Below are 56,259 nucleotides of genomic sequence, written 5' to 3'. Positions count from 1 at the left end.
AGCAGTCGTGAAATCAAGCGACTCGGTGGGTCAGGTAAACCGGGTACACAGGGTTTACGACTGCTGCGCAGCCGCACGCAGCCTCGCGGTGCTCGACAGCTGCTACGGGTTTGGCGGTGCTTGTGGTAGCGACTATGGACCTGCGGCGCAGCACGTTACAGATTCAGCTAAATGCTAAAAAGCCGTATCAGACGGCGGCTGATCACCGCAGGCTTTCGCTTTATCTGATCCGCATAAACTCGGTTTTTCTGAGTCTGTTTTGTTTCCGGCGGGGTTTCTACAGTGGGCGACATGCCAGTCCGGGTGGCCTGGCAAGACTTTGCAACCGTGGAAGCATTGACCATGAGCACAGCAAAAATCGGACAGGCCTATAACTACAAGGTCGTCCGCCAATTCGTCGTGGCAACCGTGGTATGGGGTGTCGTGGGGATGGCGATGGGGGTGTGGATCGCCTCGCAACTGGTGTGGCCGCAGATGAACCTCGACCTGCCATGGACCACCTTCGGCCGCTTGCGGCCCCTGCACACCAGCCTGGTGATTTTCGGCTTTGCCGGCAGCGCGCAATTCGCCGCCAGTTACTACGCGGTGCAGCGTACCTGCCAGGTGCGGTTGTTTTCGGACAAGCTTGCCGCGTTCACTTTTTGGGGTTGGCAATCGGTGATCGTGGTGATGCTGATCACCCTGCCGCTGGGCTACACCACCACCAAGGAATACGCCGAGATCGAATTCTCCGGCGCGGTGTGGATGACGGTGGTATGGGTCGCTTACGCCATCGTGTTTTTCACCACCGTGGTGCAGCGCAAGACCAAGCACATTTACGTCGGCAATTGGTTCTTCGGCGCGTTCATCGTGGTGATCGCGATGCTGCACGTGGTCAATCACCTGGCGATTCCGGTGGACTGGTTCAAGTCCTATCCGGTGTATTCCGGGGCGACCGACGCTATGGTGCAGTGGTGGTACGGCCATAACGCCGTAGGCTTTTTCCTCACCGCCGGTTTCCTCGGGATGATGTACTACTTCGTGCCGAAACAGGCCGAGCGTCCGGTGTATTCCTATCGCTTGTCGATCGTGCACTTCTGGGCGCTGATCACCCTATACATCTGGGCCGGTCCGCACCACTTGCACTACACCGCACTGCCGGACTGGGCACAGTCGCTCGGCATGGCGATGTCGCTGATCCTGCTGGCACCGAGTTGGGGCGGGATGATCAACGGCATGATGACGCTGTCAGGGGCCTGGCATAAATTGCGCACCGACCCGATCCTGCGCTTTTTGGTGTTGTCCCTGGCCTTCTACGGGATGTCGACCTTCGAAGGGCCGATGATGGCGATCAAGACAGTCAACGCCCTCTCCCACTACACCGACTGGACCATCGGCCACGTCCACGCCGGCGCTTTGGGTTGGGTGGCGATGATCACCTTCGGCTCGCTGTACCACATGATCCCGAAAGTCTTCGGTCGCACGCAGATGCACAGCATCGGCCTGATCAACGCGCACTTCTGGCTCGCCACTATCGGCACGGTGCTGTACATCGCCTCGATGTGGGTCAACGGCATCACCCAGGGCTTGATGTGGCGTGCGATCAACGATGACGGCACGCTGACCTACTCCTTCGTCGAAGCCTTGCAGGCCAGCCATCCAGGGTTCGTGGTGCGCTTCGCCGGCGGTGTGTTTTTCCTCAGCGGCATGTTGCTGATGGCGTACAACACCTGGCGCACCGTGCGGGTGTCGGACGTCACAATGGCCGAACGCGACGCGCAGATTGCCTGAGGCAAAAGGCTTGAGATGATTGAGGTCGTGCTGAATGTGTTGGGCGTGACGGGGCTTTGGCTGGCGGTTGAATACTGCCTGAAGCATCAGACGGCAGAGAGTCTGGATGAAGCCAGTCTGATTCCGTTTGCCGATGACCCGGAGGCGGCGCGACGGGTGGAGTTGGCGACGGGCAAGTCGGTGAAGGCCGTAGCGCCTGAAGAGTTGAAACACGGCTGGGGAAATCTGGAGGTTTGATGCAGCCCATGTGGGAGCAAGCTCGCTCCCACAGGGGTCTGTGTCAGGTCAGAGGATTCAGCTGCGCTCTCTAGGAATCAGGCTCTGCAACTGCTGCGCCAAAAAGTTCGCATCAAAGGCAAAGGTATCCGGGTCTTTCAAGCCATTGGTCTTGCGCCATTGCCAGCTACTGGACGGCGGCAGGCACACCAGCGAAATGCTGCCATAGCGCGCGGCCGTCAGGCCCATCACGGCCAGTGAAATCTGCCCCCCGGCACCCATCACATCCGGCACAAACTCCACCGGTTTACCGGCAATCACAATCGTCAGCTTCTCGGTCTTGAAGTTTGACGTCTCGACCGGAACGCTCGGCCCCGAGGCCACATAGGCCTCGCGGCTCACCTCGAGCAGATTCGGCGCCTGGACCGGTTCCAGCCATTGCTGGATCTGATCGAACAGCTCACCAATGCGCGTCGCCCACACGGCCGATTGCGACTCGAACAGTTGCTTCTTGTGCGCTTCGCTTTCTGCGTAATGGCGAAGCATCTCACCCAGTTGCTGTACGTCGTCCATTGCGGTGTTCCTTTGGTTGAAGCAGTGCTGCGGAAATCAATCATGGCAGATGCCAGCCACCGACGTACGACAAAGCGGCCGTGTGGGCGCCAATTAACGATGGACGAAAACGACGCGCGGTTGCTTTTTAAGGGGTTTACTCCCCTCTACCTGTCAGATGTGACAGTAGCCAGCGTTTGCCCGTTGGTGTTTGATGATCCGGCAGTTGACGTAACGAGAAAGCTCACTTTCCACAGCCAAGGATCGCCACTAATGAGCAACCAAACTTTAAAGATAGACAGGGTGATGATACCGGGATGGACGACGCCTGTAATTCATCCGGACGATCCCCAGGGTGGCATCGACCTGTCCCTTGTCAAACCTGCCGGCGTTCAAGTTTTGGTCGATCCTTGGACCAACATGGACGAATACGACACCGCAAAGCTATTGCTTAATGACCTGCCCACGCCTGTCGCCTCCGAAACTATCAAGCCGGGCGACGTAGGCAAAAGATTCACGCTGGATCTGCCTGGTGGATTTCTGCAGGACGGTATCAACCGGATTCGCTTGGAAGTCAAACGTGTCGGTCAGGAACCTGAAACATCGGAAGACCTTGTCGTGCTCTTCAACACCCCTCGCCCTGGCGGTGAAGTGACGGGGTCCGGGGACAATCCTTATCTTGTCATGACACTCCCTGCTGACGTTATTGCCAACGGTGTGGATGCCAATCGCGCCGCTCAAGGGGTAGATGTCACACTCAAGTACCCTTATATGCGAGCGCACGACAAAATCACTCTCGATTGTGATGGCCACACCGTCCTTCATACAGTGACAGCTGCACAAGCTGCTACCGGCACAATAGTAATAAAGCTGTTCGCAGATGCGTTCAAAATCGATAATCCTCGTTTCGCAATGCGCTTGCGAGGCGTTGATCAAATCGGAAACTCTACCGGCCCGCAGGCGATTTGGTCGAAAACGACTTACATAGATGTGCACCTCAAACAACCGATTCTGGATCTGAAGCCGCCCAAAGTGCTGGAAGCCAAGGAACAGAACGGCACCGTATTAAACTTTGAAAAAGACTTTTATGAGGCCAAGTTTGCGACGATCGAGGTCAATTTCATCGGTTCCGCTCAGGGGCAAACTGTCAAAGTCTATTGGCTCGGGCGCAACTCGACGTATGGCAGTGAGATTCAAACTATCTCTCATGCAGGGCAAACCCTGAGGTTTCTGGTCCCCAGACTGGAAGTTGTTGATTGTATTGGTACTGGTGCGGAGGTCAGTTACACCGTCAGGCTGCCAGGTACGACCGAGGATTTGCCTTCTGAAGATTTACGCATCAGGGTCACCCACCAAAAGCATCACCTTCCAGAACCCACGCTTTCCTCAGACAAACTTAACATCAGGGCGTATTACCCCACATTGGATGGCGATTACAAAGTACGCCTTGCAATGTTTGGCAAAGTCACTCGCTACAGTGAAGAGTTCAACATTATCCAGCCGTCTTACACCAATATAGCGGTCCCCCGGTCGTGGCTGACTGAAAATAGTGGCCTCCCGGTCATGTTCAACTGCACGCTTAAAAAGACCGGCACCAATGAACCGCTTATTTTCTCATGGTGTTTGAGAATTACCTTATAGCCGCCTATGCAGAGCCGCTCTAGTCAAATAGTACAAACAAATTAAACGTGCTATTGAAGCCGGCACTTCGGCGTCGGTTTTCACCAGGGGATTGTCATGCTTAAAATAATCGGATTTCTTTTATTCGCATTAATAGCGGGCTGCAGCCATCTCGATCGACATTCAGAAAATGAAATCGGCGCCACCAACAACGCCAGCACGAAAAACGGGACCACTATCGCAACACAACTTAATACGCTTTACAGCAGAAAATTTACCAACTGCAACAAATCAGATTCACAACCTGCATTTCTGTGTTCGGGCGTCACACTCAGAGTTACGGTAAAGGACCCGAACAACCAATATAAAGTATGGGATCCCAGCCCCACGTCGATAAAAAGTGGTGGTGTTTCGTTCTCTTACCTAAGAGCGGATACCAACTTTGGACGACTGGCCTGGGGCTACGGTAATGGTTTTATCCTGTACCCCATCTTTGAAGCACCCGCCGACAAGATCGACCTGGACTATTTGTGCTCGTACCCGATGGATGCGTGGACCTGGACCCGAAGCACAACGGCAGTCTGTGTCGCCCACCCCACTTATCCCGCTCAAAGCCAGATTTGCCATAACGCCAGCGTGTCCACTGCTGAACAATGGAAAGCCGTATGGGATTTACCCGGTGGCACTCCAAACCAGCGCTCATGTGGTTTCGACGTCAACGATGATCGCAATGCATTGGCGGGGCCCGCGTTCTATCAGTCTGTCAGAGCGAAATCCCTGCTGGGTGCCAAGGGATTCAGCGAGCATAACGAAGTACTGATCAAGACCTGGACAGCAGGTCGCCCAAACACATTACCGATCATGGCGTTCTTCTTTGTTGCTGGTGGAACTAACGCGGGTCTTGCCGACGCTCAGTACAATCAAAGAGATTTCTATAATTCAACCAACCCGAAGATCGTGGTACCGATCATTCGGCTCACACCTCCCGACAGCGCAAACGGTACCGCGACGTTTACCTACGTCGCCGCCGATCAGGCGGTGACTCAATGAACACTCTAACGTCGCGCTCTTTTCGTACGAGACTGAACGTTATCCGTCATACCCTGTTAGGCGTTGGGTTGATGTCGACTTTGAGTGCATCCCTGTATGCGCAAAATAGAACTGACCCGCCTGGCAGTTACATCCTTACAGTGGAGCGCTGTGTGAAATACGTGGAAGGTGCACAGTGGATTTATCGGGACTATGAGTGGTCTTTTCTATTACACCCACACCATGTGCGAGGCGGACACCGCCAGAAGGGACGCCCTACCTGTGGGACGAACTCACCCGCGACTATTCCAACAGCCGCTATTGGAACAACACACATGGCATGCGCCATCAATTGATTTGTCATCTGGCGATAGCAAGAGACAAACCGCAATGGAACCTGGAACCGTGGCGACCTGATGTGGGGTATGAGAAGACGTTGGCCGCCGGGTGCAACCATGTCATCCCCTTGCCTGAAAAGGCACCATGACACTTCTCCGAAAGATGAGCGTTACAGTTTATTTTTCACTGGCATCTGCCCTTGAACACATCGAAACTCCCAAGCCAAGCCTGTCAATGCAGGCCATAGCTTGAGGAAAACCAATGCGCACCATCGGCCTAATCGGCGGCATGAGCTGGGAGTCCAGCGCCGAGTATTACCGTCTCATCAACCAACAGGTCCGGGACCGGCTCGGGCCTTTGCGTTCGGCGAAATTGCTAATGTACAGCGTCGACTTTGGCCCTGTCGAACAGGCCCAGCACGCCGGTCGCTGGGACGATGCAGCGGCGATTCTGGTGGATGCGGCGCGCAGGCTGGAAGTCGGCGGTGCCGATTGCGTGGTGCTGTGCACCAACACCATGCACAAAGTGGCCGGGCAGATTCAGGCCGCGATCAGTATTCCGTTTCTACACATTGCCGACCCGGCAGGTCAGGCTGCCGTCGAGGCTGGCGCGTTGAAGATTGGATTGCTCGGCACAGCGTTCACCATGGAGCAGGATTTCCTCAAGGAACGCCTGACCTCAATGGGGCTGACCGTACTGGTGCCGGAGGCCGATGAACGACAAGCCGTCCACCGGATCATCTATGACGAGTTGTGTGTCGGGGTGATCAGCGAGGCATCACGCAAGGTGTATCAGCAAGTCATCGAATCGCTGACCATACGTGGCGCCCAGGCAATCATCCTCGGTTGCACGGAAATCGGCCTGCTGATCAAACCCGAGCACAGCGCCCTGCCCTTGCTCGACACCACTGAGCTGCATGCACAGGCGGCGGTGGCATTCGCCTTGGTCGAGTGACTCAAACGGCCTTGGGTGTGCGACGCAGGCGCGCCATGCTCAAGGCATCCACCAGCGCACCATCACGCACGGCGTAGTCGCGAAAAAGCCCTTCGGTGTCGAAGCCGAACTTGCGATACAGCCCAATGGCAGCTTCGTTGTCGGCGTAGACCGAAAGTTCGAGCCGTTGCAGGTTCATCCAGTTGTCGGCGATGTCCAGCGCCGCCGCCAACAGTTTCGAGCCGACGCCCTTGCCCTGCCAGGCAACCGCGACGCACATGCCGAGATTGCCGGCATGGCGGCGGCGGATCCGTGAAAACTGCTCCAGGCCAATATTGCCGATGACCGTTCCTTGGTGCAGCGCCACCAGCTGCACCACACACTCGTTGTCCGAGGCCAGACGCTTGCGCCAGACTTCGGGGGATTGAAACGGCATTTGCAGCACCTGACGGGTAATGGCCGGGTCGTTGTAGAGCGCGGTAATGCTGTCGATGTGGGATTCGTTGAAACGTTCGAGGGTGATGACAGCGTCAGTGGCGGGCATGGGTGATTCATCCTTGAGACAGACATGGCTGCCCACTCTATACCGCTGAAGGTTGTTCGAACCACTCCCGCCGTTCATTGAAGGTGTTCTGGATCAGCTCGACGATCATCTGCACCTGCGCTGAACCCTCGGACTCGGCATTGACCGCCATCCACACCTCGCGCTGCATCGGTTGACTGAACAACCCCGGCAATTCAATCAGGCCGCGGTCGAAGCGGCTGATGTATCCGGGCAGCAGACCAATGCAGGCACTGCACCGGATCATCTCCAGCATCAGGTCATAGGAATGCAACTGCACCACCCCGGCCAGGCGCTGGTCCACGAGGGTATTCCACGGCCGAAAACAGTCGACCTGACGATCATGCTGCCATTGCACCAGCAGGAAGTCCGACAGGTCATCGAGGCTGTCAGGGCGGGACGCGACCCGTGAATAACGTTTGGCGATGTGGGGCAGGTAGTTGAGTCGTGCCAGACGCCGGGGCTCGCTGACAGCAAAACTCGGACCTGGCAGCGGTGAATCGGTGCCGGCCAGCCACAGCACCACATCGGCGCTGACCGCTTGCAGTGAGAGTTCGCTGTCCAGGGTGATGATGTCCAGCCGCACGCTGGCGTTGCGCCGCAACAAGGCAACCAGATCACGACCGAGAATGTCATGCAGGATCGATTCGGCGACGGCCAGGCGAATCAACGGCTGTTCGATCACCGGCAATTCGCGCTCGTGGGCCAGGGCAATCAACTGCGATTGCAGCTGTAATCCGTCACGACTGAGGGCAACGCCATTCTCTGAATGGCTGAATAGCGAACACTGGAATTGCGCTTCAAGCTGCGCCAATTGTTTGCGCAACTGGGTGGCCTTGATGTTGAGACTGCGGGCTGCCTGCATGAAACAGCCGCAACGGGCACTGACCCGAAAAGACTGCGCCAGCACCGGATCGATGCCTGCCGCCAGAGTGCGCCAGGATGAGGTTTTTTCTACGGGCGAGCGGTACTCGGCAACTCGCTGACGATCGGTGGTTTCCATGAATCGCATCGCTGACTCCCTGTCGATCTGTCCTTGAAAGCCTCATCCTGCGCAGGGTTTATGAACCTGATGTGACACTCGATGCGGAAAATCGATTCAGCCTCCTGGGGTTTGCCGAAAACTCACCGCCAAGCGATTCCAGCTGTTGATGGTGGTGACGGCGATGGTCAGGTCGACCATCTCGCCTTCGTTGAACTGCTCCCGGGCCTGCGCGTAGACCTCGTCGGGCACATGGTTTTCAGAGAGCAAGGTGACGGCTTCGGTCCAGGCCAGCGCCGCGCGTTCGCGAGGGTTGAAGAAGCCGCTGTCACGCCAGACCACGATCGAATACAACCGACGGTCAGTCTCGCCCAGGCGCCGGGCATCCACCGAGTGCATGTCGGTGCAGAAGGCGCAGCCATTGAGTTGCGACGCACGGATTTTGATCAAGTGCAGCAAGGCCGGTTCGATGCTGAGGTTGCTGGTCAACGCCTCCATGGCAATCATCGCTTTCATCGCTTTGGGCGATGCGCTGTAGTAATCCAGGCGGGCGTTCATGGCGTGACCTCGTGGATCGAATGTGTGCCCCTCAAGGTAGGCGTTGATACGCAGGCGTTACAGATCCAATTCTGCGAAATACCCGTGGACCACTCAGGCACCAGACCAATCGGAGGTTTTTCGCCCACGCAACTTTTGCGCAGGCGCTCATGCGGGTAATCTGGCCCGACGCACACGCGCCTCAATCGCCCCAGGAGCCTCGCCGGTATGGAACTTCACGTTGTCATCAACGGCCGCAAGGACCTGGCAGGCCAGTTGTACAACCAACTGCGCAGCGCCATCGAATCCGGCCGTCTGGCAGCTGGGACGCAGCTACCGCCCAGTCGTTTACTCGCTGAACAACTGGGCATTTCCCGCAAGACCATTTCCGACACCTACACGCAACTGACCTACGAAAACTTCCTCACCGGGGTCATCGGCAAAGGCACCTACGTCAACGCCCGACCGGCGAAAATCACCCGTAAACAGAGCCATTCGGAGTTGGCCAGTGCCGAGGTAATCGAGTCCTGGCGCAACCTGCCGGTGTTCCTGCGCCATCCGACGCTGGAAGGCTCGTTGCGCTATGACTTCATCGGCGGCGCCACCAGCAAGGGCCAGTTTCCCCAAGATGACTGGCGGCGCTGCACCGCTCACGCCATGCGCCAGATCACCGCGTCCAAGGGTTTCTACAGCCTGCCTGAAGGCTTGCCGGCACTGCGCAACGCGATCGCCCGGCACATCGCGTTTTCCCGCGGGGTCAATTGCCAGGACGAAGACGTGGTGGTGTGCAACGGCGCGCAACAGGCGCTGGACCTGATCTCCCGGGTGCTCATGCGTCCCGGTAGCATTGTCGCCATGGAAGACCCCGGCTATCCGCCCGCACGCCTGTTGTTTGGTACCCACGGGGCCACAGTGATCGGCGTCCCGGTGGATGCCGAAGGCATTCAGGTGGACAAGATCCCCCTTGGCACCCGGCTGATTTACGTCACCCCGTCCCACCAGTTCCCGCTCGGCATGCCGATGAGCCAGGCGCGCCGGGTGGCGCTTCTGGAGCGGGCCCATGAGTTGGGTGCGATCATCATCGAGGACGATTACGACAGCGAATTCCGCTACGAAGGCCGACCCACTGACTCGCTGCAAAGCATGGACGAACGCGGTATCGTCGCCTACGTCGGGACCTTTTCGAAAACCCTGCTGCCGGAGTTGCGACTGGGGTATGCGATCCTGCCACCGGCGATTCTCGAAGCGGTCATTCGCGCCAAGCAGCTCACCGACTTGCACACCTCCACCCTGCCCCAATGGGCACTAGCCAAGTTCATCGCCGAAGGCTGTCTGCTCAAGCACATCCGGCGCTGCCATACGATCTATGCCGGGCGTCGTGAGCGGATCCTCGAGCGCATGGCCGGCGATCTTTCCCCGTGGCTCGAGGCGGTCCCGACCACCGCCGGGTTCCACATGGTGGTTATGTGCAAAGTGTCTATCGATATTCCATTGGTGATCGAACTGGCGAAAAAGGTCGAAGTGGGGGTATATCCCATCGACAGTTTTTTCTATCAGCAAGCGCCGCAGGCCGGACTTTTCCTCGGTTTTGGCGCCATTGAAACCCTGGACATCGACATTGCCCTGGACCGCCTGCGGGACATTTTGCAGCAGGTTGCCTGACAGATTGGTCTGCGTTTTTATCCCGCGATTGGCTATTGGTGGTCCGGGGATGCAGGCCTATCCTGCATAAGCGTTATCCCTCAATGAGCAGGACTCGTCCGGCCTGATTCAGGAGTGTGAGCAATGTCCAACGAAGTGATCAATACCGTTAGGGTGCAGGCCGCCGCCGGCCGCTCGGACGAACTGGGCAAGCAACTGCAAAAGATTGTCGACACCCTGCGCGAACTACCGGGCTGCGATTCCTATATGGTCGACCGCTGCCCCGAGGACGGCAACCGCTGGACTGTCAGCGCCCGCTGGCAATCGGAAGCGGCCATGCAAATGCATTTCAACTGCCCTGAAGTACAAGGCTTTATCGGCCTGATCGACAGCCGCCTGGCCAACGCCGTCGATTTCAACAGCTTTCCTATCGTTTAAAAATTAGGTCGCCGTCTTCGGCCACTCCTACAGGGCAATGGGTACCCCTGCAGGAGTGGCTGGAGGCGGCGATCTTGTTTTTTCAACGTGCATGATTGGTCCCCTCGCCTTCACGAAAATTGGCTGTTTGTTTGGCACTGGCCGAGACTTACTGTGGTCCCTGACACTAACCACAGCAGGTGATACCCATGAAAGCCTTCCGCTACTGTGCTGCCCCCCTTGCCGCCCTGGCCCTGACCTTTTCCGCCGCGGCATTCGCCCACGACCCTTCGGAAAAAGTCACCATTCTGCAGGACGAAATGCTGCAAAACGTGCCGGGCAAAAAAGCGTTGATGATCGAAGTCGACTACAAACCCGGCCAATCGTCCATCGCCCACAAACACGAGGGCACGGCCATGGCCTACGTCCTTTCGGGCTCGATAACTTCTCAAGTAAAGGGTCAAAAAGCGATCACCTACAAGGCTGGCGAATTCTGGTACGAACCGGCGGGATCGGAACATTTGGTCTCGAAAAATGCCAGTGCAACCAAGCCAGCCAAACTGTTGGTGTTCATGGTGCTGTCCCCGGACGAAAAAGTATTGATCCCATTGGAAAACTGATAGCTGAACTCGCAGCCATAAATAATCAGGCCCGAACTACGAGTTCGGGCCTCTTTATTTCCAGGCGTCATTAACTGGAAACGTTTAAACCAAATAAAACTATTGATCACACAACAAGTACAGATGTTGGCCATTTCAATCAGTCACGACAGGTTTAGTCTGGAATTAGCGCCGACACCCTCCGGCCTATTAACTTTCCGACTCAAGTTGTTTCACGGGAGAAACACCATGAAACTTGCACTTGTCAGCACCTTGACGATAACGGTTCTTTTGACCGGCTGTTCAATACCCACTGCACCGAAGGCTGTTTCTTCGCTCGACGGCATTTTCACCGAGCCGGTGGGCCGCAGCAGCGCCACGCATGTCACCAATGGCAGCAACGTTTCCCTGGGCGTCGTCTACAGCCGCAACACTCAGACCAACCGCGCCTACCTGCAGGACTACCAGGCCAACGCCGGCACCGGTTTCGGCCAGAGCTTGCTGGTGCAGTCGATTCACGATGCCTACGTCGCCACCTCCAAACCGGACCTTGCGGTGGACTGGGTCAAAGCATCGTTGCAACGTCAGTTTGGCTCGGTGACCGTGTACCCTGACATGCAAAGCCTCAGGGCCGCTAAACCGGACGTGGTCGCCGTCGTAGACACGCGCAGTCAATTGATGACATCGCGCAGTTCGGATATCAGCGCGGATGTCAGCGCAGAGTTCTACGATACAAACTTCAACTACATTGGGAGTGCACAAGGGCATGACGCTAAAGAGCTGAGTCCGTTATGGGCGGACTATAAACGCAGTGAAGAGATAGTTGCCGATATAAATGAACAACAGGACGTGCAAGTCAGAGCCTTGAAAAAGTTTGACCAGTCGCTCAGTAATTTATTGACCAGGCCGACAGATAAAGTGTCGATGACCGATAGCACAACAGGTCAGAAGTTGTATTAAGGCTCGCGATAGGGCCCTATCAGACCCAACAAAAACAACGCAAAAAAAAGCCCCGCAACTCTCATTGCGGGGCTTCTTCATTCAGCGCCTGATCAGGCAGCCGGCTCCAACTCAGCGCTGGCAGTGACAGCGGCAGTAGTAGGCACTACCGCTTGACCGCTCAACGCCAGATCCAGCAACTCACGGTTGGCCACTGCATACATGGCGTAATCAGTGCCGCTGGCGGCACGGATTTCTACCAGCATGGTGCGCCAGCGTTCGATCATGCCTTTGTGCTCTTCCATCCACAGCTCCAGACGGGTTTCCACGTCCTGGGTGCCGTCGCCCTGTTGCAGGACGGAGATGGTGATCGCACGCTGTTGCCAATCGACGTCATCGCGGAACGCTTCACGGGCCAGGGCCTGCCAGTTGTTTTCAACCGGCAGAGCGCTGATCTGTTGCAGGTACCAGGTGATGTCCAGCGCGCTGCCGACAGCGAAGTAAGCCTTCGCCACGTCAGCTGCGTTCTGACCGGTCACGTCGGACGCTTCGATGATCGGCAGCAAGGTGTACAGGTGAGTGGTACCTGCAACCATGCGTGCCAGCAACTCAGGAACGCCAGCCGCAACGTACGCCTGATAACGGGTCTGCCAGCCTTCGCGAGTCGGGCCTTCCAGCAGTTCGTCGAGCTTGAGCCCCAGCGCTGCCAGATGTGGACCGAAGTGCGCGACGTCACGGGCAGCATTCTGCTCGTTGCGACGGCTGCGCAGGAACCAGCGCGTAGCGCGACGGCCCAGACGCATCAGCTCATCCATCAGCTCCAGTTGCACGTCAGCGGAAACCTGGTAGTCCAGGGCTTCGATCTGACGGAACCAATGCGGGAGATGGAAGATATCCCGAACAATTACATAGGCACCCACAACATTCGCCGGGCTCATGCCGGTCGACTCTTTCAGTCGTTGAACGAAGGTGATGCCCATGTGGTTGACCAGATCGTTGGCGATCTGGGTGCTGACGATCTCGCGCTTCAGACGGTGACGACGCATGGCTTCGGAGAACTTGCTCACCAGCGACGGAGGGAAAGCGGTTTCCATGTCGCGGGTCAGGTAATCGTCGTCCGGCACCAGGGAGTTGAGCAGCGCTTCCTTGAGGTCGATCTTGCTGTAGGAGATCAGCACCGAGAGTTCGGCACGGGTCAGGCCATGGCCAACCGCAACGCGCTCGTTGATCGCTTCTTCCGCCGGCAGGAACTCGATGGCGCGATCCAGCTTGCCGCGGCCCTCCAGGTCGTTCATCAGACGCTTGTATTCGGCAATTCGCGGCAAGGCACGACGGGCGGCCAGGGACAGCGCCTGAGTCTGCTTGTAGTTGTTGCCGAGCACCAGATTGCCCACTTCGTCGGTCATGCTCGCCAGCAACTGGTTACGTTGCTTGTCGGTCATGTCGCCGGCCTGAACCACTTCGTTCAGCAGGATCTTGATGTTCACTTCGTGGTCAGAGCAGTCCACACCACCGGCGTTGTCGATGAAGTCGGTGTTGGAACCGCCGCCATTGAGGCCGAACTCGACACGACCCAGCTGGGTCATACCGAGGTTACCGCCCTCGCCCACGACTTTGCAGCGCAATTCGTTGCCGTTCACGCGCAGTGCATCGTTGGCCTTGTCGCCGACATCGGCGTGGCTTTCGCTGCTGGCTTTGACGTAAGTACCGATACCGCCGTTCCACAACAGATCCACCGGTGCCTTGAGCAAGGCGTTCAGCAGTTCGGTCGGGGTCAGCTTGTCAGCCTGAATGTCGAAGCGCTCTTTCATCTGCGGGGAAATCGCGATGCTTTTCGCGCTACGGGAGAAGATCCCGCCGCCTTCGGACATGATGCTGGTGTCGTAATCCGACCAGGCCGAACGCGGCAGGTCGAACAGGCGCTGACGCTCGGCGAAGCTGTTGGCAGGCTCCGGGTTCGGGTCGATGAAGATGTGCAGGTGGTTGAACGCTGCGACCAGTTGCAGCTTGTCGGACATCAACAAGCCGTTACCGAACACGTCACCGGCCATGTCGCCGACGCCGACCACCGTGATGTTGTCTTCCTGAACATTGATGCCGCGTTCGCGGAAGTGACGCTGAACGCCAACCCACGCGCCCTTGGCGGTGATGCCCATTTTCTTGTGGTCGTAACCGGCCGAGCCACCCGATGCGAACGCATCGCCGAGCCAGAAGCCGTAGTCGATGGCGATACCGTTGGCGATGTCGGAGAAGGTTGCAGTGCCCTTGTCCGCTGCCACCACCAGGTACGGGTCATCGTCGTCATGACGCACGACGTTGGCCGGCGGTACCAGCGCGCCGTCTTTCAGGTTGTCGGTGATGTCCAACAGGCCCGAGATGAAGATGCGGTAGCAGGCGATGCCCTCGGCCGCGATCTCGTCTCGACCGCCACCCAGTGGCAGGCGACGCGGCAGGAAGCCGCCCTTGGCGCCCACCGGCACGATGACCGAGTTCTTCACTTGCTGGGCTTTTACCAGGCCCAGGACTTCGGTGCGGTAGTCTTCTTCACGATCAGACCAGCGCAGACCACCGCGAGCAACGTTGCCGAAGCGCAGGTGCACGCCTTCGACGCGTGGCGAGTAAACGAAGATTTCGAACTTCGGTACTGGCTTCGGCAGCTCTGGAATCTGGTGCGGGTTGAACTTGAAGCTGAAGTAGGACTTGTTCTGACCGTGCGCGTCGGTCTGGTAGAAGTTGGTCCGCAGGGTGGCCTTGATCAGGTCCAGGTAGCGACGCAGGATACGGTCTTCGTTCAACACCTGGACGTCGTCCAGTGCACTCAGAATCGCGTGTTCCAGACGTTGCTGCTTGTCTTCCAGATCGTCAGTACCGAGCTTGCGGGCCAGGTAGAAACGGGTTTTGAACAACCGGGTCAACTCGCGAGCGATGTCGGTGTGGTTATTCAGGGTGCTGGCGATGTAACCCAGGTCGAAGCCCAGGCGAATCTGCTTCATGTAACGGGCATAGGCACGCAGCAGCGCGACATCGCGCCATGGCAGGCCGGCGGTCAGCACCAGGCGGTTGAACGCATCGTTCTCGGCATCGCCACGCACGATGTGGACGAACGCGTCCTGCAAGGTGTCGTTGAGTTGCTGGATGTCGAGTTCCAGGCCTTCAGCGGCGGTGAACGCGAAATCGTGAATCCAGAACTCGCGGCCATTGTTGTGACGCAGGCGATACGGGAATTCACCCAGCACGCGCAGGCCAAGGTTTTCCAGGATTGGCAGCACGTCGGACAACGCCAGCGGCGTATCGGCGTGATACAGCTTGCAGTGCAGCTCGCGCTGACCGGAGACCTGACCCAGTGGCTGATAGAAGCTCATCACCAGCGGATTGGATTCTTTCAGGCTCAGCAGGTGCTGCATGTCAACCACAGCCGAATGCGCGGCGAAACGCTCGCGGTAACCGGCCGGGAAGCCTTTCGGGAAGTCAGCCAGCACGTTGGTGCCGTGGGCTTCGCCGAAGCTTTCGACGACCAGGCTCGCGTAGTCGTCCTGCCAGCTGCGGCAGGCCTGTACCACTTCTTTTTCCAGCAGAACCGGGTCGATGTCCAGACGGTTCTTCGGATCGACGCGCAGAATCAGTTGCACGCGGGCCAGCACGGACTCGGAGAAGAAGGTCCAGAACTCACAGTCCGAGGCTTTAAGGCGATCCATCAGCACTTGCTGGATCTTCTGGCGCACTTCGGTGGAGTAGATGTCACGCGGCACGTAGGCCAGGCAGTAGCAGAAGCGGCCGTACGGGTCTTTGCGCAGGAATACGCGAATCTTGTTGCGTTCCTGGATCTGCACGATCGACATCACGGTGGCAAACAGTTCGTCGACCGGGGTCTGGAACAGATCGTCGCGCGGCAGCACTTCAACCACCTGAGCCAGTTCCTTGCCCAAGTGAGCCTTGGCCTGGAAGCCGGAACGGCGTTCGATTTCTTCGACCTTGCGGCGGATGTACGGGATGACCCGCACGCTCTCGCCATACACCGACGAGGTGTACAGGCCCATGAAACGGCATTCCTTGATGACGTTGCCGTCCGCGTCGATCTCACGGATCGACACGTAATCCGGGTAAGCCGGACGGTGTACACGGCTTGGGTGCGCAGCCTTGGCGAACGACAGCAGGGTCGGTTCGCGCAGGTAGTTCACGGCGTAGTCTTCGATGCGCAGGTCATCGTAGGTCAGGCCGGTGCGCAGCAATTTTGTCAGGCCGAGGAAGGAGTCCTGGTCGTAGACGATGTGGCCGCCGTCGGCTTCATCGCGAACCACGAATTCTTCATAGCCGAGGAAGGTGAAGTGGTTGCCCACCAGCCATTCCAGGAAGCTTTTTATTTCGGCTTTTTCTTCAGAATCGACAGCGAACTGGCTGTTGTCCAGGCCGGTGAGGATTTCCTGGACCTTGGCTTTCATCGGTTCGAAATCGGCGACCGCGACGCGGACTTCACCGAGAACCTGTTCCAGTTCCTTGCTCAGGACATTCAGTTCGGCCGAGTTGGCACAACGGTCGATTTCCAGGTACATCAACGACTCTTGCAGCACGTCGTCGCCCTGGGTGCCTTTCGGCAGGATTTCCAGCAGCTCGCCCTTGCTGCCGCGACGCACGCTCAGCACAGTGGTTTGCAGGGTGTGGATGCTGTAGCCGCGACGGTTCAGCTCGGTGCGTACCGAATCAACCAGAAATGGCAAGTCGTGGTGCAGCACTTCGACCGCGGTGTGGGTCGACTGCCAGCCGTGACGTTCGTAATCGGGGTTGTAGACGCGCACTTGCGGTTGCGCGTGATCGAAGCGCTCAAGCAGGCGCCACGCAGAAAGGGTGCAGCCGGCGAGGTCGGATAACCGACGCTGGGTCAGCTCGTCCAGGGAAATGATGCCGAAAAATTGTTCCGCGAACAGCGCCACTTGTGGCAGTGCCTGTTCACTGATGTGCTGGGCCAGTGCCGCTTGCAGTTGGTGCTGGAAGTCGGCTTTGCTGGCTGCGGTGAAGAACGCCATCTGTGGTACTCCGCTTGGGCTTGTTATTGATGGAAGCGTCGCGTGCAAACCCCTTTCGGGGCGATCCGTCACCCTGTTCCTGATTCTCGGGCAGAGGAAACAGGATGACAGGTGGGTGAAGCTGGACGAGACACTCAGGTCACATTCACCTTCCATGAATGGGCATCTGCAAAAACGACTGGGCAAGGTGCAGCGCAATGTCTTTACAGGTGCTCATCCGTTGCGCAGCTTAACGAGTGCGGCAAGCCCCGTGCTTGCAGCGCTGCGACATATTCGGTCATCGGTACGCAGCTTGCGCCTTGTGCATCGAACAACACTAGCAGCCGCACGGCAAAACGGGGGGTTTAAGCCCGGTTTTGCGGCACATCCGTACCAGAAATGACCAGCAACACCCCAGATGTTCACGACACATCCTCTGACACTCAGGCGAGCAGAAATTCCCGAGGGCTGGCAGAATCGCCCTTTGTTCGTCTTCACAACGCTCGTCGAGCCAGGAATTCCCCATGCAAATGACCACCGCCCTCTTGATCGTCAACCCGTGCGACGACGAAGAAGACAACATGGCCATGCTCTGCTGCCACAGCGATCAGGGCGATATGTTCCTGATGACCCGCTACCCGGACGAGGACGCGCTGGACATCACCCTCGACGGCGAGCCTTCGACGCTGGACGGCGTGAAAGTCACCCTCAGCCCTACCCGCCTGCTGATTGAAATCGCGGCGGCGGATGCGGATGCGCTGAATGGTGATGATTCGCTGGAAATCATTCACAGTACGGATGCTGGCGATCTGGCTGAGGTCGAGGAAACCTTGCAAAATATCCTCAAGGTGACTGGCACCTATATAAGCGAGATTTGAGGGTGCCTTGACCGGCCTCATCGCGAGCAGGCTCGCTCCCACAGGTTTTACGTCGTATCGGGATTATTTGGCGCGCAGGGTTTTCACGCCTTCGCTGGTGCCCAGCAGCAGCAAATCCGCTGGACGTGCCGCGAACAAACCGTTGGTGACCACGCCGACGATGGCATTGATCTGCGTCTCCAGCTCCACCGGGTTGGTGATCTGCATGTTGAACACGTCGAGGATGATGTTGCCGTTGTCGGTCAGCACGCCTTCGCGGTAGACCGGGTCGCCACCGAGTTTTACCAGCTCGCGGGCCACGTGGCTGCGGGCCATCGGGATCACTTCCACCGGCAACGGGAACGCACCGAGCACCGGCACCAGTTTGCTGGCGTCGGCGATGCAGATGAAGGTCTTGGCCACAGCCGCCACAATCTTCTCGCGGGTCAGGGCTGCGCCGCCGCCCTTGATCAGGTTCAGGTGCTCGTCGCTTTCATCGGCGCCGTCGACGTAGAACTCCAGGTCGCTGACGGTGTTCAGCTCATACACCGGAATGCCGTGGCCCTTGAGGCGGGCAGCGGTGGCTTCGGAACTGGCGACTGCGCCGTCGAACGCGCCTTTGTGTTTGGCCAGTGCATCGATGAAGCAGTTGGCGGTGGAGCCGGTGCCGACGCCGACGATGCTCTTGTCGTCGAGTTTCGGGAGGATGAAGTCGACGGCGGCCTGAGCCACTGCCTGTTTGAGTTGATCCTGGGTCATGCGGGCTCCGAAGCGGGCAAGGGAAGAACGGAAAGGCCGGCATTATAGCCCCATGCCGGGTTAAAACCTCTTGATTCGTGTGGTCGCTCAGGCAAAAGCCGGGTTAGACTCGTTGGCCCTGCCCAACCCGCTCAGTGATGCTTTCCGATGCTTGAACAGTACGTCAAAAAGATCCTCACCTCGCGCGTTTATGACGTTGCCGTAGAAACCCCATTGCAGACTGCCCGCCAGCTCTCCGAGCGGCTGGGCAACAGTATTTTGCTCAAGCGCGAAGACTTGCAGCCGGTGTTCTCGTTCAAGATTCGCGGCGCCTACAACAAGCTTACGCAGCTTTCCGATGAAGAGCGCGCTCGCGGCGTGGTCACCGCTTCGGCGGGCAACCACGCGCAAGGCCTGGCCCTGGCGGCGAAAGTGTTGGGCGTGAAAGCGACCATCGTGATGCCCAAGACCACCCCGGAAATCAAAGTCGAAGGCGTGCGTTCGCGTGGCGGCAAAGTGGTGCTGCACGGGGATTCGTTCCCCGAAGCCCTGGCCTACTCGCTGAAACTGGTCGACGAAAAAGGCTACGTCTACATTCACCCTTACGACGATCCCCATACCATTGCCGGACAGGGCACGGTGGCGATGGAGATTCTGCGCCAGCACCCTGGCCGTCTGGACGCGATCTTCGTCCCGGTGGGCGGTGGCGGGCTGATCGCCGGGATCGCGGCGTACGTGAAGTACCTGCGGCCTGAAATCAAAATCATCGGCGTCGAGCCAGACGATTCCAACTGCCTGCAAGCGGCCATGGCCGCTGGCGAGCGCGTGATCCTGCCGACCGTGGGCCTCTTCGCCGATGGCGTTGCTGTGGCGCAGATTGGTCAGCACACCTTCGATATCTGCAAAGATTATGTCGATGAAGTGATCACCGTCAGCACCGATGAAATCTGCGCGGCGATCAAGGACATCTACGACGATACCCGCTCGATCACTGAACCTGCCGGCGCATTGGGCGTGGCCGGGATCAAGAAATACGTCGAGCAACGCGGCGTCACCGGTCACACCTTCGTGGCCATCGACTCTGGCGCCAACGTCAACTTCGACCGTCTGCGCCACGTCGCCGAGCGTGCTGAACTGGGTGAGGGCCGCGAAGCGATCATCGCCGTGACGATTCCCGAGAAGCCGGGCAGCTTCAAGGCGTTCTGTGAAGCCATCGGCAAGCGTCAGATCACCGAATTCAACTATCGCTACAACACCGGCAGCGAGGCGCACATCTTTGTTGGCGTGCAGACGCATCCGGAAAACGATCCGCGCAGTGCGCTGCTTGCCAGCCTGACCGAGCAGGGTTTTCCGGTGCTCGACCTGACCGACAACGAGTTGGCCAAGTTGCACATCCGTCATATGGTCGGCGGGCGTGCTGTTCATGTGGTCGATGAAGTGGTGCTGCGCTTTGAATTTCCGGAGCGTCCAGGTGCGCTGTTCAACTTCCTCAACAAGCTCGGCGGGCGCTGGAACATCTCGATGTTCCACTACCGCAACCATGGCGCGGCGGATGGTCGTGTGGTCGCGGGCCTGCAAGTGCCTCACGATGAACGCCATCTGGTGCCCGCAGCGCTGGAAGAAATCGGCTACCCGTACTGGGACGAAAGCGACAACCCGGCCTATCAGCTGTTTCTCGGCTGAGCGGCTACGCTGATGGCCAGGCCATAAGGAAATCGAACAATGGAAACGTTAACCGCCCTGAAAGTCGCTCATATGGTGGCGACGGTGTTGCTGCTGGTCAGCGCGCTGGGTCTGGCGATTTGGGTCTGGCGTACGCGTCGCAACGGAGACGCGACGGCTCACGCGCGTACTTTGCAACGGCCGCGGGTGTTTATCTGGCTGGTGATGGGGCTGGCGCTGCTGAGCATGCCGTTTACCGGCTGGTGGATGGTACATCTGGTGGGCTGGCCGCTGGGGCAGATCTGGTTGTTGGCTTCCAGTGTGCTTTACACCGTCGCGGCGTTGGGCTGGTTCTGGTTGCTGGTGCGGCTAAACAAGCTGCGCACTGTTCCGGGAGGCAACGGCAAGTTCACCTTCGCCCTCGCACTGTTCAGCTTTGCTTGTTTTATCGCGATTGCAGGGCTGATGGGCGCGAAGCCGGTTTAAGGCTTGGGACTGAGTCGACCCCATCGCGAGCACGCTCGCTCCCACATTGGATGTTTGAACGACTCAAATCCCCTGTGGGAGCGAGCTTGCTCGCGATGGCGGTATCAGCCGCGCAGAGTAATTACCGGCCAACCACGCTTCTCGGCTTCAGCACGCAAGTTAGGGTCCGGATCGACAGCGATCGGATGCGTCACCTGCTCCAGCAACGGAAAATCATTCATCGAGTCGCTGTAGAAATAGCTGTCCTCCAACGAATACCCGGTTTCTTCCAGCCAGCGATTCAACCGCGTCACCTTGCCTTCCCGGAAGCACGGGACGTCGGTGCTGCGCCCGGTGTAGCGGCCATCAACCATTTCACATTCCGTGGCGATCAGGGTTTCGACGCCCAGTCGCTGGGCAATCGGCCCGGTAACAAAACGGTTGGTCGCGGTGATGATCACCAACTTGTCACCCGCCTCGCGGTGCTTGGCCAGCAGTTCGAGACCCTTGGGCAATACAATCGGCTCAATGCAATCGCGCATGTAATCCAGATGCCATTGATCCAGCGTGGCCATCTCGGTGCGGCCGAGCACTTCCAGGCAGAAGTTCAGGTAGGCATCGTTATCCAGTTTGCCGGCCAGGTAATCCTGATAGAACTCATCGTTGCGCGCCTTGTAGGCGACGGCGTCGAGAAAGCCGCGCTCGCACAGGTAATCGCCCCAGGCGTGGTCACTGTCACCGCCCAAGAGCGTGTTGTCCAAGTCGAATAAAGCCAGCCGCATTGCAGTTACTCGCTGAAAAGTCTGTAGAAAGGCGTCCAGAATACGGACTTTTCACAAGAGTGCACATAAGGTAGGCCGGCTCGTTGCTGCTATCACAACCTTTGTGGAACAATGCGGCGACATGCGTTTGCGAGGTTGTTGCCGTGATCGACCCCGATGGTTTCCGCCCCAATGTCGGGATCATTCTCACGAATGATGCCGGACAGGTGCTATGGGCTCGCCGTATCAATCAAGATGCCTGGCAGTTTCCACAGGGCGGGATCAACCCCCAGGAGACGCCGGAAGACGCCTTGTACCGCGAGTTGAACGAAGAAGTGGGTCTTGAGCGCGAAGATGTTGAAATTCTCGCCTGCACCCGGGGCTGGTTGCGCTATCGTTTGCCGCAACGTCTGGTCCGCACGCACAGCCAACCGCTGTGCATCGGCCAGAAACAGAAATGGTTTCTCCTGCGCCTGGTCTCCAACGAGCAGCGGGTGCGGATGGATTTGACCGGTAAACCGGAATTCGATGGCTGGCGCTGGGTCAGCTATTGGTATCCGTTGGGCCAGGTGGTGACATTCAAGCGCGAAGTGTATCGACGCGCTCTCAAAGAGCTTGCCCCGCGCCTTTTATCGCGCGACTGACGACGGAGTTCGACCCCGAGCCATGCTCAATACGCTGCGCAAGATCGTCCAGGAAGTTAACTCCGCCAAGGATCTCAAGGCGGCGTTGGGGATTATTGTGTTGCGCGTCAAAGAGGCCATGGGCAGCCAGGTCTGCTCGGTCTACCTGCTTGACCCTGAGACCAACCGCTTCGTGCTGATGGCCACCGAGGGCTTGAACAAGCGCTCGATCGGCAAAGTCAGCATGGCACCCAACGAAGGTCTGGTTGGCCTGGTCGGCACGCGTGAAGAACCCCTGAACCTCGAAAACGCCGCGGATCACCCGCGCTACCGCTACTTCGCCGAGACCGGTGAAGAGCGCTACGCCTCATTCCTCGGGGCGCCGATCATTCACCACCGCCGCGTCGTCGGCGTGTTGGTCATTCAGCAAAAAGAACGCCGCCAGTTCGACGAAGGTGAAGAAGCCTTCCTCGTGACCATGAGCGCGCAGCTTGCCGGCGTTATCGCCCACGCCGAAGCCACCGGTTCGATCCGTGGGCTGGGCCGTCAGGGCAAGGGCATCCAGGAAGCCAAGTTCATCGGCGTACCGGGTTCGCCGGGTGCGGCGGTCGGTACCGCGGTGGTCATGCTGCCGCCGGCCGATCTGGACGTGGTGCCCGACAAGACCATCACCGACATCGCCGCCGAACTCGGGCTGTTCAAGACCGCCATCGAAGGCGTGCGCGCCGACATGCGTGCCTTGTCCGCCAAGCTGGCGAACCAGTTGCGCCCGGAAGAGCGCGCGCTGTTCGATGTCTATTTGATGATGCTCGACGATGCCTCGCTCGGCAGCGAAATCACCACCGTGATCAAGACCGGCCAGTGGGCCCAGGGCGCGTTGCGTCAGGTGGTCACCGAACACGTCAACCGTTTCGAATTGATGGACGACGCCTACCTGCGTGAGCGCGCCTCCGACGTCAAAGACCTTGGTCGCCGCTTGCTGGCTTACTTGCAGGAAGAGCGTCAACAGACCCTGGTCTACCCCGACAACACCATTCTGATCAGCGAAGAACTGACGCCGGCGATGCTCGGCGAGGTGCCGGAAGGCAAGCTGGTCGGTCTGGTGTCGGTACTCGGTTCCGGCAACTCCCACGTGGCGATCCTGGCACGCGCCATGGGTATCCCGACGGTGATGGGCCTGGTCGATCTGCCGTATTCCAAAGTCGACGGCATCCAGATGATCGTCGACGGCTACCACGGCGAGGTCTACACCAACCCCAGCGAAGTGCTGCGCAAGCAGTTCGCCGAAGTGGTCGAGGAAGAGAAGCAACTGGCCCTCGGGCTGGATGCGCTGCGGGACTTGCCGTGCGTGACTCTCGATGGCCATCGCATGCCGCTGTGGGTCAACACCGGCCTGTTGGCGGATGTGGCGCGGGCGCAGAAGCGTGGTGCTGAAGGCGTCGGCCTGTACCGCACCGAAGTGCCGTTCATGATCAACCAGCGCTTCCCGAGTGAAAAAGAGCAGCTGGCAATCTATCGCGAGCAACTCGCCGCGTTCCACCCGCAACCGGTGACCATGCGCAGCCTTGACATCGGCGGCGACAAGTCGCTGTCGTACTTCCCGATCAAGGAAGACAACCCGTTCCTCGGCTGGCGCGGCATTCGCGTCACGCTCGACCACCCGGAAATCTTCCTGGTGCAGACACGCGCCATGCTCAAGGCCAGCGAAGGCTTGAACAACCTGCGGATCCTGCTGCCGATGATCTCCGGCACTCACGAACTGGAAGAAGCCCTGCACCTGATTCACCGGGCCTGGGGCGAAGTCCGCGACGAAGGCTGTGACGTGCCTATGCCGCCGATCGGCGTGATGATCGAAATTCCGGCGGCGGTTTATCAGACCAAGGAACTGGCGCGGCAAGTGGACTTCCTGTCGGTCGGCTCCAACGACCTGACCCAGTACCTGTTGGCGGTGGACCGAAACAACCCGCGTGTAGCCGACCTCTACGATTACCTGCACCCAGCGGTGCTGCAAGCCCTTCAGAGCGTCGTGCGTGACGCTCATGCCGAAGGCAAGCCAGTGAGCATCTGCGGTGAGATGGCCGGCGATCCGGCGGCGGCGGTGCTGTTGATGGCGATGGGCTTCGACAGCCTGTCAATGAACGCCACCAACTTGCCGAAAGTGAAGTGGATGTTGCGTCAGATCAACCTGAGCAAGGCCAAGGAATTGCTCGCCGAGCTGATGACCATCGACAACCCGCAAGTTATCCACAGCTCGCTGCAATTGGCGCTGAAGAACCTTGGGTTGGCGCGGATGATTAATCCGGCTTCGGCTAAAACCCTCTAAACGCTGATGGCCCCATCGCGAGCAAGCTCGCTCCCACATTGGATTTGTGATCGACGCAAATCCCCTGTGGGAGCGAGCTTGCTCGCGATGGGGCCAGCCCTGACAACACCAATCTAAACCCTGATCTCCACTTCCCCCAAATGCCCGCCATACGGCCCAAAACTCCGCTCAACCATCCACCGCGTCCCATCCGCCTGAACAATCAACGCCGTACTCGCCCGCGTCCCATAAGTCGGACTGGCAATAAACACACTCGACAGCAACGTCTCGGTGGCCAACCCGACCCCGGTATCCGGCAGTTCGGCAAATGGCGCCGTCTGCGGATCATTCAGCAACGCCAATAAAGCCTGGGGTTGCGGATCTTCCAGCACTTCCTCCAGCGCTTCCCGCGCCTTGAGCAGTTTCGGCCACGGCGTATCCAGCCCCGCGTTCGACAACCCATAAACCCCCGGTGGCAGCATCACGGCCTCAGTCTCCCGGGCATTGAAGTGCCACAGTTCGTTGGCATTGCCGATCAGCAGGTTAAACCCGGCATATTCCAGCGAACGTGCAACAACGTCGCTCAAATAGTCATCTATTGGCAAATCCCCGCTAAGAAATCGCGCCACCAACTCGCCTCGCGACTTGCGAGCGGGCGGCTGGTGCGGATCGCGAATATTGGTCAACGCAGCGAAGCGTCCATGGGCGCCAACACCGAGCCAGGTGCCTCCGGCCTCCAGATCGCGACCGGCATGCACGTGCGGTGCTTCGGGCCATTGCGCCAGCGGCAGGCTGGGCCGGGCATAGAACTCGTCGCGGTTGGCCGCCACGATCAGCGGCTGGGCGTGACCCGGTCGCCAAGCGAAAACAATCAGGCACATAAGGCAGTCCTTGTGTGTTTTCTGCCCACTCTACTCAGTCATCGTGTGGGTATCCATCGCCATCCAGTGGAGCTTAAGGCCATGCATCCGTTACCATGCCGCTCTCATTTGGGGATGCGCATGGAATTTCTGCTCTATCTGGCGCTCGGCGCCTGTGCAGGTGTGCTGGCCGGGCTGTTCGGGGTCGGCGGCGGGATCATTATCGTTCCGGTGCTGGTTTACAGTTTCAAGCTGCAAGGGTTCGATCCTTCGATCCTCACGCACCTGGCGATCGGCACGTCCCTTGCGACAATCATATTTACCTCGGTCAATGCGATCCGCGAACATCACCGTCGCGGTGCTGTGCGTTGGCCGATTTTTGTCTGGATGACCCTCGGTATTCTCATCGGTGCCGGTTTCGGCGCGCTGACGGCTGAAGCGATCTCCGGGCCCAACCTGCAGAAAATCATTGGCGTCTTTGCGCTGGTCATCGCTGCGCAACTGGCACTGGATTTCAAACCCAAGGCCAGTCGAACGGTGCCGGGTAAAGTCGGTCTGACCGTGGCGGGCAGTGTGATTGGCTGGGCTTCGGCGATTTTCGGGATTGGCGGCGGCTCACTGACGGTGCCGTTCCTGACCTGGCGCAGCGTGCCGATGCAGCAAGCGGTGGCGACTTCATCCGCCTGCGGCTTGCCGATTGCCTTGTCCAGTGCATTATTTTTCATGATTCTGGGCTGGCACGATCCGTTGCTGCCGGCCCATAGTCTCGGTTTTGTTTATTTGCCGGCGTTGCTGGGGATCGCCCTGACCAGCATGTTCTTCGCCCGGCTCGGCGCACGACTGGCTCACAGCCTGTCGCCGAAGTTGCTGAAAAGACTGTTCGCCGCTTTGCTGTTCTGCGTGGGCCTGAACTTTTTGCTCTGACGCCCCGAAATCCTGACTTAATCCTGGCGTGACAGCGTCGCCCGGGAATTTTGAAAGTTTCAACTCTAACAAGGAGTCGCAATGCTGCCTTACCCGCAGATCGACCCGGTGGCATTGGCCATCGGTCCGCTGAAAATCCACTGGTACGGCTTGATGTACCTGATCGGCATCGGCGGCGCCTGGCTGCTGGCGTCGCGCCGGTTGAACCGCTTCGACCCCACCTGGAGTAAAGAGAAACTCTCCGACATGGTGTTCTGGATGTCGATGGGGGTCATCGTCGGTGGCCGGCTGGGCTATGTGCTGTTCTACGATCTGAGTGCTTATATCGCCAACCCGCTGTTGATCTTTGAAGTGTGGAAGGGTGGCATGTCGTTCCACGGCGGGTTCATCGGCGTGATGCTGGCCGCGTTGTGGTTCGGTAAAAAGAACGGCAAGTCGTTCTTCCAGCTGATGGACTTCGTCGCACCGATGGTGCCGATCGGTCTGGGCGCCGGACGGATCGGCAACTTCATCAACGCCGAGTTGTGGGGCAAGGCCACCGATGTGCCGTGGGCGATGGTCTTCCCGACCGATCCGGCGCAACTGGCGCGTCACCCGTCGCAGCTGTACCAGTTCGCGCTTGAAGGCGTGGCGCTGTTCGCCATTCTCTGGTTGTTCTCGCGCAAGCCGCGGCCGACCATGGCGGTGTCCGGGATGTTCGCGCTGTTCTATGGCATCTTCCGTTTCATCGTCGAATTCGTCCGCGTACCGGACGCGCAACTGGGCTATCTGGCCTGGAACTGGCTGACTATGGGTCAGGTACTTTGCGTACCGATGATCGTCGGCGGTCTGTACCTGATCTGGCTGGCGTATCACCGTGCACCGGCGGCTCCAGCGGCGGCCGTATAAATTCGAACCCCGGGGCGACGGTCCCGGGTTCAAGGACACAGGTAACTCATGAAGCAATATCTCGAACTGGTGGCCCACGTCATCAAGAACGGCACCAAACAGGCCAACCGCACTGGCGTGAACACCATCAGCTTCCCTGGCGCGATGCTGCGTTATGACCTGAAGGAAGGTTTCCCGGCGATCACCACGCGCAAGATGGCCTTCAAATCAGCCATCGGCGAGATGTGTGGTTTTCTGCGCGGGGTGAACAACGCCGCCGAGTTCCGTGCCTTGGGCTGCAAGGTCTGGGATCAGAACGCCAACGAAAACGCCCAGTGGCTGGCCAACCCGTTCCGTCAGGGCGAAGACGACCTTGGCGAGATCTACGGCGTGCAATGGCGCAAATGGCCGGCGTACAAGCAGATCCCGGTCAGTAACCAGGCGGCCATCGAACAAACCCTGAGCCAGGGCTACCGCCAAATCGCTGAAGGCGAAGAAGACGGTCAAGCCTATGTGGTGCTGTACAAGGCGATCGACCAGATCCGCCAATGCGTCGACACCATCATCAAGGACCCGGGCAGCCGCCGCATCCTGTTCCACGGCTGGAACGTCGCCCAGCTCGATGAAATGGCCCTGCCGCCGTGCCACTTGCTGTACCAGTTCCACCCGAACGTCGAGACCAAAGAGATTTCTTTGACTCTGTACATCCGCTCCAATGATTTGGGCCTGGGCACGCCGTTCAACCTCACCGAAGGCGCCGCGCTGCTGAGCCTGATCGGTCGCCTGACCGGCTACACGCCGCGCTGGTTCACCTATTTCATCGGCGACGCCCACGTCTACGAAAACCATTTGGACATGCTCAATGAACAGCTCAAGCGCGAGCCGTTCCCGATGCCGAAACTGGTGATCAGCGACCGTGTGCCGGAGTTTGCCAAGACCGGTGTTTATCAGCCTGAGTGGCTGGAGTTGATCGAGCCGAGCGATTTTTCGCTGGAAGGTTACGAGCACCACGCGCCGATGACCGCGCCGATGGCGGTCTGAAGAACTACCGCTGACCTGTGGGAGCAAGCTCGCTCCCACAGGGGGTATGAGGTGTTTTTAGTGGCCGTGACTGCGGCCAACATGGGAATGCTCAACCTCTGTCGCCACAACCCCGCCGCTCACTTCAAGCCGCTGCAAAATCCCGCATTGATCAATTTCCGGCCCTTCGCCACAGCGTTGGCGAAGGTCGAGCAGTTGTGTCTGTAACGCCATCAACCCATCGATCCGCGCTTTGACGTGATGAATGTGTTCGTCGATCAACGCATTCACGCTTTCGCACTGATCCTGCGGACTGTCGCGCAGGGCCAGCAGGCTGCGGATTTCTTCCAGCGTCATGTCGAGGGTGCGGCAGTTGCGGATGAAGGTCAGGCGCTCGGCGTGGGCCTGGGTGTAGACGCGGTAGTTGCCGTCGCTGCGGGCTGGCTCCGGCAGCAGGTTTTCGCGCTCGTAGTAGCGGATGGTTTCCACGGCGCAGTCGGTGAGTTTGGCCAGTTCTCCGATCTTCATGACGGCAATCTCCAGATGGGTGCTTGACCCTATAGTGGCTACAGGGTCTTTACTTGGCAACAGGCACCTTTCCGGACGCGACCCAATGAGCGATTCCCTTCACATCCACAAGCCCGAAGATGGGCACGATCACGATCACGATCACGATCACGATCACGATCACGATCACAGCCACAAGCTGCAGCCTGTACAGAAGCACGACCATGGCGGGCACGGGGATTCCTGCTGTTCGTCCAAAGTGGCGGCTCCTTCGCTGATCAAGTTGAGCGACAAGCCGACCGACGGCGCACGTCTGAGCAGTTTCCGCATCGAAGCCATGGATTGCCCGACCGAGCAGACGCTGATCCAGAACAAACTGGGTAAGCTATCGGGTGTGCAGCAACTGGAATTCAACCTGATCAACCGGGTACTGGGCGTGACCCACGACCTGCCGAGCACTGCGCCGATTATCGCGGCGATCAAGTCGCTGGGCATGGTGGCCGAACCGCTGGAGCAGGGCACCGAAGCGCCAGCGCCAATCCCCGAGAAAAAGCACTGGTGGCCCCTGGCGCTGTCCGGCGTGGGCGCGCTGGCTGCAGAAGTGATCCACTTCACCAACGCCGCACCGACTTGGGTGGTGGCAATCATCGCGCTGATTTCAATCCTCAGTGGCGGCCTCACCACTTACAAGAAAGGCTGGATTGCGCTCAAGAACCTCAACCTGAACATCAACGCGCTGATGAGCATCGCGGTGACTGGCGCGATCCTGATCGGTCAGTGGCCGGAAGCGGCGATGGTGATGTTCCTGTTTACCGTGGCCGAGTTGATCGAAGCCAAGTCGCTGGACCGGGCGCGCAACGCCATTGGCGGCCTGATGCAGATGACCCCGGAACAGGCCACGGTGCAGCAAGCCGATGGCAGTTGGGTCGAGCAAGACGTCAAAACCATCGAACTCGGCGCGCGAGTGCGGGTGCGTCCCGGCGAGCGGATTGGTCTGGATGGTGAAGTGGTGGCGGGCAGTTCAACCATCGATCAGGCGCCGATCACCGGCGAAAGCCTGCCGATTGAGAAGACTGTGGGCGATAAAGTCTTCGCCGGCACCATCAACCAGGCCGGCTCGCTGGAATACAGCGTGACCGCTGCGGCCAACAACTCGACCCTGGCGCGGATCATCCACGCCGTCGAGCAGGCCCAAGGTGCGCGGGCGCCGACCCAGCGTTTCGTCGATCAATTCTCGAAAATCTACACCCCGGCCGTGTTCATCTTTGCGCTGGCGGTGGCGGTGATTCCGCCGCTGTTCATGGGCGCGGTGTGGTTCGACTGGATCTACCGGGCGCTGGTGTTGCTGGTGGTCGCCTGCCCATGTGCGCTGGTGATTTCCACTCCGGTGACCATCGTCAGCGGCCTTGCGGCAGCGGCGCGCAAAGGGATTCTGGTCAAGGGCGGCGTCTATCTGGAGAGCGGGCACAAGCTCAGTTATCTGGCCTTGGACAAGACTGGCACCATCACTCACGGCAAACCGGTGCAGACCGATTACCTGTCCCTGGATCCGAGCACTGACCAAACCGCGCCAGCCATTGCGGCGGCGCTGGCCGGTCGTTCCGATCATCCGGTGTCGCTGGCCATCGCCAACGCCGCTGTGGATAAACAATTCGCGCCGTTGGTTGTGGATAACTTCGAAGCCCTGGCCGGTCGCGGTGTGCGCGGCGAGATCAATGGTCAGGTGTACCACTTGGGTAATCACCGTTTAGTGGAAGAACTGAACCTGTGCTCGCCTGCACTGGAGGAAAAGCTGTTTGCGCTGGAGAAACAGGGCAAGTCCGTGGTGCTGCTGCTCGACACATCCGGCCCGCTGGCACTGTTCGCCGTGGCCGACACCGTGAAAGAGTCCAGCCGCGAGGCGATCCAGCAACTGCACGACCTGGGCATCAAAACCCTGATGCTGACAGGCGACAACGTCCACACCGCTCAGGCGATTGCCGCGCAAGTTGGCATCGACGAGGCCAAGGGTGATCTGCTGCCGACCGACAAGCTGCAAGTCATCGAAGCCCTTTACGCACAGGGCCATAACGTCGGCATGGTCGGCGACGGCATCAACGACGCTCCGGCGTTGGCGCGAGCCGAGATCGGTTTTGCCATGGCGGCGGCGGGCACCGATACTGCCATCGAGACCGCCGATGTCGCCCTGATGGACGACGATCTGCGCAAGATCCCGACCTTCATCCGGCTGTCACGGCAAACCTCAAACATCCTCAAACAGAACATTGCCTTGGCATTGGTCATCAAAGCGATCTTTCTTGGGGTAACCTTCGCCGGGATCGCCACCATGTGGATGGCGGTGTTCGCCGACATGGGCGTGAGCCTGTTGGTGGTGTTTAACGGTTTGCGCCTGTTGCGCAAATAGACGATGAGGAAGGGGTGTGCTGAGTGCCGAGCTGAAGGCGTTTTATATGGTTGCCCGCCTGGGCAGCATTACCCTGGCGGCGAAAAAACTCGGACTGAGCCAACCCACGGTGACCACGCAGATTCGCAATCTGGAAAGTCAGTACTCGGTTGAATTGTTCTACCGGGGTGGCCGCCGCCTCAGCATCAGCGATGAAGGCGCGCGGTTGCTGCCGATGGTCAAGGCGCTGTTGCAGCAGGAAGCCGACATCGAGTTTTTCTTGCGCAACAGCGGCCAGGTCCAGGGCACATTGCGCATCGCTGCGACGGCGCCGTACTACATCCTCGATTTGGTGAAGACCTTCCGCGAGCGCTTGCCGCAAGTGGAAGTGTCGGTGGAAATCGGCAACTCCCAGCAGGTGCTGGAAGCGCTGGAGGACTACCGGGTCGATGTCGCGGCGTCGTCGCAGTTGCTCGACGATGCACGGCTGATTCGCCGCGTGCTCGGCAGTGATCCGCTGGTGCTGGCGGTGCACCGCAATCATCCACTGGCGGTCCACGACCATGTGCCGCTGAGTGCGTTGGCCGGGCATACGCTATTGATGCGTGAGTCGGGCTCGACCACTCGACGTCTGACCGAGGAATTGCTGGCCAGCGCCGGGGTGAGTTTCGGGCCGCTGCTGGAGATTGGCAGCCGTGAGTCGATCCGTGAGGCGGTGTTGCGCAACATCGGCATCAGCATCATTGCCCGGCAGGAAGTGCCGCATGATCCGCAACTGCGCGTGCTGACCATCGAGAATGCACCGCAGATTCCCGAGTATTTGTACTGCCTCAAAGAGCGAAAAGGCGCACGACTACCAGCGGCGTTTCTGGGGTTGGCGCAGGAAATGGCCCCGGCCTGAAAATCTCTATTGCCTGTTCTGGCCTCATCGTCGGATCGCCGCCCGGAGCAAGCTCGCTCCCACATTGAAATGCGTTCCCCTGTGGGAGCGAGCTTGCTCCGGGCGGCGTTCCGACGATGACGTCAGTCCGGGCAACCAAAATCCTTGAATACCACTATCAGCCGTTTTTGCCTCACTGCCACATGTCGGACGCATTACAAATCTAGGATGGCTCTCATCTGCTTGATGAGGTCTGTCCATGAACCACTCGATCGCAACTGCCCTGACCAACCCCGGCGCCCCGATGAAGGTGCGCGGTGTGCAGAAACGCTTTGGCGCCTTCACCGCGCTGGATAACGTCTCTCTCGACGTGGCGGCCGGTGAGCTGGTGTGTCTGCTCGGTCCGTCCGGCTGTGGCAAAACCACTTTGCTGCGCTGCATCGCCGGCCTGGAGAAACAGGACAGCGGCGAGTTGTACCTCGGTGATCGCGACGTTTCCCACCTGGCGCCCCAGGCTCGGGACTACGGCATTCTGTTTCAGTCCTACGCGCTGTTCCCCAATCTCACCGTCGAAGCGAACATTGCCTACGGCCTCGCCGGCAGTGGTCGCGATGAAGTGCGCCAGCGCGTCGGTCAGATGCTGGAGCTGGTCGGCCTGATCGGCAGTGAGAAAAAGTACCCCGGCCAATTGTCCGGCGGCCAACAGCAGCGAGTCGCACTGGCCCGGGCCCTGGCGCCGGCACCTTCGTTGCTGCTGCTGGACGAACCGATGTCGGCCCTCGACGCCCGGGTTCGCGAGCATCTGTGCACCGAACTGCGCCAACTGCAGCGCAATCTCGGCATCACCACCCTAATGGTCACCCATAACCAGGACGAGGCCATGCTGATGGCCGACCGCATCGCCGTGATGAACAACGGCAAGGTCGAGCAATACGCCACGCCGCGGGAAATCTACGACCGCCCGGCCACACCGTTTGTGGCGGAGTTCGTCGGCCAGGGCAACTGGCTGCCATTTCAGCGCAGCAGCGACAGCCACGCCCAGGTCGGTGGGATGAACATGCGCCTGGCCGCAGATTCTGGCAACGCCGCCTCGGGTCGTTTGTTCTGCCGCCCCGAAGCGATCAGCGTCAACCCGCCCGTACATGAAGAAAACCTGTTTCCAGCCAAGGTTCGCGAGATTACCTTCCTCGGCAACCGCTGCCGCATGAGCTTCGAACTCGATCAACTACCGGGTCATGCGCTCCTGGCGGAACTGGCGCCAGAAGCCATGCCGCGCCTCGGCGCGCAGCAGATCATGGTCGCCTTGCCACCGCGCAGCCTGCAGGTGTTTGCCTGATGAGCGCGAACCTCGCGCTGCCGATACCGCACAAGCAGGTTCGGCAGACCTCCCGTGCCGAGATTGGCGACCGGGTGTTCGTGGTCGGGGGCAAGGCCCTGTTGTTGGTGTTGCTCGGCGTTGCGGTACTGATGCCGTTGCTGGCGATCTTCTGGCGCGGGTTCAGCTCCGAAGCCGGGCAGGGCGGCGGTCTGGTGGCCGCCCGTGAATTGGTGACCAGCGCGAACTTCCACTGGTTGCTCGGCAATAGCCTGAAAGTTTCCCTCAGCGTGGCGGCGATTGTCGTACCGCTGGCGTATCTGTTTGCCTACGCGCTGCAACGCACATTGATACCGGGCAAAGGCATCTGGCGTGGGATGTCGCTGTTGCCGCTGATGGCGCCGTCGATGTTGCCGGGTATTGCGCTGGTTTATCTGTTCGGCAACCAGGGCATGTTGCGCGGTTTGCTCTCGGACAATATCTACGGTTTCTGGGGCATTGTTCTGGGCGAGGTCATCTACACCTTCCCACACGCGTTGATGATTCTGCTGTCGGCGCTGTCCCTGGCGGATGCGCGGCTGTTCGATGCCGCCTCCAGCATGGGCGCCAGTCCGACGAAAGCTTTCCGAAGCATCACCTGGCCAGCGACCCGTCAGGCTGTGTTCGCGGCGTTCTGTCTGGTTTTCACCCTGACCATCACCGACTTCGGCGTGCCCGTCGTGGTAGGTGGTGATTATCAGGTGCTGGCGCTGGAAGCCTACAAAGCCGTGGTCGGCCAACAACAATTCGGTCGCGGCGCGTTGATCGGCATGGTCCTGCTGCTGCCAGCGCTGTTCAGCTTCGGTGTCGACGCCTGGCTGCGTCGGCGTCACGGCGACTCCATGAGCGGTCGGGCACAGGTCTTTCAACCGGCGCCGTCGAAACTGCGGGACGGCTGGTACCTGGCCATCGTGCTGCTGATCTGCGCGGTGTTGCTGCTGGTGTTCGGCATGGCGGTGTATTCGTCACTGGTGAAATTCTGGCCGTACAACCTGTCGCTGTCGCTCAACCATTACCAGTTCAACGACACGGCGGGCGGTGGCTGGCTGGCCTACGGCAACAGCGTGAAGATGGCGCTGTGCACGGCGTTGATCGGTAGCGTGCTGATCTTCACCGGCGCTTATCTGATGGAAAAAACCAAGGGCCAGCGCGGGCTGAATCTGACACTGCGCATGCTCAGTTTCGTACCGATGGCGGTGCCGGGTCTGGTGCTGGGCCTGGGTTACGTCTTTTTCTTCAACCTCAGCGGCAACCCGCTGCATGTGCTCTACGGGACCATGACCCTGCTGGTGGTGTGCACCATTGCTCACTATTTGACCACCGCGCAAATGACCGCGACCACGGCGCTGCGCCAACTCGACGCCGAGTTCGAAGCCGCCGCTCTGTCGCTCAAGGCACCGCTGTATCGGCATTACCTGCGCGTCACCGTGCCGATCTGCCTACCGGCGCTGCTGGACATCGTGCGTTACCTGTTCGTCTCGGCCATGACCACTGTCTCGGCGGCGATCTTCCTCTACAGCCCCGACACCATCCTCGCGGCGGTGGCGGTACTGAACATGGATGACGCCGGCAACGTCGGCGGCGCGGCGGCGATGTCGACTTTGATTCTGTTCACCTCGGCGGGCGTGTCCCTGTTGCTGGCCTGGGCCACGCGCGGTTTGTTGCGCCGCTCCCAGGCCTGGCGGCAGACCGCGCCAGGCCATTGATTCGCTTCAACCCCTCAACTCAAACAGGAAAAGATCATGTTCAAGCCCCTGGCCCTGGCCGCTGCTGTCCTCACCGCTTTCAGCCTGAACGCCTTCGCGGCGAAAACCGAGTTGACGGTGTACACCGCCCTCGAAGCCGAACAACTGAAAACCTACAAAGAAGCCTTCGAAAAGGCCAACCCGGACGTCGAGATCAAGTGGGTGCGCGACTCCACCGGCATCATCACCGCCAAACTGCTGGCCGAAAAAGCCCGCCCGCAGGCTGATGCGGTGTGGGGCCTGGCCGCTTCGAGCCTGGCGATCCTCGACCAGCAAGGCATGCTGCAAAGTTACGCGCCGAAGGACCTGGGCAAGATCGGCGGCAACTACCGCGACGCCGCCAACCCGCCGGCCTGGGTCGGCATGGACGTCTGGGCTGCGACCATTTGCTTCAACACTGTCGAAGCCGAAAAGCAGGGCCTGAGCAAACCCGTGAGCTGGCAGGACCTGACCAAGCCTGAGTACAAAGGCAAGATCGTCATGCCCAACCCGGCCTCGTCCGGCACCGGTTTCCTCGACGTCAGCGCCTGGCTGCAAACCTTCGGCGAGAAGCAGGGCTGGGCCTACATGGATGGGCTGCACCAGAACATCGGCCAGTACGTTCACTCCGGTTCCAAGCCTTGCAAGCTGGCGGCTTCGGGTGAATTCCCGATCGGCATTTCCTTTGAATACCCGGCCGTTCAACTGAAGCGCCAAGGCGCGCCGCTGGACATCATCCTGCCGAAAGAAGGCCTGGGCTGGGAGATCGAAGCCACCGCCGTGATCAAGGGCACACCGCACGAAGAGGCTGCGAAGAAACTGGCTGACTTCTCTGCGAGCCCGGCAGCGATGGAACTTTATAAAGAGAACTTCGCGGTGCTCGCGCAACCAGGTATTGCCAAGCCGCAGACCGAGTTGCCGGCGGATTATGAGCAGCGTTTGATCAAGAACGACTTTGCCTGGGCTTCGAAGAATCGTGACGAAATCCTGACCGAATGGCGCAAGCGCTATGACGGCAAGTCCGAGAAAGTGGCTGCCAAGTAAGATCTTCATCGGCTGACAGGGCCCCTTCGCGAGCAGGCTCTCTCCCACTTTGGAATGCATTCCCCTGTGGGAGCGAGCTTGCTCGCGATAGCGGTCCTGAGTTCAGGACAAAACCCCATGACACACCACAACGACATGCTGATCGTCGGCGCTGGCATTTTAGGCCTGTCCCACGCCTACGCCGCCGCCAAGCGCGGTCTCAAGGTCATGGTTTTCGAGCGCAGCGAAACGCCTTTGGGCGCCTCGGTGCGCAACTTCGGCCAGGCCCTCGTCACTGGCCAACCACCGGGCCCGATGCTCGAACTGGCCAAGGCCAGCCGCGAGATCTGGGGCCAATGGGCACAACTCGCCGGCCTGCAACTCAAGCGCAATGGCTCGTACCTGTTCGCTCGCACCGACGCTGAAGAACACCTGCTGGAAGCCTTCTGCGCCGGCCGCGCCGTGGAACACGGTTACCGTGTCGATCTGCTGCGCGGCGCTGCATTGCGCGATCTATACGGCGGACAGTTCCGCCATCACCGCGCCGCGTTACACGGCATGGACGATCAACAACTGTATTCCCGTGAAGCCATTCCAGCGCTGATCGACTATCTGCGCCGCGAACTCGGCGTCGAGTTCCACTTCTCCACGTTGGTCCGCGACATCGAGCCCGGCCGCTTGCACAGCACTGCCGGATCCTTCAGCGCCGAGCAGATCATCGTCTGTTCCGGCCACGATTATCAGACCTTGCTGGCCGAGCCAATCGCCGCGCTCAACCCGCAAATCTGCCGCTTGCAAATGCTCCGCGCCCGACCGCAGGTCAACCTCAACTTGCAACACGCGCTGCTCACCGGTTTGAGCTGCGTGCACTACGGCGCTTTTGCCGATCTGCCGGAAGCGGCGGCGGTGCAAGCGCAAATCTTGCGAGAGGAACCGCATCTGCATGAAAACGGCATTCACCTGCTGATCAGCCCGACACCTTATGGTGAATTGATCATCGGCGACTCCCACCACTACGGCAGCGATCCATCGCCGTTCAATGCCGAGCAAGTGGACAAATGGATGATTGAGCTGGCCGAGCAGACGTTGGGCTGTAAAGTGCAAGTGGTCGAACGCTGGCAGGGCGTCTATGGTTCTCGTGGACCGGGGCCGTTCTCGTTCCTGCGTCCTATGCCGGGTGTGAGCGTGGCACTGATGCACACCGGTGTCGGCATGAGCGTCGGGCCGGCGATGGCTGAACGTAACGTAGCGACGTTGTTGGGAGAGCTTTGATGGACCGTAATGAGCAAGTGATCGCCGAGGTGTTCGGTCTGTACGAGCGCTTTGGCGACAGCGATTACATCGGCGAGCCGGTGTCGCAGATCGAGCACATGTCCCAGGCCGCCGAACTGGCCATGGCCGAGGGTTTCGATGACGAAGTGGTGCTGACCGCGTTCTTCCACGACATCGGGCATATCTGCGCCGAGAGCGCCGAGAGCATGGGTGGCTTCGGTGTGGTCAGTCACGAACGCTTGGGGGCGGATTACTTACGCCGCGCAGGTTTCAGCGAGCGCATGGCGCGGCTTGTGGAGTACCACGTTCAGGCCAAGCGTTATCTGACGCTCAAAGAACCGGGGTACTTCGAGCGCTTGAGCGAAGCCAGCCGCCGGACGCTGGAGTATCAGGGCGCAGTGATGACCGCTAAAGAGGCTGAAGATTTCGAGCAGGATCCGTTGTGCGCGGTCAGTTTGCGGATGCGCCAGTGGGATGAGCAGGCCAAGGAAATGGCGGTGCCGGTGATTGATCTTGGTCTCTTGAAAGAAAAGGCGTTGCGCCTGCTGGCTGCGTGATCGTTCCCACGCGAACGTGGGAATGATCCGATCAAGTCACTTTCTCAGCCAGTATCTCAACCTGCTCCTGCCTTTCCGCCTGACTCAACTTCGGATGCGGATTAAGCGACGACCACTGCGGATGCGCCCGCGCCTTGTTTAGTGCCTCGGGCAGTTTGCCTTCGCGCCAGGTCTTGTCCTGTGGCGTGGCCACTTCGATGCTGTCCATCGCTGCATGCCCGCGTGCATTGAGCGCGTGCAGCAGTTGCCGCTGACGCAACGCCAATAGCCGCAGCACACTGTCATCGACGGTCAGCTCTCGCTGGCCTTTGATCTTGCCCATTAACCGGCTGCCATAACTGCGGGCGGTTTGCAGGGCGCCGCCAGCGATCGCCCCGGCGAGTGCCGCTGCGCCGAGGGTCAGGCCGCCTACCAGCAAGTCGACCCCGGCCCCGGCTGCCGCGCCGGCCGCGATGCCACCACCGACTCGCACGCCGAGCTGTTTCAGGGTTTCCGGGTTGAACAGGTCGTCACCCCAGCGGCCATCGAGCAGAGGCAGGTCACTGGCGGCCGCGTCCTGTGGACGGAAGGCGTAGAGCTTGAGCAGCGTTTCGACACAGCGTTGTTCCCGTTGGCGAACCGCTTTGCGCAATTCGCTGATGGCTTGTTGTTCCTGCTCGGCGTTGCTGACCACGCTGCGTCGGCACGCGGCGCAGTCGATCAACAATTCGGCAATTAGCCGCGCCGCACTCTGTTGCCGGGCCAGACGTTGGGCTTGCTGATCGGCGATCAGGCGTTCCAGTTGCGGGCGGGCGTTTTCCAGCAGCAGTGCGAGGCTTTCATACAACCGACGTTCGCCATCCTCCGGCGGTGCGACGCTGTCGAAACGCACCAAGGCATGCAAGCCCAGACGTGCCAACGCTTCACGCCAATCCGGCTCGCGGTGATTGGCGCTGCTGACGAAATTCAGCACCGGCAGCAGCGGTTTGCCGCAGCTGGCCAACACTTCCAGTTCGTCGCGGTATTTGGCCAGCACCGGTTCCCGGGCGTCGATCACGTAGAGACCGGCGTCGCAGGTCAGCAGTTGCCGCAGCACCTTGGCTTCCTGTTCGAAACGCTGCCGGGCTTCGCTGCCTTCAAGGAATCGCGCCAGACGTGCCGGGCCGTCCAGGCGTTCGCCGGGGCGTTCCAGACGTTCGAGGTAGTCGAGCAGGGCGATGGCGTCTTCCAGGCCCGGCGTGTCGAAGAGATCGAGCAACGGCTCGCCGTCCACCGACAATCGTGCGCCCTCGACGTGGCGGGTGGTGCTGGGGCGATGGGAGACTTCACCGAAACCGACATCACGGGTCAGGGTGCGCAGCAATGAGGTTTTGCCGACGTTGGTGTGGCCGACTACTGCGAGCTTCAAGGGCGCTTTCCATGGATTAGTCATGGCCGCTCTCCAGCCAGTTCAACGGCACGCAATCGGCGAACGGCAGGTCCATCTGTTGCAGCGCCACGTGCCAGTCACCCAGCCTTTCGGCGTCCAGCGCTTCGCCCGGTGGTGCTTGCAGCAACCAGACGCGGGTGGCACTGGCGCTGCGCGCCAGTTCGGCGATCAATGCCAGACTGCCGCGGTCCGGCGAACGTCGCGGATCGCAGGCAATGGCCAAGCGTGCCGGGGGGAAGCGGCTCAGCTGTTCGAGGAGTTTGTTGCGCGATTCGCGGCTGTCGAGAATGCCGGCGTTGCTCACGGTTTTCGGCAGTGGCGGCGGCCACGGGCGTTGATCGTCCAGCTCGATGGCCACCAACAGCGCACCATCGCTTGGCAGGTCGCTGACACCGCTTTCAATATGATGCAGTTGCTCTGGCGCCGCGTCGCTGATGCCCAGTCGTTCACTGGTCGGCATCAGCCGTTCGCGCAACTGGGCGTAGCCGGGCAGGTTCAAATCCAGATGCAATGCCGCTTGGCCGGTTTTCCAGCGCCACAGGCAGAACAGCGCCAGCAACAATCGCGGCAAAACACCGTAGACCACCAGCACACCGACCAGCCATGTTGCCCAGGCCTGACGGGCGCTTTCGATGTTCAGCGCGGCATCGCCGCTGGCGCGGATCATTTCCACGGTCGGAACGTTGAAGCCCAGCATGGCCGGCAGGGCACCGAGGGCCTGGGTCATGGCGACGAAAGTGTCGCCGCCCAGGAGCGTGGTTTCCCAGACGAAGCCGTAACGCCGGGTCGCCATTAGCATCAACAGCATCACCAGCGCGCTGAGCATCGCCAGCAACCACAAGCCGTTGACCAGTACGCCGACCGCCCAGCGATTGAGTTTCTGTCGTTGCAGCAAGAGCAGCAGGGCCGGGGCCAGTTGCGCCGCTTTGGCATCGCGAGCGAGTTTTTCGCTGAGCCATAACCATATGCGGCCGAGGGTGGCCCCGTGTTCGCCAGCGAAGGCCAGGCCCAACGCCCAGCTCAGCAAAAGAATCAGGTTCAGTCCGAGCAAACTGCCCAAGGCCCAGAACACATTGACCGGGGGTTGTCCGTCGCCCAGCGCGGCAATCGCCAGGCCGGCGCCGCTGGCGACGGCGAGAACAGCCAGCACCAACAGTGCCAGTCGCGAACCTTGCAGCCAATGTTTGAGGGCGCTGGTCAGTCCATCGCGGTCGGCCAGCCACAGGGCGCGGCGTTGAATGCGTGTCGGCAGATCACCGCCCGCGCTGCGGGCCAGTCGGTTGGCTTCCAGATCATCCAGGGGGCCGGCGTGTTCTTCACGCAGGCGCACCGTCTCGGTCAGCCAGAGGTTTTGCAGTGGAGTCAGTTCAGTCACGCGCCATCCCGTCGCTCAATTGAACGGTGAGCATAACCGCTGTGGCGCTTATCGGGGTACGGGAGGCTCTGGTATCCTCGCCGGCATGACTAAATCACTCCCCCTCAGCCTGATCGCAGCCCTCGGTGAAAACCGTGTGATCGGCGTCGACAACAGCATGCCCTGGCACTTGCCGGGGGACTTCAAATACTTCAAGGCCACCACCCTCGGCAAGCCGATCATCATGGGTCGCAAGACCTGGGATTCCCTCGGTCGTCCGTTGCCGGGGCGGTTGAACATCGTGGTCAGCCGTCAGGCGGATCTGGCGTTGGAGGGTGCAGAGGTTTATCCGTCGCTGGAGGCTGCGGTAGTTCGCGCCGAAGAGTGGGCGCGGGAACAGGGCGTCGATGAGCTGATGCTGATTGGTGGGGCGCAGTTGTATGCGCAGGGGATGGCTCAGGCTGATCGGCTGTATTTGACGCGCGTGGCGCTGAGCCCTGAAGGGGATGCGTGGTTTCCGGAGTTTGATTTGAAAGAGTGGACGTTGGTGTCGAACGTGCCAAATCCAGCGGAAGGCGATAAGCCGGCTTACAACTTCGAGGTGTGGGAAAAAGCCTAAAAGCATCGCGAGCAAGCTCGCTCCCACATTTGATTTGTGAACGACGCAGATCAAGTGTGGGAGCGAGCTTGCTCGCGATGAGGCCTGTCCTGTCGATGAAGGGTTAAGCCTGAGCCAACTCCGCATGCTCATCCGCATCCAGCAGCTCTTTATCGGTCTGCTGCATGATCTGGCTGGTGATCGCACCGGCCGTTATCGAACCACTCACGTTCAACGCCGTACGCCCCATGTCGATCAGCGGCTCAACCGAAATCAGCAACGCCACCAGTGACACCGGCAAGCCCATCGCCGGCAACACGATCAACGCGGCAAACGTCGCGCCACCGCCCACGCCGGCCACACCGGCCGAACTCAGCGTCACAATCGCCACCAGCGTCGCGATCCACAGCGGGTCCAGCGGGTTGATGCCCACAGTCGGCGCAACCATCATCGCCAACATCGCCGGGTACAGACCGGCACAACCGTTCTGGCCAATGGTCGCGCCGAACGACGCGGCGAAACTGGCGATGGACTGTGGAATACCCAAACGGCTGGTCTGGGCTTCGATGCTCAGTGGAATGGTCGCGGCACTGGAGCGGCTGGTGAAAGCAAACGTCAGCACCGGCCAGATTTTGCGGAAGAAACGCAGCGGATTGATCCCTGCCGCCGACACCAGCAGGCCATGGACCACAAACATCAGGCCCAGCCCGATGTAGGAAACCACCACGAAACTGCCGAGTTTGATGATGTCCTGCGGGTTGGAGCCGGCGACCACTTTGGTCATCAGCGCCAGTACGCCGTACGGGGTCAGCTTCATCACCAGACGCACCAGACGCATCACCCAGGCTTGCAGGGTGTCGATGGCGTTGATCACTTTTTGACCTTTCTCGACATCGTCCTTGAGCAGTTGCAACGCCGCGACCCCCAAGAAAGCAGCGAAGATCACCACGCTGATGATCGAGGTCGGCTTGGCGCGAGCGAGGTCGGCGAACGGGTTTTGCGGAATGAACGACAGCAACAGCTGCGGCACATTCAGGTCGGCAACCTTGCCCGCGTAGTCGGTCTGGATGGTTTGCAGACGGGCCATTTCCTGAGTGCCGGCCACCAGGCCTTCGGCGGTCAGACCGAAGAGGTTGGTCAGGCCTATGCCAATCAGCGCCGCGATGGCGGTGGTGAACAACAGCGTGCCGATGGTCAGGAAGCTGATCTTGCCCAGCGACGAAGCGTTATGCAGACGGGCCACGGCGCTGAGGATCGAGGCGAACACCAGCGGGATCACGATCATTTGCAGCAACTGCACGTAACCATTACCCACCAGATCGAACCAGCCGATCGAGGCTTTCAGTACCGGGTTGCCGGCACCGTAAACGGTGTGCAGGGCCACACCGAACACCACGCCCAGCACCAGTGCGAGCAGGACTTTTTTAGCTAAGCTCCACGTCGTGTGACGGGTTTGCGCTAAGCCGAAGAGCAGGGCGAGGAATACCAGCAGATTGAGGATCAGCGGCAGATTCATTGGAACTCCAAAATAGACTTGTGCCAGCTACCTTCCGGGGCAGCCGCGAACCGGCAAGCCTAACAGCTTGATATCTAATGAATTAATATCAAAAACATCTTGAAACTGTCGTTTTTGGAATAAGCGCGTGTCGCTGACAGAGATGCAGCTGGCGCAATAGGGACGCAAGCGGTCGCGGGCAGATGAGGGCTGTCACACTTATTTGTTAGCGTCGATGTCTTTAATTCAGGGAGAAATGCCGATGAAACTCGCACCGAAATTTCTGGCTGCCGCACTCTGCTTGGGCCTCGCCGGCCAAGCCTTCGCTACGGATTTGAAGCATTGGCCAGCCGATCAGGCCAAGGCACTGGACGCAATGATCGCCGCCAATGCCAACAAAGGTAACTACGCGGTGTTCGACATGGACAACACCAGTTACCGCTACGATCTCGAAGAGTCGTTGTTGCCGTTCATGGAAAACAAGGGCCTGATCACCCGCGAGAAGCTCGACCCCTCCCTGAAACTGATGCCGTTCAAAGACACTGCCGACCACAAGGAAAGCCTGTTCAGTTACTACTATCGCCTCTGCGAAGTCGACGACATGGTCTGCTATCCATGGGTCGCCCAAGTGTTTTCCGGCTTCACCCTCCAGGAACTCAAAGGCTACGTCGATGAGTTGATGGCTTCCGGTAAACCGGTGCCAGCGAATTATTACGAAGGCGACGTGGTCAAGAACCTCGACGTCAACCCGCCGAAAATCTTCACCGGCCAGAAAGAGCTCTACAACAAGCTGATGGAGAACGGCATCGAGGTCTACGTGATGACCGCCGCCTCCGAAGAACTGGTGCGGATGGTCGCGGCCGATCCGAAGTACGGCTACAACGTCAAACCGCAGAACGTAATTGGCGTGACCACGCTGCTCAAGGACCGCAAGACCGGCGAGCTGACCACGGCGCGCAAGCAGATCACCGCGGGCAAGTATGACGAGAAGGCCAACCTCGGCCTCGAACTGACCCCGTACCTGTGGACTCCGGCGACCTGGATGGCCGGCAAGCACGCGGCGATCCTGACCTACATTGATGAGTGGAAAAAACCAGTACTGGTGGGCGGCGATACCCCAACCAGCGACGGTTACATGCTGTTCCACGATGTCGACGTGGCCAAGGGCGGCATCCACTTGTGGGTCAACCGCAAAGACAAATACATGACCCAGATTAACGGCATGATGGCCAAGCACGCCGCAGCTCAGGCCAAGGAAGGGTTACAGGTTACGGCGGACAAGAACTGGGTGATCGTGAAGCCTGAAGAGATTCAGTAACTGCCACGATAAACGCACCCGCACAGTGTGTGGGTGCGACCGGCCCCGCAAATGCGGGGCTTTTTTTTGTTCGGAATAACGACGCGCAGTGGCTGTCTGCTGCCTATATTCATTGGTTAGTCATTGGGTGATACGGCGCTGGGAAGTTGGCTCGGGCAACGATCGAAGGAACGGAGGCATGCGACGATTACATCGGGTCTTTATCGCGTGGATGATCGCCGCGCTGAGCGGATACGGCTGGCTTTGCACGAGTGCGGCGGCTGAGTTGATGCCGCGAAATGATCAAGTCATTTCACCAGACGTGCTTCAAGGGGCCTCGACCCTGAACTTGAGTAAGCTGGTGGGCAAACTAAAGGCCTCGCGCACCACGTCGGTCAGTATTGTGCAACTGGGCGACTCTCACACGGCTGCCGATTTGTTCACAGGTGAAATGCGCCGACTGTTCCAGAAACAATACGGCGCCGGCGGCATTGGCTTCCTCGCGGCGATGCCTGTACCAGGCACTCGTTACGATCAGGTTGTTCTGTCGATGGTAGATGGGCAATGGCGTCTGGTTTCCAGTCGCAATCAGTACAGCGGCGAGTTTCCATTGGGGGGCTATCTGTCGCTGCCCATGAACCCGGGCGCAGGGGTGCATATCGAATCACGAGCATCGAATGACGGCATGTATCGAATATCGGCGCTCTACCGTGCGCTCTTCAATAGTCGCCTGACCGCCAGTGCTGGAGGGGGCTCTGCCAGTGTCGAGCTGTTGCCAACATCTGGACAGTGGCGTTTCAGCCCGGCTATCCAACCCGTAAGCTTGCCGATGGATCTGGCGATAACCTCGAATCAGACCGTAGAACTGGGAGGCTGGAACATCGAGTCTTTGACAGAGACTGGAGTGACGTACTCTGCCTTGGGTGTTAATGGTGCGATGTTGAAGATTCTCGATAGGTGGCAAGACGGCTGGCAAAGCACCCTGCAAGCCTTGCGCCCTGACTTGCTGGTACTCGCGTATGGGGGTAATGAAGCATTTGACGACGATCTGGACCTGACACTTTATGAGGCTGACCTGAGCGAAAAGCTTGTCCTGTTGCGACGCACCTTGCCTGATGTCGTGATCTTGCTGGTCGGGCCAGCAGACTCGATAAAACAACGGTCCGCTGAGTCATGCGCCGGGCGCCAACCGGCAAAACTGGCTCAGATCATTCAAATTCAAAGGCAAGCAGCGCTGAAGGCCGCAGCTTTGTTCTGGGACTGGCAAGCTTACATGGGTGGCGCCTGTTCAATCGAGGGCTGGCAGGCAGCGCATTTGGCTCAAAATGATCTGATTCACCTGAATGGTGAAGGTTATAAAAAAAGCGCCGGCGAACTTTACGATTACCTGCAAGCCCGGTTGGTGGGGCCGTAAAGCGAGATCTCATCATCGGCCCATAAAAAAGCCCCGCACTTGGCGGGGCATTTTTATAGCGGTGATCGACGCTTACAACCCGTCGAGCATTGCCTTGTTACGCACGGCACCCTTGTCGGCGCTGGTCGCCAGCAGGGCATAGGCTTTCAGTGCAGTGGTCACTTTACGTGGACGTTTTTCCACTGGCTTCCAGCCTTTCTGATCCTGCTCGGCACGACGACCGGCCATTTCTTCGTCGCTGATCAACAGGTTGATCGAGCGGTTCGGAATGTCGATCAGCACTTTGTCGCCATCCTGCACCAGACCAATCGCGCCACCCGCCGCCGCTTCTGGCGAAGCGTGGCCGATGGACAGGCCCGAAGTGCCGCCGGAGAAACGGCCATCGGTGAGCAGGGCGCAAGCTTTGCCCAGGCCTTTGGATTTCAGGTACGACGTCGGGTACAGCATTTCCTGCATGCCCGGGCCGCCTTTCGGGCCTTCGTAACGGATGATCACGATGTCGCCGGCCTTCACTTCGTCAGCGAGGATGCCGCGTACGGCGCTGTCCTGGCTTTCGAAGATTTTCGCGTTGCCTTCGAACACGTGGATCGACTCGTCGACGCCGGCGGTTTTCACCACGCAGCCGTCCAGTGCGATGTTGCCGTAGAGAACGGCCAGGCCGCCTTCTTTCGAATAAGCGTGTTCGACGCTGCGGATGCAGCCGTTTTCGCGGTCGTCGTCCAGGGTTTCCCAACGGGTCGACTGGCTGAACGCGGTTTGCGTCGGAATGCCCGCAGGACCGGCCTTGAAGAAGTGATGGACCGCTTCGTCGCTGGTCTGGGTGATGTCCCACTTGGCGATGCCTTCGGCCAGGGTTTTGCTGTGCACGGTCGGCAGGTCGGTGTGCAGCAGACCGCCACGGGCCAGCGAGCCGAGGATGCTGAAGATCCCGCCGGCGCGGTGCACGTCTTCCATGTGGTACTTCTGGATGTTCGGCGCGACTTTGCACAGTTGCGGCACGTGGCGGGAGAGGCGGTCGATGTCCTTCAGGTCGAAGTCGATCTCGGCTTCCTGGGCTGCGGCCAGCAAGTGCAGGATGGTGTTAGTGGAACCGCCCATGGCGATGTCCAGCGTCATGGCGTTTTCGAACGCCTTGAAGTTGGCGATGTTGCGCGGCAATACCGACTCATCGTTGTCGCCGTAGTAACGCTTGCACAGCTCGACGATGGTGCGGCCGGCCTGCAGGAACAGCTGTTCGCGGTCGCTGTGGGTCGCGAGGGTCGAACCGTTGCCCGGCAATGCCAGACCGAGGGCTTCGACCAGGCAGTTCATCGAGTTTGCGGTGAACATGCCGGAGCACGAGCCGCACGTAGGGCAGGCACTGCGCTCGTACTCAGCGACTTTCTCGTCAGAAGCGCTGGAGTCGGCGGCGATCACCATGGCGTCGACGAGGTCGAGGCCGTGGCTGGCCAGTTTGGTCTTGCCGGCTTCCATCGGGCCGCCGGAAACGAAGATCACCGGGATGTTCAGGCGCAGGGCGGCCATCAACATGCCTGGGGTGATCTTGTCGCAGTTGGAGATGCAGACGATCGCATCGGCGCAGTGGGCGTTGACCATGTATTCGACGGAGTCGGCAATGATCTCGCGGCTCGGCAGCGAATAGAGCATGCCGTCGTGACCCATGGCGATGCCATCATCCACGGCAATGGTGTTGAATTCTTTCGCTACACCGCCGGCGCGTTCGATTTCGCGGGCGACCAGTTGGCCCAGGTCCTTGAGGTGGACGTGGCCCGGTACGAACTGGGTGAAGGAGTTGGAAATGGCGATGATCGGCTTTTTGAAGTCGTCATCTTTCATCCCCGTGGCGCGCCACAGTGCGCGGGCGCCGGCCATGTTGCGGCCATGGGTGGATGTTTTCGAGCGGTAATCAGGCATGAAGCACTCCGGGCGGCTAATCAGGTATCAAAAGGGAAGTGAGCTTCTATTGACGTCTGGAACACTCAGAAATGGCCGTGTGTCCGGAAGTTGCCGATAACTTTGCGGGATCGCCGCGCGCTTCAGCTTGAGCTCATAAACCCGCCGGGGGATGACTGGCGATGAATGTCGCGATTCTACACGGCTGGCGTCAGGAGGGAATGCCGGAAGAGGGTGATCCAGCGCCGACGGGGCGTGTGGGATGACGACCGGCAGGTATCACCCGCTATTCAGCGAGAGCTGCCGACGTGTGATCAGTGCATTGAAGGAAACGCCGACGGTGCTCAAGGCGAGGAAACTCAGTGCGAGAGTCGTTTGCAGATGGGCTCCACTCAGATTGATCAGGGCGCTGATCAGCCCGCCAGAGATGAAGACCAGCGTGTTCCCGGCCGACGCCGATGTACCGGCATTGTCCGGGAAAACTTCCATGGCTTTGGAGGTGGCGACAGGGCGGGTGATGGTCGTGCCAGCGGTGCAGATGATCATCGGGATCAGCACGGTCAGGGCTGAAAGCCCCAGCAGGTTTGAGAGCAAGAGCATCACCAGTCCAGAAATGAAGATCAGGCCCAGGCCGACGACTATCTGGGTATCGGCCGTGACCCGCCCGACGAGGACTCGAGCGGCAATGCCGCCGATGATGTAGGCGACGCCATACAGCAGCAGCGTCAGGGAAAACTCGTAGGCCGAAAGCTGTAGCTGCTCCATGAAGATCAGGGGCGAGATGACAATGAAGGAAAAGTGGCAGGTGAAGGCGATTGCGGCGATCAGCCAATAGCCGAGGAACCCCGCATCGCGACAGACGCGCCGGTAGGACTGAAGAATGCTTCGGCGCGGGGTTGTGGCGGTGTGCCGGTTTTCAAGAAAGAAGCAGGCCTTAAGGAACACGGCGGCGGCGAGGGCAATAAAGACAATGAAGCTTGCGGGCCAGTCCAGCGCCTGTTGCAACAGGGTGCCAGCCAATGGCGAGACGGAAATGAAGATCCCGCTGGCGGTGACCATCAGAATCCGCAGTTGATCCCGCTCCTTGCCGTCGAACAGGTCCTGGACCAGCGCCTGCGAGAGCACGAAGCAACCGCAGCCAATGGCCTGCACCACCCGGAACATCAGGAACCAGGCGTAGTCGGTGGACAGCACGCAACCAGTCGCACCGATCATCGAGACCGCCATTCCCGCCAGCAGCAGACTTTTGCGCCCGATGACATCCGAGAGCGGCCCGACCAGTAGTTGGGAAAGTGCGATCCCGATGGCAAACAGGCTGATGGAAAACGCGATGTCGCCTGGCGTGGTCTGGAAGTGTTCAGCCAGCGCCGGGAACGAAGGCAGCAGAACATCGAGAGGGAAGACCCCAAGCATCACCATGGTCATTAATAGGGTGATCGCAGAGCGGCGGTGTTTGACACTGACCGCAGATTTTCCTTCATCCATCGACAAGTCCTGCCTGAGCGAAGAGCTGCTGGTTAAAAGGCAGGTCGAAAAACCCCGCCTTTTCCATTGCCTGTAGCGTCGCGCCTGCACCTGATCGGGCGCGCTGAAGGCAGGCTTGCGGGCCGGTCAGCGCACTGAGGATTTCTGCGAAGCAATTCTCCCTGAGGCCCACGCTGTTCAGGCTTTCCTTCAGCCATCGCTCATCGACCTCAAAGAACATCAGGATGATGTCCACCAGCAACTTCGCGGCGAACGTGCGTTGGCTGCTGTTCAGGGTCAGCCACAGATAATGGAACACTTCGCAAAAATAACGACTGTGTCGGGCCTCGTCGGTGAGGTGGTCCCTGAGCATTTCCTGGACGCTGGACACCAGCTCGTTGCGACAAACCTCGAGCAGTTCCCTGGCGATGATGGTCTCGGACACGAAACCGACGAGAAACCAGGCCAGCGCCTTATGCCTCTCTGGGCTGTGGTCAATCAGCGCGTTCAGCCGGGTAATTCGGCGCGGCATCACCGGGCGTTGGGTCATGCCGTATAGGTCGGCTATCTGCTCGGCGAGGCTATTGGAGAACAGGGCGTGATAACCCTCATCGGTGTACAGCTGGAGGGCGGCCGTTTTCATCCGTCGGGGGATGGACGCGCCGAGCTCATCGTGGACGATGGTTTCCACGGAGCGGTTGACGATTCGATGTTCGAGCCGGGTGGTGTAGTCGAGGAAATACACCAGATGGTTGGCTGATAATCGATGGGTGATCGCGCTGCCGGCTGCTTCGATGACCGGGTGACTCAGGTAGGGCAGGAAGGCGGGCGGGAACCAGTGTCGTGTTTCCAGTTGCCGTTCCAGATCTGATGGCAATGGATAGGTGTGCTCGCTGGTTCGTACCGAGGCCCGGGCATTCCAGTCACCGAGGGTGAAGCGCTGTGCCCAGGCGTCGGGCAGTGACAGGTCGTCTGTGCGGGGCTCGGTCATTGCTGTGAGCCTCGGTTGCGCAGCAGCGCTTTCAATTCCTTGCACATCACTTGTCCGTCACTCTGGCCGCAGCCCACAAAAAACAACGGTTGTTCGGCGCTGTCCTCGATCCCCAGCAACGTTTCGACCTGATCGTCCGCCAACGCACCGGTCAGCCAGGTGCTTAACCCAAGTGCGGTGGCCACCAGTTGAAAGGTCTGGGAAATATGACCTGCCTCGACGTAAGCCATTCGGTAGGCCCGCGAGTGTTCATATTTCCACCACAGTTTGTCGAAGCGAGCGGTGATGAACAGGCCGACTGGCAGGTTGTTGATGAAATGCTGCCCACACAACAACTGGCCCAAGGGCGAGTCAGGCAGCGGATTGACGAAGCTCAACGCATGTTCGTCGGGGTGGTAGGCGTAGAGCCCGGGATTCAGGCCGCTGACGTTCTGAACATGAAGAAAACCTTCGCAGGCATTCAGCCCGCCACCGGATGGACTGCTGCGCCGGGCGCCAAGACCTTCAGCGACGGTTTCGTCGATGTCGTTTTCGCGCTCACGCAGATCGCCAAGGGACAAATACAAAAGAGTGCCCACATCGTCGAGAGAAACCCCTTCACCCGTGAAGGAGCGACAGGTCTTTCGGTCGATCAAGGTCTTTGCAAGAGCGCTTTGCGGCAGACAGGAAGGTTGAGGCAGGGCTATCCGTTCGCTTGTCGGGCGTTCTGTGAGTCTGACCTCCGGGGCAGGAGTGGCCAGTACTTCGGTGCAATGGTCCAGATAGTGTCTCGACCATTCATTAATATCTTGGGGGACATGTTCACAAGGAATGTTCTTGGTGCCTATATGAAATATCTTCGATAATTCATCCCAACCCCATTCAAGGGGGACTTGTAATGAAGATGTGAGTATTCCCGCGTTCAGGAGTTGCGTGTCGATTATGTTGTTGTCATCAAACTTTTCAGGCTTGTCAATCAGGTGTGCGAGACGGGTTGAATATTCAAGATTCAATTCGAACTGTTTGTGGTTCTTGTAATCCCAGACTATTTGGTCGGGCGTGCGAGGAAGTATGAAGATATAAGGGTTTATCTGCATGATTGGCGACTCACTCTGGTCTTTGCCATAGAAAACGCTGGGTAGCCGGCACTCCCCAGCGTTTCATTTACTTAGCGGGCTTTTGGCGCAACCAGAAAAGACAGGTTGGCGATTTTGTTGGATTCCAGAGTAATTGCTTTCATGTTTTTAACTCCTTGTAATTGATTGTGAGTGTCACTCCTTTGTGACGACTTAATCATAGTTTGTAATGAACTCTTATCAAGGGGAGATTGGGTAGGAATGTTCCAGTAATTTTGTCGGATTGATCTTATGGATGGATTAATCTTGTAAGTTATGTCCGCTTAAATAAAAGACAAAGCGAAACGTCCTACAAGTCATTAAGACCGCTGGAGTAGGAAGTTGAAGAATTCAATAACAGATAGCAGAACGGGGAGCCGGCTGGCTCCCCGTCAAACCGGCGAAATCAGCTGTTTGGCAGCAGACGGCAGGTGATGCTCTTGATGTATCGGGTTTCGGCGATGGCCGGGTGAACCGGGTGATCCGGGCCCTGACCGCCACGCTCCAGCATCTGGATGTTGCGGTCCAGGTGACGGGCGCTGGTCAGCAGGATGTTCTGCAGATCGTCCTCGGGCAGGTGCATCGAGCACGAAGCGCTGACCAGGATGCCGTCCTTGCTGAGCAGGCGCATGGCTTGCTCGTTCAGGCGACGATAGGCACCTTCACCGTTCTTCATGTCTTTTTTGCGTTTGATGAACGCCGGAGGATCGGCAACGATCACGTCGAAACGCTCTTCGCTGGCTTTCAGCTCTTTCAGGGCTTCGAACACGTCACCTTCAATGCAGGTCATCTTGTCGGCGAAACCGTTCAGCGCGGCGTTGCGCTCGACGCCGTCGAGGGCGAAGGCCGATGCGTCGACGCAGAACACTTCACTGGCGCCGAACGCAGCCGCTTGCACGCCCCAGCCACCGATGTAGCTGTACAGGTCCAGCACGCGTTTGCCTTTGGCATAAGGGGCCAGGCGCGCGCGGTTCATGCGGTGGTCATAGAACCAACCGGTTTTCTGCCCCTGGATGACGGGTGCTTCGAATTTCACGCCGTTTTCTTCCAGGGCAACCCACTCCGGCACCAGGCCGAACACGGTTTCGACGTAGCGGTTGAGGCCTTCGGCATCACGGGCAGCGGAGTCGTTCTTGAATAGAATGCCGCTAGGCTTGATCACTTGGGTCAGCGCTGCGATCACGTCTTCTTTATGGGCTTCCATGGTTGCCGAAGCAATCTGTACCACCAGGATGTCGCCGAAACGGTCGACTACCAGACCTGGCAGCAGGTCGGAGTCGCCGTAGACCAGGCGATAGAACGGCTTGTCGAACAGGCGATCGCGCAGGGACAGGGCGACGTTCAGGCGATGCACCAGCAGCGACTTGTCCAGCGGCAACTTGATGTCGCGCGACAAGAGGCGGGCGCAGATCAGGTTGTTCGGGCTCATGGCAACGATGCCCAGCGGCTTGCCGCTGGCCGCTTCGAGGATCGCCTGGTCGCCGGCCTTGAAACCGTGCAAAGGAGTAGCGGCTACATCGATTTCGTTGCTATAGACCCACAAATGGCCGTTTCGCAGGCGACGGTCGGCGTTGGCTTTGAGGCGCAGGCTAGGCAGGGACATGACGTCGCTCCGGAAAAAAGAGCGGGAGTATAGCGTGTTGCGCACGGCCACGGTTTGGCGGATGGACATGCGGTGAGGAAGGCCCGGGCATTTGATGAAACTTCAGGTGATGGACCGGCCGAGGTGTCGGATCCAACTTTATAAGGGTTAGAATCGCCGCCTGTCCCAGAGTGTGTACTTATGTCCCCAGAGCTGACTTCCGAACAGATTCAACAGTCCCTGCAAGGCATCAGCGTGCCGGCCCAGCCGCAGATCATGGTGGATTTGCAGATGGAACAGTACATGCCCGATCCGGATCTGGAGGTGATCGCGAAGCTGATCTCCCAGGACCCGGGCCTCTCTGGTGCCTTGTTGAAAATCGTCAACTCGTCGTATTACGGCTTGAGCAACAAAATCGCCTCGATTCAGCGTGCGGTGAATCTGCTGGGCAGCCGCTCGATCATCAACCTGATCAACGCGCAGTCGATCAAAGGCGAGATGAACGACGACACCATCGTTTCCTTGAATCGATTCTGGGATACCGCTCAGGACGTGGCGATGACCTGCCTGACCCTGGCAAAGCGCATCGGCACCCAGGCCGGCGATGAAGCCTACGCCCTGGGCCTGTTCCACGATTGCGGCGTGCCGCTGATGCTCCAGCGCTTCCCTAATTACATGACCGTTCTGGAAGAGGCATACGCCAGTGCCAGCGCCGAATGTCGGGTGGTGGACACTGAGAATCGGGTGTTCAATACCAATCATGCGGTGGTGGGTTATTACACCGCCAAATCCTGGCGCCTGCCCGAGCATGTGACCGCCGCCATCGCCAATCACCACAATGCGTTGGCGATCTTCAGCGATGAGTCGTCGCGCAACAGCCAGCTGAAAAACCTGCTGGCGATCCTGAAAATGGCCGAGCACATTTGTGCGTCCTTCCGGGTGCTGGGCAACCAGCGTGATGACCACGAGTGGAACAGCATCGCACCGCTGGTTCTTGATTATGTCGGCCTCTCGGACTACGACTTCGAGAGCCTCAAACAAACGATTCGTGACCTTGGCGCTCACCGCTGAGCGTTGCACAGCCTGATTCGAGAGCACCATGCCGGAACTGCCTGAAGTCGAAACCACTCGCCGCGGAATTGCGCCACACCTGGAAGGCCAGCGCGTCAGCCGGGTGATCGTGCGTGAGCGGCGCTTGCGCTGGCCGATTCCCGAAGACCTGGATGTGCGGCTGTCTGGCCAGCGCATCGTGCTGGTGGAGCGACGCGCGAAGTACCTGCTGATCAATGCCGAAGTCGGCACGCTGATCAGCCATTTGGGGATGTCGGGAAATCTGCGTCTGGTGGAAATCGGCACGCCGGTGGCCAAGCATGAACATGTGGACATCGAACTGGAATCCGGCCTGGCCTTGCGTTACACCGACCCGCGACGATTTGGCGCGATGCTCTGGAGCCTCGATCCGCTCAACCACGAGTTGTTGATTCGCCTGGGGCCGGAGCCGTTGACCGACCTGTTCGACGGGGAACGCTTGTTCCAGCAGTCCCGCGGGCGATCCATGGCGGTCAAACCGTTCATCATGGACAACGCGGTGGTGGTCGGCGTGGGCAATATCTACGCCACCGAAGCGTTGTTCGCCGCTGGTATCGACCCGCGTCGCGAGGCCAAAAGCATCTCTCGGGCGCGTTATCTGAAACTGGCGATCGAGATCAAGCGCATCCTCGCTGCCGCTATCGAGCGCGGCGGCACCACACTGCGAGACTTTATCGGCGGTGACGGTCAGCCGGGTTATTTCCAGCAGGAACTGTTCGTGTACGGCCGTGGCGGTGCGCCCTGCAAGGTCTGCGGCACGGAGCTGCGGGAGGTGAAGCTCGGGCAGCGCTCCAGCGTCTTTTGCCCGCGCTGTCAGAGCTGAAACGCCCAGGGTCTATAGTCAGTGTTCTGACTGCCTAGCCCAAGGACCGTGCCATGAACCTGTTTCGAACCGTTGTCGCCGTTTTGCTGCTGAGCGTCGGTGCGCCAGCGCTGGCAGCAAACACGGGCAGCGGCGACCCGCGTTACACCATCCAGAATCCCCCGGCGTACGCCATGATCGGCGATTTGCTGATTGCCCGACCTTTGCTGGTCGTGGCGACGGTGATTGGTGCCGGAGCGTTTGTGGTGTCGTTGCCGTTTACCGCATTGGGCGGCGGCGTCGGCGATGCGGGGCAGGCGTTGGTGGTCGACCCGGCGAAAGCGGCGTTCGTGCGGTGTCTGGGGTGTATTGGGGAGGGGTTTGAGCAGCGGGAGTGAAGTCAGTTACTTCTTTGGTGTGGCTGATGGCCTCATCGCGAGCAAGCTCGCTCCCACAGGTTTTATGCGGACCTTGTGGGAGCGAGCTTGCTCGCGATGGCGTCTTCAAAGTCGCCGAATGACTCAAGCCTTACCGGTAATGATCCGGTACTTCTCCATCAACTGCTCTTCAGTCTCCGGATGCGCCTCGTCCAGCGGAATGCAATCCACCGGGCACACTTGCTGGCACTGAGGTTCGTCGTAGTGGCCGACGCACTGGGTGCACAGGTTCGGGTCGATCACGTAGATCTCTTCGCCCTGGGAGATGGCGGCGTTCGGACACTCGGGTTCGCAGACGTCGCAGTTGATGCAATCGTCGGTGATGATCAGGGACATGCTAACTCCAGCCAGGGCGGAGGGCCCGGGCGCAATAAACCAATGCGCGCAATTGTGCCGCATTGGCGCCCGTAGTGCACGCGGGCGCGATCAAGGGAAAAGATCGTCCGAACGCGGCCCGAACCTTCGGCAGCTCCTACTTTTTAAAGCGCTCGTTCAGGGCGTCCGCCACCACAGGGTGGACAAACTTGGTGATATCGCCGCCCAGGGCCGCGATTTCACGCACCAGCGTCGAGGAAATGTACGAATAACGCTCGGACGGGGTAAGAAACAGACTTTCCACATCCGGCGCCAGTTGGCGGTTCATGTTGGCCAGCTGGAATTCGTATTCGAAGTCCGACACCGCACGCAAACCACGCAGGAATACGTTGGCGTTCTTCTCTTTGGCGAAGTGAGCCAGCAGCGTCGAGAAGCCGACGACTTCAACGTTGGGTAGATGTTTAGTGACCTCGCGGGCCAGCGCCACACGCTGTTCCAGGGGAAACAACGGGTTTTTCTTCGGGCTGGCGGCGACGGCGATGATCACGTGATCGAACAGGCGCGCGGCGCGTTCGACCAGATCGCCATGGCCCTTGGTAATAGGGTCGAAGGTACCTGGGTACAACACTCGGTTCATCGCGTCGTCCTGGCGGGAGTCCGTTGGGGAGTCGGATGGTATCGCAGCCTTCCCGGTCGGCCAAGTCGCCTTTTGGGTAAGAAAGCACTATAGACGATTGGAATATTCTCCATTTTCATGGGTTTTTCAAACGTTCGGCCAAAGAAGTTGCCAGCTGCGCCGTCAGCCCGTAGACCGACAATTGCGGGTTTGCGCCGATGCTGGTGGGGAACAGCGAGCCGTCATGAATCGACAGATTGCCTAACTGATGATGCCGGCCGAGGCTGTCGGTCACCGCATTTTTCGGGTCTTCACCCATGGCACAACCGCCCATCACATGGGCGCTGCCCAGGCGTGTGCGATACAGCTCAAGGTTCAGGCCGGCGATCAGCGTGCGCGCTTCGGCGAGGGTTTTCACGTAGCGAGCGTCGGTGTGCATTGGCATTACCGCATGGGCACCGCCCGCAAACTGGATCTCGGCCATGCTGTGGAACG

Annotated in this window: 50 protein-coding genes (1 of these 50 cut by a window edge); 30 read left to right on the top strand and 20 right to left on the bottom strand. The window is 59.3% G+C overall.

The features are described 5' to 3' along the window. Positions 1-342 precede the first annotated feature (342 nt). Positions 343-1,770, top strand: coding sequence for a cytochrome-c oxidase, cbb3-type subunit I (gene ccoN, locus MO767_RS23880; protein ID WP_282482516.1), 1,428 nt, complete (start codon positions 343-345; stop codon positions 1,768-1,770). Positions 1,771-1,785: 15 nt separating this feature from the next. After that, the gene (locus MO767_RS23875) at positions 1,786-2,007 is read left to right on the top strand and encodes a cbb3-type cytochrome c oxidase subunit 3 (protein ID WP_282482515.1); all 222 of its coding nucleotides are present in this window, start codon (positions 1,786-1,788) and stop codon (positions 2,005-2,007) included. A 57-nt stretch (positions 2,008-2,064) separates the two neighbouring features. Here the strand turns inward: MO767_RS23875 and MO767_RS23870 are convergent, their stop codons facing one another. Then, a complete protein-coding gene (locus tag MO767_RS23870; protein ID WP_282482514.1) occupies positions 2,065-2,559 on the bottom strand; it encodes a hypothetical protein in 495 nt (164 codons plus the stop codon). 42 nt (positions 2,560-2,601) lie between these two features. Here MO767_RS23870 and MO767_RS23865 point away from each other — a divergent pair, with 42 nt between their 5' ends. The 3 genes from MO767_RS23865 (at position 2,602) to MO767_RS23855 (ending at position 6,480) form a co-directional block, all read left to right on the top strand. Further along, positions 2,602-4,179: a hypothetical protein gene (locus tag MO767_RS23865; protein WP_282482513.1), complete on the top strand. Its 1,578-nt coding sequence runs from the start codon at positions 2,602-2,604 to the stop codon at positions 4,177-4,179. A 96-nt stretch (positions 4,180-4,275) separates the two neighbouring features. Further along, positions 4,276-5,208 (top strand): halovibrin HvnC, encoded by a 933-nt coding sequence (locus tag MO767_RS23860; protein ID WP_282482512.1) that lies wholly within the window; start codon positions 4,276-4,278, stop codon positions 5,206-5,208. 579 nt (positions 5,209-5,787) lie between these two features. Continuing rightward, positions 5,788-6,480 carry an aspartate/glutamate racemase family protein gene (locus tag MO767_RS23855; protein WP_282482511.1) on the top strand — a complete coding sequence of 231 codons (693 nt, stop codon included), beginning with the start codon at positions 5,788-5,790 and terminating at the stop codon, positions 6,478-6,480. A gap of 1 nt (position 6,481) precedes the next feature. Here MO767_RS23855 and MO767_RS23850 read toward each other — a convergent pair whose 3' ends face one another. The 3 genes from MO767_RS23850 to MO767_RS23840 all read right to left on the bottom strand — a co-directional run bounded on the left by MO767_RS23850 (position 6,482) and on the right by MO767_RS23840 (position 8,561). Next, positions 6,482-7,003: a GNAT family N-acetyltransferase gene (locus MO767_RS23850; RefSeq protein ID WP_282482510.1), complete on the bottom strand. Its 522-nt coding sequence runs from the start codon at positions 7,001-7,003 to the stop codon at positions 6,482-6,484. A gap of 37 nt (positions 7,004-7,040) precedes the next feature. Continuing rightward, entirely contained in the window at positions 7,041-8,033 is a 993-nt protein-coding gene (locus MO767_RS23845; protein WP_282482509.1) for a LysR family transcriptional regulator, read from the bottom strand. Positions 8,034-8,120: 87 nt separating this feature from the next. Continuing rightward, positions 8,121-8,561 (bottom strand): carboxymuconolactone decarboxylase family protein, encoded by a 441-nt coding sequence (locus MO767_RS23840; protein WP_282482508.1) that lies wholly within the window; start codon positions 8,559-8,561, stop codon positions 8,121-8,123. 207 nt (positions 8,562-8,768) lie between these two features. Between MO767_RS23840 and MO767_RS23835 the strand changes: the two genes are divergently transcribed. From MO767_RS23835 to MO767_RS23820, 4 genes are all read left to right on the top strand, one after another. After that, on the top strand, positions 8,769-10,202 hold the full coding sequence (locus MO767_RS23835; protein WP_282482507.1) for a PLP-dependent aminotransferase family protein: 1,434 nt from the start codon (positions 8,769-8,771) through the stop codon (positions 10,200-10,202). A gap of 123 nt (positions 10,203-10,325) precedes the next feature. Then, entirely contained in the window at positions 10,326-10,619 is a 294-nt protein-coding gene (locus tag MO767_RS23830; protein ID WP_282482506.1) for an antibiotic biosynthesis monooxygenase family protein, read from the top strand. 188 nt (positions 10,620-10,807) lie between these two features. Then, positions 10,808-11,218, top strand: coding sequence for a cupin domain-containing protein (locus MO767_RS23825; protein ID WP_282482505.1), 411 nt, complete (start codon positions 10,808-10,810; stop codon positions 11,216-11,218). A gap of 228 nt (positions 11,219-11,446) precedes the next feature. Beyond that, positions 11,447-12,157, top strand: a complete 711-nt coding sequence (locus tag MO767_RS23820; protein WP_282482504.1) for an ATPase — start codon at positions 11,447-11,449, stop codon at positions 12,155-12,157. A 92-nt stretch (positions 12,158-12,249) separates the two neighbouring features. Here the strand turns inward: MO767_RS23820 and MO767_RS23815 are convergent, their stop codons facing one another. Beyond that, positions 12,250-17,157, bottom strand: coding sequence for an NAD-glutamate dehydrogenase (locus MO767_RS23815; RefSeq protein ID WP_282482503.1), 4,908 nt, complete (start codon positions 17,155-17,157; stop codon positions 12,250-12,252). A gap of 503 nt (positions 17,158-17,660) precedes the next feature. On the opposite strand from MO767_RS23815, the gene MO767_RS23810 reads away from it, so the two are divergent. Beyond that, complete coding sequence (locus tag MO767_RS23810; protein WP_282482502.1) at positions 17,661-18,014, top strand: hypothetical protein; 354 nt, start codon at positions 17,661-17,663, stop codon at positions 18,012-18,014. A 63-nt stretch (positions 18,015-18,077) separates the two neighbouring features. Here MO767_RS23810 and rpiA read toward each other — a convergent pair whose 3' ends face one another. Further along, positions 18,078-18,752, bottom strand: coding sequence for a ribose-5-phosphate isomerase RpiA (gene rpiA, locus MO767_RS23805; RefSeq protein ID WP_134420752.1), 675 nt, complete (start codon positions 18,750-18,752; stop codon positions 18,078-18,080). 147 nt (positions 18,753-18,899) lie between these two features. Here rpiA and ilvA point away from each other — a divergent pair, with 147 nt between their 5' ends. Together ilvA and MO767_RS23795 are read left to right on the top strand one after the other, a co-directional pair. After that, positions 18,900-20,414, top strand: a complete 1,515-nt coding sequence (ilvA, locus tag MO767_RS23800) for a threonine ammonia-lyase, biosynthetic (protein WP_282482501.1) — start codon at positions 18,900-18,902, stop codon at positions 20,412-20,414. 39 nt (positions 20,415-20,453) lie between these two features. Further along, positions 20,454-20,879 carry a DUF2269 domain-containing protein gene (locus tag MO767_RS23795; RefSeq protein WP_282482500.1) on the top strand — a complete coding sequence of 142 codons (426 nt, stop codon included), beginning with the start codon at positions 20,454-20,456 and terminating at the stop codon, positions 20,877-20,879. Positions 20,880-20,983: 104 nt separating this feature from the next. Here the strand turns inward: MO767_RS23795 and MO767_RS23790 are convergent, their stop codons facing one another. After that, positions 20,984-21,640 (bottom strand): HAD family hydrolase, encoded by a 657-nt coding sequence (locus MO767_RS23790; RefSeq protein WP_129440255.1) that lies wholly within the window; start codon positions 21,638-21,640, stop codon positions 20,984-20,986. Positions 21,641-21,783: 143 nt separating this feature from the next. On the opposite strand from MO767_RS23790, the gene MO767_RS23785 reads away from it, so the two are divergent. Then, entirely contained in the window at positions 21,784-22,263 is a 480-nt protein-coding gene (locus tag MO767_RS23785; protein WP_008150514.1) for an RNA pyrophosphohydrolase, read from the top strand. 22 nt (positions 22,264-22,285) lie between these two features. Next, positions 22,286-24,565 carry a phosphoenolpyruvate--protein phosphotransferase gene (ptsP, locus tag MO767_RS23780; RefSeq protein ID WP_033060547.1) on the top strand — a complete coding sequence of 760 codons (2,280 nt, stop codon included), beginning with the start codon at positions 22,286-22,288 and terminating at the stop codon, positions 24,563-24,565. A 113-nt stretch (positions 24,566-24,678) separates the two neighbouring features. Here ptsP and MO767_RS23775 read toward each other — a convergent pair whose 3' ends face one another. Further along, the gene (locus MO767_RS23775; protein ID WP_282482499.1) at positions 24,679-25,425 is read right to left on the bottom strand and encodes an NRDE family protein; all 747 of its coding nucleotides are present in this window, start codon (positions 25,423-25,425) and stop codon (positions 24,679-24,681) included. Between the two features lie 120 nt (positions 25,426-25,545). Between MO767_RS23775 and MO767_RS23770 the strand changes: the two genes are divergently transcribed. The 3 genes from MO767_RS23770 to MO767_RS23760 all read left to right on the top strand — a co-directional run bounded on the left by MO767_RS23770 (position 25,546) and on the right by MO767_RS23760 (position 28,236). Further along, a complete protein-coding gene (locus MO767_RS23770) occupies positions 25,546-26,328 on the top strand; it encodes a sulfite exporter TauE/SafE family protein (RefSeq protein ID WP_282482498.1) in 783 nt (260 codons plus the stop codon). Positions 26,329-26,409: 81 nt separating this feature from the next. Then, the gene (gene lgt / locus MO767_RS23765) at positions 26,410-27,216 is read left to right on the top strand and encodes a prolipoprotein diacylglyceryl transferase (RefSeq protein WP_111448409.1); all 807 of its coding nucleotides are present in this window, start codon (positions 26,410-26,412) and stop codon (positions 27,214-27,216) included. Between the two features lie 48 nt (positions 27,217-27,264). Continuing rightward, complete coding sequence (locus tag MO767_RS23760; protein ID WP_033060541.1) at positions 27,265-28,236, top strand: thymidylate synthase; 972 nt, start codon at positions 27,265-27,267, stop codon at positions 28,234-28,236. Between the two features lie 57 nt (positions 28,237-28,293). Here MO767_RS23760 and cadR read toward each other — a convergent pair whose 3' ends face one another. Further along, positions 28,294-28,743: a Cd(II)/Pb(II)-responsive transcriptional regulator gene (gene cadR / locus MO767_RS23755; protein WP_282482497.1), complete on the bottom strand. Its 450-nt coding sequence runs from the start codon at positions 28,741-28,743 to the stop codon at positions 28,294-28,296. An 85-nt stretch (positions 28,744-28,828) separates the two neighbouring features. On the opposite strand from cadR, the gene MO767_RS23750 reads away from it, so the two are divergent. The 7 genes from MO767_RS23750 (at position 28,829) to MO767_RS23720 (ending at position 37,915) form a co-directional block, all read left to right on the top strand. After that, positions 28,829-31,126 carry a heavy metal translocating P-type ATPase gene (locus MO767_RS23750; protein ID WP_282482496.1) on the top strand — a complete coding sequence of 766 codons (2,298 nt, stop codon included), beginning with the start codon at positions 28,829-28,831 and terminating at the stop codon, positions 31,124-31,126. A 16-nt stretch (positions 31,127-31,142) separates the two neighbouring features. Further along, positions 31,143-32,006 carry a LysR family transcriptional regulator gene (locus MO767_RS23745; RefSeq protein ID WP_282482495.1) on the top strand — a complete coding sequence of 288 codons (864 nt, stop codon included), beginning with the start codon at positions 31,143-31,145 and terminating at the stop codon, positions 32,004-32,006. A 238-nt stretch (positions 32,007-32,244) separates the two neighbouring features. Further along, positions 32,245-33,321 (top strand): putative 2-aminoethylphosphonate ABC transporter ATP-binding protein, encoded by a 1,077-nt coding sequence (locus tag MO767_RS23740; RefSeq protein ID WP_282482494.1) that lies wholly within the window; start codon positions 32,245-32,247, stop codon positions 33,319-33,321. Then, a complete protein-coding gene (locus MO767_RS23735; protein ID WP_282482493.1) occupies positions 33,321-35,045 on the top strand; it encodes a putative 2-aminoethylphosphonate ABC transporter permease subunit in 1,725 nt (574 codons plus the stop codon). Before MO767_RS23740 ends, MO767_RS23735 begins: the two co-directional genes overlap by 1 nt. Positions 35,046-35,081: 36 nt before the next feature. Next, a complete protein-coding gene (locus MO767_RS23730; RefSeq protein WP_282482492.1) occupies positions 35,082-36,107 on the top strand; it encodes a putative 2-aminoethylphosphonate ABC transporter substrate-binding protein in 1,026 nt (341 codons plus the stop codon). Between the two features lie 117 nt (positions 36,108-36,224). Then, entirely contained in the window at positions 36,225-37,358 is a 1,134-nt protein-coding gene (locus MO767_RS23725; protein WP_282482491.1) for a TIGR03364 family FAD-dependent oxidoreductase, read from the top strand. Further along, positions 37,358-37,915: a phosphonate degradation HD-domain oxygenase gene (locus tag MO767_RS23720; protein WP_282482490.1), complete on the top strand. Its 558-nt coding sequence runs from the start codon at positions 37,358-37,360 to the stop codon at positions 37,913-37,915. Before MO767_RS23725 ends, MO767_RS23720 begins: the two co-directional genes overlap by 1 nt. A 31-nt stretch (positions 37,916-37,946) precedes the next feature. On the opposite strand, the gene MO767_RS23715 is transcribed toward MO767_RS23720, so the two are convergent. Together MO767_RS23715 and MO767_RS23710 are read right to left on the bottom strand one after the other, a co-directional pair. Continuing rightward, the gene (locus tag MO767_RS23715; protein WP_282482489.1) at positions 37,947-39,326 is read right to left on the bottom strand and encodes a GTPase/DUF3482 domain-containing protein; all 1,380 of its coding nucleotides are present in this window, start codon (positions 39,324-39,326) and stop codon (positions 37,947-37,949) included. Beyond that, on the bottom strand, positions 39,319-40,698 hold the full coding sequence (locus MO767_RS23710) for a DUF2868 domain-containing protein (protein WP_282482488.1): 1,380 nt from the start codon (positions 40,696-40,698) through the stop codon (positions 39,319-39,321). The genes MO767_RS23715 and MO767_RS23710 overlap by 8 nt, the downstream gene beginning before the upstream one ends. Before the next feature lie 85 nt (positions 40,699-40,783). Here MO767_RS23710 and MO767_RS23705 point away from each other — a divergent pair, with 85 nt between their 5' ends. After that, positions 40,784-41,296, top strand: a complete 513-nt coding sequence (locus MO767_RS23705) for a dihydrofolate reductase (RefSeq protein ID WP_282482487.1) — start codon at positions 40,784-40,786, stop codon at positions 41,294-41,296. 103 nt (positions 41,297-41,399) lie between these two features. Here the strand turns inward: MO767_RS23705 and MO767_RS23700 are convergent, their stop codons facing one another. After that, on the bottom strand, positions 41,400-42,791 hold the full coding sequence (locus tag MO767_RS23700) for an L-cystine transporter (protein ID WP_282482486.1): 1,392 nt from the start codon (positions 42,789-42,791) through the stop codon (positions 41,400-41,402). A gap of 241 nt (positions 42,792-43,032) precedes the next feature. Here MO767_RS23700 and MO767_RS23695 point away from each other — a divergent pair, with 241 nt between their 5' ends. Then, positions 43,033-44,088, top strand: coding sequence for a haloacid dehalogenase-like hydrolase (locus MO767_RS23695; RefSeq protein ID WP_282482485.1), 1,056 nt, complete (start codon positions 43,033-43,035; stop codon positions 44,086-44,088). A gap of 178 nt (positions 44,089-44,266) precedes the next feature. Then, positions 44,267-45,481, top strand: coding sequence for an SGNH/GDSL hydrolase family protein (locus MO767_RS23690; RefSeq protein WP_282482484.1), 1,215 nt, complete (start codon positions 44,267-44,269; stop codon positions 45,479-45,481). Positions 45,482-45,553: 72 nt separating this feature from the next. Here the strand turns inward: MO767_RS23690 and ilvD are convergent, their stop codons facing one another. The 5 genes from ilvD to MO767_RS23665 form a co-directional block, all read right to left on the bottom strand. Then, a complete protein-coding gene (gene ilvD / locus MO767_RS23685; RefSeq protein WP_282482483.1) occupies positions 45,554-47,395 on the bottom strand; it encodes a dihydroxy-acid dehydratase in 1,842 nt (613 codons plus the stop codon). A gap of 258 nt (positions 47,396-47,653) precedes the next feature. Then, complete coding sequence (locus MO767_RS23680) at positions 47,654-48,859, bottom strand: multidrug effflux MFS transporter (RefSeq protein ID WP_282482482.1); 1,206 nt, start codon at positions 48,857-48,859, stop codon at positions 47,654-47,656. Continuing rightward, a complete protein-coding gene (locus MO767_RS23675; RefSeq protein ID WP_282482481.1) occupies positions 48,852-49,829 on the bottom strand; it encodes a diiron oxygenase in 978 nt (325 codons plus the stop codon). Before MO767_RS23675 ends, MO767_RS23680 begins: the two co-directional genes overlap by 8 nt. Continuing rightward, a complete protein-coding gene (locus tag MO767_RS23670; protein ID WP_282482480.1) occupies positions 49,826-50,905 on the bottom strand; it encodes a SagB family peptide dehydrogenase in 1,080 nt (359 codons plus the stop codon). Before MO767_RS23670 ends, MO767_RS23675 begins: the two co-directional genes overlap by 4 nt. 424 nt (positions 50,906-51,329) lie before the next feature. Further along, a complete protein-coding gene (locus MO767_RS23665) occupies positions 51,330-52,526 on the bottom strand; it encodes a class I SAM-dependent rRNA methyltransferase (RefSeq protein WP_033060516.1) in 1,197 nt (398 codons plus the stop codon). Between the two features lie 234 nt (positions 52,527-52,760). Here MO767_RS23665 and MO767_RS23660 point away from each other — a divergent pair, with 234 nt between their 5' ends. From MO767_RS23660 to MO767_RS23650, 3 genes are read left to right on the top strand one after another with little or no spacing between them, the layout of a single operon-like run. Beyond that, the gene (locus tag MO767_RS23660; RefSeq protein WP_282482517.1) at positions 52,761-53,576 is read left to right on the top strand and encodes an HDOD domain-containing protein; all 816 of its coding nucleotides are present in this window, start codon (positions 52,761-52,763) and stop codon (positions 53,574-53,576) included. A gap of 28 nt (positions 53,577-53,604) precedes the next feature. After that, the gene (mutM, locus tag MO767_RS23655; protein WP_282482479.1) at positions 53,605-54,417 is read left to right on the top strand and encodes a bifunctional DNA-formamidopyrimidine glycosylase/DNA-(apurinic or apyrimidinic site) lyase; all 813 of its coding nucleotides are present in this window, start codon (positions 53,605-53,607) and stop codon (positions 54,415-54,417) included. Positions 54,418-54,470: 53 nt separating this feature from the next. Next, entirely contained in the window at positions 54,471-54,794 is a 324-nt protein-coding gene (locus MO767_RS23650; protein WP_282482478.1) for a multidrug transporter, read from the top strand. A gap of 123 nt (positions 54,795-54,917) precedes the next feature. Here the strand turns inward: MO767_RS23650 and MO767_RS23645 are convergent, their stop codons facing one another. The 3 genes from MO767_RS23645 to MO767_RS23635 form a co-directional block, all read right to left on the bottom strand. Continuing rightward, positions 54,918-55,169: a YfhL family 4Fe-4S dicluster ferredoxin gene (locus tag MO767_RS23645; RefSeq protein WP_038358877.1), complete on the bottom strand. Its 252-nt coding sequence runs from the start codon at positions 55,167-55,169 to the stop codon at positions 54,918-54,920. Positions 55,170-55,305: 136 nt separating this feature from the next. After that, positions 55,306-55,785, bottom strand: coding sequence for a pantetheine-phosphate adenylyltransferase (gene coaD / locus MO767_RS23640; protein ID WP_123368514.1), 480 nt, complete (start codon positions 55,783-55,785; stop codon positions 55,306-55,308). 115 nt (positions 55,786-55,900) lie between these two features. After that, positions 55,901-56,259, bottom strand: the end of a protein-coding gene (locus tag MO767_RS23635; protein ID WP_282482477.1) for a GMC family oxidoreductase. It continues 1,237 nt past the right edge of the window; the window shows 359 of its 1,596 coding nt (coding positions 1,238-1,596); the start codon falls outside the window, past its right edge; the stop codon is at positions 55,901-55,903.

Origin of the sequence: Pseudomonas sp. UYIF39 (genome assembly GCF_029963765.1) — a bacterium.
Taxonomy (GTDB): Bacteria; Pseudomonadota; Gammaproteobacteria; order Pseudomonadales; family Pseudomonadaceae; genus Aquipseudomonas.
Note: the sequence above shows the minus strand (reverse complement) of the source record. Positions and strands in the feature narration are given on the sequence as shown.

Coding starts and splice junctions, on each gene's coding strand:
- ccoN (WP_282482516.1), top strand. CDS start 343: ATGAGCACAGCAAAAATCGGACAGGCCTATAACTACAAGGTCGTCCGC.
- MO767_RS23875 (WP_282482515.1), top strand. CDS start 1,786: ATGATTGAGGTCGTGCTGAATGTGTTGGGCGTGACGGGGCTTTGGCTG.
- MO767_RS23870 (WP_282482514.1), bottom strand. CDS start 2,559: ATGGACGACGTACAGCAACTGGGTGAGATGCTTCGCCATTACGCAGAA.
- MO767_RS23865 (WP_282482513.1), top strand. CDS start 2,602: ATGGCAGATGCCAGCCACCGACGTACGACAAAGCGGCCGTGTGGGCGC.
- MO767_RS23860 (WP_282482512.1), top strand. CDS start 4,276: ATGCTTAAAATAATCGGATTTCTTTTATTCGCATTAATAGCGGGCTGC.
- MO767_RS23855 (WP_282482511.1), top strand. CDS start 5,788: ATGCGCACCATCGGCCTAATCGGCGGCATGAGCTGGGAGTCCAGCGCC.
- MO767_RS23850 (WP_282482510.1), bottom strand. CDS start 7,003: ATGCCCGCCACTGACGCTGTCATCACCCTCGAACGTTTCAACGAATCC.
- MO767_RS23845 (WP_282482509.1), bottom strand. CDS start 8,033: ATGCGATTCATGGAAACCACCGATCGTCAGCGAGTTGCCGAGTACCGC.
- MO767_RS23840 (WP_282482508.1), bottom strand. CDS start 8,561: ATGAACGCCCGCCTGGATTACTACAGCGCATCGCCCAAAGCGATGAAA.
- MO767_RS23835 (WP_282482507.1), top strand. CDS start 8,769: ATGGAACTTCACGTTGTCATCAACGGCCGCAAGGACCTGGCAGGCCAG.
- MO767_RS23830 (WP_282482506.1), top strand. CDS start 10,326: ATGTCCAACGAAGTGATCAATACCGTTAGGGTGCAGGCCGCCGCCGGC.
- MO767_RS23825 (WP_282482505.1), top strand. CDS start 10,808: ATGAAAGCCTTCCGCTACTGTGCTGCCCCCCTTGCCGCCCTGGCCCTG.
- MO767_RS23820 (WP_282482504.1), top strand. CDS start 11,447: ATGAAACTTGCACTTGTCAGCACCTTGACGATAACGGTTCTTTTGACC.
- MO767_RS23815 (WP_282482503.1), bottom strand. CDS start 17,157: ATGGCGTTCTTCACCGCAGCCAGCAAAGCCGACTTCCAGCACCAACTG.
- MO767_RS23810 (WP_282482502.1), top strand. CDS start 17,661: ATGCAAATGACCACCGCCCTCTTGATCGTCAACCCGTGCGACGACGAA.
- rpiA (WP_134420752.1), bottom strand. CDS start 18,752: ATGACCCAGGATCAACTCAAACAGGCAGTGGCTCAGGCCGCCGTCGAC.
- ilvA (WP_282482501.1), top strand. CDS start 18,900: ATGCTTGAACAGTACGTCAAAAAGATCCTCACCTCGCGCGTTTATGAC.
- MO767_RS23795 (WP_282482500.1), top strand. CDS start 20,454: ATGGAAACGTTAACCGCCCTGAAAGTCGCTCATATGGTGGCGACGGTG.
- MO767_RS23790 (WP_129440255.1), bottom strand. CDS start 21,640: ATGCGGCTGGCTTTATTCGACTTGGACAACACGCTCTTGGGCGGTGAC.
- ptsP (WP_033060547.1), top strand. CDS start 22,286: ATGCTCAATACGCTGCGCAAGATCGTCCAGGAAGTTAACTCCGCCAAG.
- MO767_RS23775 (WP_282482499.1), bottom strand. CDS start 25,425: ATGTGCCTGATTGTTTTCGCTTGGCGACCGGGTCACGCCCAGCCGCTG.
- MO767_RS23770 (WP_282482498.1), top strand. CDS start 25,546: ATGGAATTTCTGCTCTATCTGGCGCTCGGCGCCTGTGCAGGTGTGCTG.
- lgt (WP_111448409.1), top strand. CDS start 26,410: ATGCTGCCTTACCCGCAGATCGACCCGGTGGCATTGGCCATCGGTCCG.
- MO767_RS23760 (WP_033060541.1), top strand. CDS start 27,265: ATGAAGCAATATCTCGAACTGGTGGCCCACGTCATCAAGAACGGCACC.
- cadR (WP_282482497.1), bottom strand. CDS start 28,743: ATGAAGATCGGAGAACTGGCCAAACTCACCGACTGCGCCGTGGAAACC.
- MO767_RS23750 (WP_282482496.1), top strand. CDS start 28,829: ATGAGCGATTCCCTTCACATCCACAAGCCCGAAGATGGGCACGATCAC.
- MO767_RS23740 (WP_282482494.1), top strand. CDS start 32,245: ATGAACCACTCGATCGCAACTGCCCTGACCAACCCCGGCGCCCCGATG.
- MO767_RS23735 (WP_282482493.1), top strand. CDS start 33,321: ATGAGCGCGAACCTCGCGCTGCCGATACCGCACAAGCAGGTTCGGCAG.
- MO767_RS23730 (WP_282482492.1), top strand. CDS start 35,082: ATGTTCAAGCCCCTGGCCCTGGCCGCTGCTGTCCTCACCGCTTTCAGC.
- MO767_RS23725 (WP_282482491.1), top strand. CDS start 36,225: ATGACACACCACAACGACATGCTGATCGTCGGCGCTGGCATTTTAGGC.
- MO767_RS23720 (WP_282482490.1), top strand. CDS start 37,358: ATGGACCGTAATGAGCAAGTGATCGCCGAGGTGTTCGGTCTGTACGAG.
- MO767_RS23715 (WP_282482489.1), bottom strand. CDS start 39,326: ATGACTAATCCATGGAAAGCGCCCTTGAAGCTCGCAGTAGTCGGCCAC.
- MO767_RS23705 (WP_282482487.1), top strand. CDS start 40,784: ATGACTAAATCACTCCCCCTCAGCCTGATCGCAGCCCTCGGTGAAAAC.
- MO767_RS23700 (WP_282482486.1), bottom strand. CDS start 42,791: ATGAATCTGCCGCTGATCCTCAATCTGCTGGTATTCCTCGCCCTGCTC.
- MO767_RS23695 (WP_282482485.1), top strand. CDS start 43,033: ATGAAACTCGCACCGAAATTTCTGGCTGCCGCACTCTGCTTGGGCCTC.
- MO767_RS23690 (WP_282482484.1), top strand. CDS start 44,267: ATGCGACGATTACATCGGGTCTTTATCGCGTGGATGATCGCCGCGCTG.
- ilvD (WP_282482483.1), bottom strand. CDS start 47,395: ATGCCTGATTACCGCTCGAAAACATCCACCCATGGCCGCAACATGGCC.
- MO767_RS23680 (WP_282482482.1), bottom strand. CDS start 48,859: ATGGATGAAGGAAAATCTGCGGTCAGTGTCAAACACCGCCGCTCTGCG.
- MO767_RS23675 (WP_282482481.1), bottom strand. CDS start 49,829: ATGACCGAGCCCCGCACAGACGACCTGTCACTGCCCGACGCCTGGGCA.
- MO767_RS23670 (WP_282482480.1), bottom strand. CDS start 50,905: ATGCAGATAAACCCTTATATCTTCATACTTCCTCGCACGCCCGACCAA.
- MO767_RS23665 (WP_033060516.1), bottom strand. CDS start 52,526: ATGTCCCTGCCTAGCCTGCGCCTCAAAGCCAACGCCGACCGTCGCCTG.
- mutM (WP_282482479.1), top strand. CDS start 53,605: ATGCCGGAACTGCCTGAAGTCGAAACCACTCGCCGCGGAATTGCGCCA.
- MO767_RS23650 (WP_282482478.1), top strand. CDS start 54,471: ATGAACCTGTTTCGAACCGTTGTCGCCGTTTTGCTGCTGAGCGTCGGT.
- MO767_RS23645 (WP_038358877.1), bottom strand. CDS start 55,169: ATGTCCCTGATCATCACCGACGATTGCATCAACTGCGACGTCTGCGAA.
- coaD (WP_123368514.1), bottom strand. CDS start 55,785: ATGAACCGAGTGTTGTACCCAGGTACCTTCGACCCTATTACCAAGGGC.